Raw genomic sequence first — 56,027 nt, forward strand, 5'->3', positions numbered from 1 at the left:
CCTCCTTGAAGGCCATCGAGCCGGCGATCTTGAACGCCATCTCCGAGGAGTCGACGTCGTGCGCGGCGCCGTCGAGCAGCGTCGCCTTCACGCCGACCATCGGGTAGCCGGCGAGGATGCCGACCTGGAGCGCATCCTGGATGCCCGCGTCCACCGACGGGATGTACTCCCGGGGGACGCGACCGCCGGTGACCTTGTTGTCGAACTCGTAGGTCTTCTCCGCGGTCACCTCCATGGGCTCGATCTTGATCTGGATCTTGGCGAACTGCCCGGATCCACCCGTCTGCTTCTTGTGCGTGAAGTCGTGCTTGTCGACCGTGCCACGGATGGTCTCGCGGTACGCGACCTGCGGCTTGCCGACGTTGGCCTCGACGTTGAACTCGCGCTTCATGCGGTCGACCAGGATGTCGAGGTGGAGCTCGCCCATGCCCTTGATGACCGTCTGACCGGTCTCCTGGTTCTGCTCCGTGCGGAAGGTCGGGTCCTCTTCAGCGAGCTTCTGGATAGCGACACCCAGCTTCTCCTGGTCGGCCTTCGTCTTCGGCTCGATCGCGACCTCGATGACGGGCTCGGGGAACGTCATCGACTCGAGGACGATCTGCTCCTGCGGGTCGCACAGCGTGTCGCCCGTGGTCGTGTCCTTGAGGCCGATGACCGCGTAGATGTGACCAGCGGTGACCGAGTCGACCGGGTTCTCCTTGTTGGAGTGCATCTGGAAGATCTTCCCGATGCGCTCCTTCTTGCCCTTGGTCGAGTTGATGACCTGCGAGCCGCTCGCGATGGTGCCCGAGTAGACCCGGACGTACGTGAGGCGACCGAAGAACGGGTGCACCGCGACCTTGAACGCGAGCGCCGAGAAGGGCTCGGTCGAGTCGGGCTTGCGGATGATGATCTTCTCCTCGTCGCGCACGTCGTGTCCCTCCATGGGGGGCACGTCAAGCGGGCTGGGGAGGTAGTCGACCACCGCGTCGAGCATCGGCTGGACGCCGCGGTTCTTGAACGCGGAGCCGCAGAGCACGGGGTAGATCTCGCTGTTGACGGTGAGCTTGCGGATGGCGGCCTTGATCTCCGCCACCGTCAGCTCCTCGCCGCCGAAGTACTTCTCGAGCAGCGCGTCGTCGGTCTCGGCGACGGTCTCGAGCAGCTTGGCCCGGTACTCGTCCGCCTTGTCCTGCAGATCCGCGGGGATCTCCTCGATGTCGTACTTCGCACCGAGCTCGACGTCTCCCTTGGAGTCGCCGCGCCAGGTCAGCGCGCGCATCTCGACGAGGTCGATGACGCCCTCGAAGCCGCTCTCGGAGCCGATGGGCAGCTGGATGACCAGCGGCTTCGCGCCGAGGCGGTTGACGATGGTGTCGACCGTGAAGTAGAAGTCGGCGCCGAGCTTGTCCATCTTGTTGACGAAGCAGATGCGCGGCACGTCGTACTTGTCGGCCTGGCGCCACACCGTCTCGGACTGGGGCTCGACGCCCTCCTTGCCGTCGAACACGGCGACCGCGCCGTCGAGGACGCGGAGCGAACGCTCCACCTCGACGGTGAAGTCGACGTGCCCGGGGGTGTCGATGATGTTGATCTGGTTCTTGTTCCAGAAGCACGTTGTCGCGGCGGACGTGATCGTGATGCCGCGCTCCTGCTCCTGGGCCATCCAGTCCATCGTGGCGGCGCCGTCGTGGACCTCGCCGATCTTGTGAGTGATGCCCGTGTAGTACAGGATGCGCTCGGTGGTGGTGGTCTTGCCGGCATCGATGTGAGCCATGATGCCGATGTTGCGGACCTTGTTCAGGTCGGTGAGCACGTCCTGTGCCACAGGTTCCTCCGAAAGGGGTTGGTGGTGCTGTCGAACTAGGTGGTCGACTACCAGCGGTAGTGGGCGAACGCCTTGTTCGACTCGGCCATCTTGTGGGTGTCCTCGCGGCGCTTGACCGCGGCACCGAGGCCGTTGGATGCGTCGAGGATCTCGTTGGTGAGACGCTCGGTCATGGTCTTCTCGCGACGCGACTTGGCGTACGTCGTGAGCCAGCGGAGTGCGAGGGTGTTCGCGCGGTGCGGCTTGACCTCGATCGGCACCTGGTAGGTGGAGCCACCCACGCGGCGCGAGCGGACCTCGAGGGCCGGGCGGACGTTGTCGAGCGCCTTCTTCAGCGTGACGACGGCGTCCTGGCCGTTCTTCGCGGCGACGCCGGCGAGGGCGTCGTAGACGATCTTCTCGGCGAGGCCCTTCTTGCCGTCGAGCAGGATCTTGTTGACGAGCTGGCTGACGATCGGCGCACCGTAGACGGGATCTGCGACGACAGGGCGCTTGGGGGCGGGACCCTTGCGAGGCATTACTTCTTCTCCATCTTCGCGCCGTACCGGCTGCGAGCCTGCTTGCGGTTCTTCACGGCCTGGGTGTCGAGCGCGCCGCGGACGATCTTGTAGCGCACGCCGGGGAGGTCCTTCACGCGACCGCCGCGGACGAGCACCATGGAGTGCTCCTGGAGGTTGTGGCCCTCACCGGGGATGTAGGCCGTGACCTCCTGGCCGTTGCTGAGCTTGACGCGGGCGACCTTGCGCAGGGCCGAGTTCGGCTTCTTGGGCGTGGTCGTGTAGACGCGGGTGCAGACGCCGCGCTGCTGGGGGTTCGCCTTCAGGGCGGGCGCCTTGGTCTTGACGACCTTGGGCGTGCGGCCCTTGCGGACCAGCTGCTGGATGGTGGGCACTACGGGACTCCTCGATGCTGCACGGTGACAGCGGGTTGATGGTCAGCATTCGACGCCCGCGAGCGGGGATCGAGTTCAACTGGACCCGCGCGTCCGCCGACCACGGGAGTGGGAGGCGCCGGCGGGTATGCCGTGGGGGCCGGCCGAATGGACGAACCCTGGTCGATGCGCTCCCGTGCGGCTCGGCGCACCGACTTCACGGCACGACACGAGCGCACGCGTGAGCGCACACCTCGGCAACGATACAGTTCCGCGACTCGCCGGTCAAACGTTGGACGAGGGGCCGCGAGCCGCCAGCGCGACGGCACCGAGGCCCAGCAGCGCCGAGATGCCGAGCACGGCGACGCCGAACGGATCCACGAGGTGCCGGAGGGCGAACGCGAGGCTCGCGAACACGTCCGCGCCGGCCAGCAGGTAGAGGACGGCGCCGAGGATCCCGTACGCGAGCCAGGCGGCGGCGCCCCAGCCGAGGACCGGCAGGATGGGGATCCGCCGCTCCCGGTCGGCCTCGCGGGTGGTGCGGATGAGGCCGACGGTGAAGACCAGCGTGGCGCTCACGACCATCACGGGTCCGAGGAGCACGCCCGCGTCGCGCTCGGGGATCACGTCGTCACCGCCCAGCAGCGCGACGAAGCCGAAGACGCACACGACCAGCGCGACGTGCATGACGGCAGCCAGGAGGGGGATCACTCTCCCAGCCTGGCACGCGTCAGCGGTGATCCGGCTGCTCCGCCAGCTTCCGGTCGTACTCGGCGCGGGCCTCGACGTTCTTGGCCTTGATCCGGCGGCCGCGCGCGCTGATGCCGGCACCGAGCCAGGTGACGAGCTCGCGGGCGAGGAAGCCCGCGAGGATCCCGTCGGGGAAGGTCACGGTGCGCTGGAGCAGGAGGGCCTGCTCCGACGGGGCCAGGTCCATGACGCCGCCCTGGAGGAGGCGCGTGCCGACGTACGCGGCGTAGACGAGGATCGCGACGGGCAGGCCGCCCAGGACGAACGCCCACCACCCGCCCCGGTTGACCAGGAGCGCGAGCAGCACGAAGAGCACGAGGAACGCGATGGTCGGCACGTAGAAGATGGGCGACGCGATGTAGCGGCCGAAGACCTCGCCGAACGCGTCCGTGTTCCGCACCGAGGCGAGCAGGGCCGTGCCGAGCGAGTAGAGCAGGGCGAAGAGGATGACGGCGACGACGGCGATGAGCACGCCGAAGCCGCGGTTGCCGCGCTTCTCCGGCGGGACGGGCGCCTGCACGTAGATGGGCTGGGACTGCGACTGGCGCGCGGTCTCCTCCTCGCGGGCACGGCGGTCGCGCTCGTCGCGCTCGCGGGCGTCGGCCTCGCGGGCCTCGCGCTCGCGACGCTCCCGGTCCTCGACGTCGCGCTGGCGAGCCTCGGCCTCACGGGCCTCCGCTTCACGGGCTTCCGCCTCGCGGGCCTCGCGCTCGTGGTCGTCGCGCGCCCGGGCCTCGGCGACGCGGGCCTCGGACTCGCGCCGCTCGCGCTCGCGTGCGTCGTGGTCCTCGTCGACCGCGGCGGCGAACGCCGTCTGGTCGAAGGTGGAGGTGTCGGAGTGCGCGGAGTCGGCGCCGCGATCGGCGGGGCCGTCGTCGAAGGCGGCGGCGGCGCGCTCGTCCGGGGTGCGGGGATCCAGCGGCTGGTCGGCCTCGTCGGGCTGTCGGTGCGGGGCGGGCCTGTCGTCGGTCATGGCACGAACCTACCTCGGCGGCGCCCCGCGGCCCGGGCGGCGTGCCGGGGAGCGCCGAGATGGTCGCGAGCGGCTAGAAGGGCTCGAGGAGCCGCTGCAGGAACCGGCGCGTGCGCTCCTCCGTCGGGTCCTGGAGCACCTGCGACGGATGCCCGCGCTCGACGACCACGCCGCCGTCCATGAAGACGACCTCGTCGGCGACCTGGCGGGCGAACGCCAGCTCGTGCGTGACGATCACCATGGTCCACGCCTCGTCGGCGAGCTCCTTGATGACGCTGAGCACCTCGCCCACGAGCTCCGGGTCGAGGGCCGACGTCGGCTCGTCGAAGAGCAGGATCTGCGGCCGGAGCGCCAGCGCGCGCACGATCCCCACGCGCTGCTGCTGGCCGCCGGACAGCTGGAACGGGTGCTGGTCGCGCTTGTCGGCGAGGCCGACGCGGGCGAGCAGCTCCTCCGCCTCCCGGGTCGCCTCGGCGACGGAGCGGCGCTGGACCTGCACCGGACCCTCGATGACGTTCTCCAGCACCGTCTTGTGCGGGAACAGGTTGTACTGCTGGAAGACCATCGCCGACCGGTCGCGCAGGGCGAGCAGCTCGCGGTGGCGCGGCTTCGCGGCGAAGTCGACCCGGAGCGGGCCGGTCGTGCGGGACCGGGAGTCGGCGTCGGCCGCGGCGACCTCGACGACGCCCTCCTCGGGCACCTCGAGCCCGTTGAGGGAGCGCAAGACCGTGGTCTTGCCGGATCCGCTCGGACCGATGAGCGCGGTCACGCCGCCGCGGCGCACCTCGAGGTCGATCGAGCGGAGGACCTCGTTGTCGCCGAACGACTTGCGGAGGCCGCGGACGGTGAGGACGGGCTCGCCGGGCGTCCGGTGCGGCGCGGGCGCGGGATCGGCGGGGTCAGTGGGCGACATACCGGTCGAGCCTCCTCTCGAGGCGGGTCTGCGCGAACGAGAGCACGAGGCAGACGAGCCAGTAGATCAGGGCCGCCTCGAGGTACAGCAGCATGTACTCGAAGGTAGACGACGCGATGAGCTGCGCCTGCTTGAAGAGCTCGGTCACGAGGATCACCGAGGCGAGGGAGGTGTCCTTCACCAGGCTGATGAACGTGTTCGACAGCGGCGGCACGGACACGCGCGCGGCCTGCGGCACGATGATGCGGCGCAGCGTCAGGGGTCGCGACATGCCGATGGTGTGGCCGGCCTCCCACTGCCCGCGCGGGACCGAGAGGATCGACGCGCGGATGATCTCCGCCGCGTACCCGCCCACGTTCACCGAGAGGGCGATCACGGCGCTCGGCCACGGCGGCAGCACGATCCCGATGGACGGCAGGCCGTAGAAGATCACGAAGAGCTGCACCAGGAGCGGGGTGCCGCGCACGACGGAGATGTAGAAGCGCGCGATGCCCGACACCAGCCGGTTGCCGTAGAGCCGCATGAGCGCGAGGCCCAGGGCGATGGCGAGGCCCAGCGCGAACGTGACCAGGGCGAGCGGGATGGTGCCGCGGATCGTCTCGAGCGCGAGCGGCCCGAACGACGACCAGAACAGGTCCCACTCCCTCGACATGCGATCCCCTCGTCTCGTCCTCGTCCGTCAGCGTACGCGGCGGCCTACTGCGAGACGTCCGTGCCGAAGTACTTCTCGGAGATCGACGCGAGCGTGCCGTCGGCGCGGAGGTCGGCGAGGGCCTGGTCGACCGCGGTCACGAGGTCGTCGCTGCCCTTGCGGAAGACGAGCGCGCTGAGCGACGGGTCGTCGGTCTCGGCGGCCACCTCCAGGTCGGAGTCGCCCTGCTGCTTCTGGTAGTCGAGCAGCGTGAGGCGGTCGTTGATCGTCGCTTCGACGCGGCCCTGCTGGAGGAGCGTCACCGCCTGCGCGAAGCCCTCGACGGCCTCGACCCTGGCGCCGCTCTGGGTCGCGAGGTCGTTCCAGTTGCTCGTGAGCGACTGCGCGGTGGTCTTGCCCTTGAGGTCGGCGAACGAGCTGATGCCCGAGTCGGAGCCCTTGACGATGATCACGCCGGGCGAGACCGTGTACGGCTCGGAGAAGTCGTAGACCGTCTTGCGCTCGTCCGTGATCGAGATCTGGTTGGCGATGACGTCCCAGCGTCCCGCCTCGAGGCCCGCGAAGATGCCGTCGAACTGGGTCTCCTCGAAGACCGGCTTGACGCCCAGCTTGTCCGCGACCGCCGTCGCGACCTCGACGTCGTAGCCCGTGAGCGCGCCCGAGCCGGATCCCTCGTGGAAGGAGAAGGGCGAGTACGTGCCCTCGGTGCCGATGACGAGCTCGCCCTTAGCCTGGACGTCGGAGAGGCTCGTGGCGGCGGCGGGGGTGCCGGACGCGCCCGGCGCGGATCCGCTGCCCGCGTCGCCCGAGGCGCAGCCCGCGAGGCCGAGGGCGGCCACGGCCAGGAGGCCGGTGAGGGCGAGGGAGGGACGGAGGCGGGAGCGGAGCGTCATGGGGGTCCTTGCGGTCACGGCGGATCTCGAGAGCGGGATCGCCTCGTGCGGGTGCTGTGTGCGCGGTGCTGCGGCGCCTGGTGCTCGGAACCAGTCCGAGCGCGCCGACCGTCATGGTCTCAACGCCCTAGTCGTGTCGGTATTCCCATGTCGCCGTATGACGGAGCCGCCGCGTCGGAACGCCCGCGCCACGGCTAGAAGAGCGGCTCGGGACCGGTGCCGTCCCCGTCGTCGGGCACCGGCCCGATCTCGCCCTCGAGCTCCTGGAGCCGCAGGTTGACGAAGCGGTCGAGGGCCTGGCGGATCACGGGCGCGAGCGGGGCGAGCTCGCGCACCATCGCCAGGTCCACCGCCTGCTGGATCCCCTCCTCGCGCTCCCCGTAGTCGACGAACGCGGGCATGCCGAAGGGGTGGTCGCGGTAGACCGGCCCGCGGGTGTCGCGGTAGAGGCGTTCGCGGGCGTCGCGGGCGGCCTCGGCGCGGGCCACCTCGAGCGCGGCGACGAGCGGGTGGATCGCCGTGTGGGGCGCGTCCCGCGGGATGGCCTCCTGGTCCGTGAAGACCGACGCGTCGCAGGCGGGGCAGGATCCGGATCCGGTGCCCGACGCGGTCGGCGTCCAGGTCGCGTAGCGCAGCGCGTGCGCCCGCCACGCCAGGACGACGTCCTCCAGCATGCGCACGACGCCTCCTCGGGTCCCGGCGTCGGCCGCTGCCGGGTCCGCCCACTGTATCGCCGGGACGGGCCCGCCCCGGGAGCCCGCGGGCGCGGGACGGGGGCGCGCGACGCGCGCCCCCGGGGACGAGGAAGGGCCCCGCCGGAGCGGGGCCCTTCTCATCGTGCGCTCACGCGCCGGCGGTCCTAGTTGTAGGTGCCGGGCGTGTAGTCGTCCGAGCTGAAGCTGTCGAAGTCGACGAAGCTCAGGTCGGACTCGTTGAACACCGACTCATCCGTGAAGATGCGGTTCGGGTAGCGCTCGGCCTTGGCCTCCTCCGTCGCGGTGACGGTGACGTCGCGGTACTTCGCGAGCCCCGTCCCGGCCGGAATCAGCTTGCCGATGATGACGTTCTCCTTGAGGCCCATCAGCGGGTCGGACTTGCCCTCCATGGCGGCCTGTGTGAGCACGCGGGTCGTCTCCTGGAAGGACGCGGCCGACAGCCACGACTCGGTCGCGAGCGAGGCCTTGGTGATTCCCATGACCTCCTGGCGGGCGGAGGCGGTCTTCTTGCCCTCCGTCAGCGTGGCGCGGTTGACCTCGTTGTAGCGGGCCCGGTCGACGAGCTCACCGGGGAGGAGGTCCGTGTCGCCGTGCTCGACGACCGTGACCTTGCGCAGCATCTGCCGCACGATGACCTCGATGTGCTTGTCGTGGATCGGGACGCCCTGCGAGCGGTAGACGCCCTGGACACCGCCCACGAGGTGCTTCTGCACCTCGCGCACGCCCTTGACCCGGAGGACCTCCTTCGGGTCGATGGCGCCGACGTGCAGCTGCTGCCCGAGCTCGACGTGCTGGCCGTCCTCGACGAGGAGGGTCGCGCGCTTGAGCACCGGGTAGATGTGCGGCTCGTCGCCGTTGTCCGGGGTCAGGATCACCTTGCGGCTGCGATCCGTGTCCTCGATCGTGATGCGGCCGGCGGCCTCCGCGATGGGCGACGCACCCTTGGGGGTGCGGGCCTCGAAGAGCTCCTGCACGCGGGGCAGACCCTGCGTGATGTCGTCCGCCGATGCCACACCACCGGTGTGGAAGGTGCGCATCGTGAGCTGCGTGCCGGGCTCGCCGATCGACTGGGCCGCGATGATGCCGACGGCCTCGCCGATGTCGACGAGCTTGCCCGTGGCGAGCGAGCGGCCGTAGCAGGCCGCGCACACGCCGACGGCGGACTCGCACGTGAGGACCGAGCGCACCTTGATCTCGTGCACGCCGGCCGCGATCAGGTGGTCGATCATGACGTCGCCGACGTCGCTGCCCGCGGGGGCGACGACCTCGCCGGCCTCGTTGACCGCGTCCGCGGCCAGCGAGCGGGCGTACACCGAGTTCTCCACGTTGGAGTCGCGGACGGACGAGCCGTCCGCGGCCTTCGTGGCGATCGGCAGGTCGAGCCCGCGGCCGGTGCCGCAGTCGTCCTCGCGGATGATGACGTCCTGCGACACGTCCACCAGACGACGGGTGAGGTACCCGGAGTCGGCGGTGCGCAGCGCGGTGTCGGCCAGTCCCTTGCGGGCGCCGTGGGTGGAGATGAAGTACTCCGCCACCGTCAGGCCCTCGCGGTACGAGTGGACGATCGGGCGGGGGATGATCTCGCCCTTCGGGTTCGACACGAGGCCGCGCATGCCGGCGATCTGGCGGACCTGCATCCAGTTGCCTCGTGCCCCGGAGGACACCATGCGGTTGATGTTGTTGTCGGCGGGGAGGTTGTCCTCCATCGCCTTGGCGACCTCGGCGGTGGCCTTGTTCCAGATCTCGATGAGCTCCTGACGACGCTCGGCGTTCGTCGTGAGGCCCTTCTCGAACTGGCCCTGGACCTTGGCGGCCTGCTTCTCGTAGCCCGACAGGATGGCCGCCTTGGTGGGCGGGGTCAGCACGTCGGAGAGGGCGACCGTGACGCCGGAGCGCGTGGCCCAGTAGAAGCCCGCGTCCTTGATCCGGTCGAGCGCTGCCGCGACCTCCACCTTCGGGTACCGCTCGGCGAGGTCGTTGACGATCTCGGAGAGCTTGCCCTTGTCGGCGACGGCCTCGATGTAGGGGTAGTCGACCGGCAGGGTCTCGTTGAACAGCGCGCGACCGAGGGTGGTCTCGAGCAGCACAGGGCCGACGGTCTTGCCCTTCTCGTCGAGCTCGACGCCCTCGGGCGCCTCGCCCTCGCCGAAGTAGATGTCGTGCAGGCGGATGCGCACCTTGGCGTTGAGGTCCAGCGAGAGCTGGTCCTTCGCCAGGATGGCCTCGGCCACCGAGCTGAACGCGCGACCCTCACCGGCGACGCCCTCCTTGAGGGTGGTCAGGTGGTGCAGGCCGATGATCATGTCCTGCGTGGGCAGGGTGACCGGGCGTCCGTCCGACGGCTTGAGGATGTTGTTCGAGGCGAGCATCAGGATGCGCGCCTCGGCCTGGGCCTCGACCGACAGGGGGAGGTGGACGGCCATCTGGTCGCCGTCGAAGTCCGCGTTGAACGCGGCGCAGACGAGCGGGTGCAGCTGGATGGCCTTGCCCTCCACGAGCTGGGGCTCGAACGCCTGGATGCCCAGACGGTGGAGCGTGGGCGCGCGGTTGAGCAGCACGGGGCGCTCGCGGATGATCTCCTCGAGCACGTCCCACACCTGTCCGCGGCTGCGCTCGACCATGCGCTTGGCGGCCTTGATGTTCTGGGCGTGACTCAGGTCGATCAGGCGCTTGATGACGAACGGCTTGAACAGCTCGAGCGCCATCTGCTTGGGCAGACCGCACTGGTGCAGCTTGAGCTGCGGTCCGACGATGATGACCGAGCGGCCGGAGTAGTCGACGCGCTTGCCGAGCAGGTTCTGGCGGAACCGGCCCTGCTTGCCCTTCAGCATGTCGCTGAGGGACTTGAGCGCGCGGTTGCCGGTGCCCGTAACGGGACGACCGCGGCGGCCGTTGTCGAACAGCGCGTCGACGGCCTCCTGCAGCATGCGCTTCTCGTTGTTGACGATGATCTCGGGGGCGCCGAGATCCAGCAGACGACGGAGGCGGTTGTTGCGGTTGATGACGCGGCGGTACAGGTCGTTCAGGTCGCTGGTCGCGAAGCGGCCGCCGTCGAGCTGCACCATCGGGCGCAGCTCCGGCGGGATGACCGGGACGACCTGCAGCACCATCGCGGCCGGCGAGTTGCCGGTGGCGAGGAAGGAGCTGACGACGCGCAGGCGCTTGATGGCGCGGATCTTCTTCTGGCCCTTGCCGGTGGCGATCTGCTCGCGGAGCAGCTCCCCCTCGGCCTCGAGGTCGAAGGCCTCCAGGCGCTTCTGGATCGCCTCGGCGCCCATGTGGGCCTCGAAGTAGATGCCGAAGCGGTCCTGCAGCTCGTGGAAGACGGCGTCCTCGGGCTTGAGCTCGCCGACCTTGAGGCTACGGAACTCCTCCCAGACGCGCTCGAGACGCGAGATGTCCTCGTCGAACGCCTTGCGCGTCTGACCCATCTCCTTCTCGGCGCTGTCCTTCGCGCGACGCTTCTGGTCGCTCTTCGCGCCCTCGGCCTCCAGCGCGGCCAGGTCGGTCTCGAGACGCCCGAGGCGCTCGGCGATCTGGCTGTCGCGCTGGTCCTGCAGGGTCTTGATCTCGAGCCGGAGCTCGTTCTCGAGGCCCGGCATGTCCTCGTGGCGAGCGTCCTCGTCCACGCTGATCACCATGTAGGCGGCGAAGTAGATGACCTTCTCGAGGTCCTTCGGCGCCATGTCGAGCAGGTAGCCGAGGCGCGACGGCACGCCCTTGAAGTACCAGATGTGCGTGACGGGCGCGGCGAGCTCGATGTGGCCCATGCGCTCGCGGCGGACCGCGGACTTGGTGACCTCCACGCCGCAGCGCTCGCAGACGATGCCCTTGAAGCGCACCCGCTTGTACTTGCCGCAGGAGCACTCCCAGTCGCGGCTGGGTCCGAAGATCTGCTCTCCGAAGAGGCCGTCCTTCTCGGGCTTCAGCGTGCGGTAGTTGATGGTCTCGGGCTTCTTGACCTCACCGTGCGACCAGCGGCGGATGTCGTCGGCCGTGGCCAGGCCGATCCGCAGCTCATCGAAAGTTGTTACGTCGAGCAATTTTCCTTCTCTCCTTGGAAAGCTTCGAGTCGAAAGTCTTGAGCGGGCTTAGATGTCGTCGATGCTGGACGACTCGAAGCGGGTGGAGATGTTGATGCCGAGCTCCTCCGCCGCGCGGAAGACCTCGTCATCCGTGTCGCGCAGGCTGACCGCCTGGCCGTCGGCAGAGAGGACCTCGACGTTCAGGCAGAGGGACTGCATCTCCTTGATCAGGACCTTGAAGGACTCGGGGATACCCGGTTCCTGGATGTTCTCGCCCTTGACGATGGCCTCGTACACCTTCACGCGGCCGAGGATGTCGTCCGACTTGATGGTGAGGAGCTCCTGCAGCGCGTACGCGGCGCCGTAGGCCTCGAGCGCCCAGACCTCCATCTCGCCGAACCGCTGGCCGCCGAACTGGGCCTTACCGCCCAGGGGCTGCTGCGTGATCATCGAGTAGGGACCCGTCGAGCGCGCGTGGATCTTGTCGTCCACCAGGTGGTGCAGCTTCAGGATGTACATGTAGCCGACCGAGACGGGCTCGGGGAACGGCTCGCCGGAGCGGCCGTCGAACAGGCGCGTCTTGCCGCTGGACCCGATGAGGCGGTCGCCGTCGCGGGTGACCGTCGTCGAGTCGAGCAGGCCGGCGATCTCCTCCTCGAGCGCTCCGTCGAACACCGGGGTGGCGACCTTCGTGCCGGCCGGGGCCTGGCGCGCGTGGTCCGGCAGGCGCTCGGCCCACTTCGGCTTGCCCTCGACCTCCCAGCCCTGCTTGGCGATCCACCCGAGGTGGGTCTCCAGGACCTGGCCGAAGTTCATGCGGCCGGGGATGCCGAGCGGGTTGAGGATGACGTCGACCGGGGTCCCGTCGGCGAGGAACGGCATGTCCTCGACCGGCAGGATCTTGGAGATGACGCCCTTGTTGCCGTGACGGCCGGCGAGCTTGTCGCCCTCGGTGATCTTGCGCTTCTGCGCGATGAACACCACGACGCGCTGGTTGACGCCCGAGCCCAGCTCGTCGTCGCCGTCCTGCGAGTCGAAGACCTTGACGCCGATGATCGTGCCCTGCTCGCCGTGGGGCACCTTCAGGGACGTGTCGCGGACCTCGCGGCTCTTCTCGTTGAAGATCGCGCGCAGCAGGCGCTCCTCGGCGCTGAGCTCGGTCTCGCCCTTCGGCGTGACCTTGCCCACGAGGATGTCGCCGGGGCGGACCTCGGCGCCGATGCGGATGATGCCGCGCTCGTCGAGGTCGGCGAGCAGCTCCGGGCTGACGTTGGGGAGGTCGCGGGTGATCTCCTCCTTGCCGAGCTTGGTGTCGCGCGCGTCGACCTCGTACTCCTCGATGTGGATGGAGGAGAGGGTGTCGTCCTTGACCAGGTTCTGGCTCAGGATGATCGCGTCCTCGAAGTTGTGGCCCTCCCACGGCATGAACGCGACGAGCAGGTTCTTGCCGAGCGCGAGCTCGCCGTTCTCCGTGGCGGGGCCGTCGGCGATGACCTCGCCGGCCTCGATGCGGTCGCCGGCCGAGACCAGGACGCGGTGGTTGTAGCTCGTGCCCTGGTTGGAGCGGTCGAACTTGCGCAGGTAGTAGGTCTGCGTGCCGCCCTCGTCGAGCTGGATGGTGACGACCTCGGCCGACACCTCCTGCACGACGCCCGAGGCGTCGGCGGTGAGGACGTCGCCGGCGTCGATCGCCGCGTAGCCCTCCATGCCGGTGCCGACGAGCGGGCTCTCGCTGCGCAGCAGCGGGACGGCCTGACGCTGCATGTTCGCGCCCATGAGGGCCCGGTTCGCGTCGTCGTGCTCGAGGAAGGGGATGAGCGAGGTCGCGACCGACACCATCTGGCGCGGGGAGACGTCCATGTAGTGGACGTTCTCCTTCGCGACGAGCTCCACCTCACCGCCCTTGGGGCGGACGAGGACGCGGTCCTCCGCGAAGCGGAAGTCCTTCGTGAGGGGCGCGTTGGCCTGGGCGACGAGGAACTCGTCCTCCTCGCTGGCCGTGAGGTAGTCGATCGTGTCCGTGACCACGCCGTCGACGACGCGACGGTACGGGGTCTCGATGAAGCCGAACGAGTTGATGCGGGCGAAGGACGCCAGCGAGCCGATCAGGCCGATGTTCGGGCCCTCGGGGGTCTCGATGGGGCACATGCGGCCGTAGTGCGACGGGTGGACGTCGCGGACCTCGACGCCGGCGCGCTCACGGGACAGACCACCCGGGCCGAGCGCCGAGAGGCGGCGCTTGTGGGTGAGGCCCGCGAGCGGGTTGTTCTGGTCCATGAACTGCGACAGCTGGCTCGTGCCGAAGAACTCCTTGATCGCGGCGACGACGGGGCGCACGTTGATCAGGGTCTGCGGCGTGATGGCCTCGATGTCCTGCGTGGTCATGCGCTCGCGGACGACGCGCTCCATGCGGGACAGGCCTGTGCGGACCTGGTTCTGGATGAGCTCGCCGACCGCGCGGATGCGGCGGTTGCCGAAGTGGTCGATGTCGTCCACGTCGAGGCGCAGCTCGACGGGCTTGCCGTCGCGCGTGCCGTTCATCTTCGTCTCGTTCGCGTGCAGCGAGACGAGGTACTTGATGGTCGCGAGGATGTCCTCGACCGTCAGCACCGAGTCGGTGAGCTGCTTGTCGATGCCGAGCTTGCGGTTGATCTTGTAGCGGCCCACCTTCGCCAGGTCGTAGCGCTTCGGGTTGAAGTAGAAGTTGTCCAGCAGCGCGCGGGCGGCCTCGGCGGCGACCTGCTCGCCCGGGCGGAGCTTGCGGTAGATGTCCTTGAGGGCCTCCTCCTTGGTGAGGATGGAGTCCTTCTCGAGCGTGAGCTCGATGGACGCGACGCCCTTGAACTCCTCGAGGATCTGCTCGCTCGTGAGGCCGAGGGCCTTCAGGAACACGGTGACCGACTGCTTGCGCTTACGGTCGATGCGCACGCCGACCTGGTCGCGCTTGTCGATCTCGAACTCGAGCCAGGCGCCGCGGGACGGGATGACGCGGGCGGAGTAGATGTCCTTGTCGGAGGTCTTTTCCTGCTGGCGCTCGAAGTACACGCCGGGCGAGCGGACGAGCTGGGACACGACGACACGCTCGGTGCCGTTGATGATGAACGTGCCCTTCTCCGTCATGAGGGGGAAGTCGCCCATGAAGACCGTCTGGGTCTTGATCTCACCCGTGAGGTGGTTCATGAACTCGGCCTCGACGTAGAGGGGAGCGGAGTAGGTCTTGCCGCGCTCCTTGCACTCGTCGATGGAGTACTTCTGCTCCTCGAGGTACGGGTTGGTGAACCCGAGCTGCATGGTCTCACCCAGGTCCTCGATGGGGGAGATCTCCTCGAAGATCTCCTCGAGGCCGGAGTTGAGCGCCAGGTCGGTACGACCCTGCGCGGTGCCCTCCTCGACGCGCTTCTTCCACGCGTCCGAGCCGACGAGCCAGTCGAAGCTCTCGGTCTGCAGGGCGAGGAGGTCGGGGACGGTGAGGGTGTCAGTGATCTTCGCGAACGAGAGCCGCGATGCGTCGCGACCGTTCTGGGGAGTGGGAGTTGCGTTGCGCGCAGCAGCCAAGGAAATTACCTCCGTGGGCCCCGTCGGGCTCCGATGTCGTCGATACGCCGAGACCGACCTGGGACGTGACCCGTGCCGATCCTGATGGAGTTGCTCGCCACACCTCGCGGGATGGGCTCGGGATGGACCCGAGCGCACACGATGACCGACCGCAATATGAAGGCAAAAGGGAGTGGGAGCGCAAAGGATCACCATACGGGTCGCGACGCGCCATGTCCAGCGGAATCTTGCATCCTCGGCGTGTCTCGGTGTATAACGTCCGGCTGCCCTGCCGCAGGACCGCTCCGCCCGCGTAGCGTCGGGGCATGAACGCACCCTGGCACGTGTCCCCCGGCGGCCCCTCGCACGTGCACACGGCGGGCGACGTGGAGATCCGGAAGGCCTCCGTCGGGCCGATGGACAACGACGCGTACCTCCTCACCGACCTCGACTCCGGCGAGCGCCTCCTCGTCGACGCGGCGGCCGACGTCGAGCGGCTGCTGGCCCTCGTGGCGGAGCCGGATCCCGTGGGCCGCCTGGCCGTCGTCGTCACCACCCACGGCCACGCCGACCACCACGGCGCCCTCGCGGCCGTGCTCGACGCGACGGGTGCCGCGTCCGCCGTGGGCGACGCGGATGCCGCCGACCTGCCCGTCGACGCCGACCGGCGCCTCACGCACGGCGACCGCGTCGCGTTCGGCGGCGTCGAGCTCGCGGTGATCGCCCTCCGCGGGCACACGCCCGGCAGCGTCGCGCTCGTGCTGCAGCCGGGCGACGGCAGCACGCACCTCTTCACGGGCGACTCGCTCTTCCCGGGCGGCGTCGGGAACACGCAGGGCGACGCCGACCGCTTCCGGCAGCTCATGGACGACGTGGAGGAGCGGGTCTTCGCGCGCTTCCCCGACGACGCGCACGTGCACCCCGGCCACGGCGACGCGACGACGCTGGGCGCGGAGCGTGGATCCCTGGCGGAGTGGCGCTCGCGCGGCTGGTGACGGGACGCCCGGCGGCCGGGCCCCGGCGCCGGGCGGACGCCTAGGCTGAGGAGATGCCCGAGCACCCGTCGACCGTCCTGTCACTCAGCGGGCACCGGGCCGTCATCGAGCCCGACCGGTTCGTGCCGGGGGCCTACCAGCTCGTGGTCGACGGGACGCCGCAGTCGCACGTCAACATGGACGACCCGGGCGAGCTGTTCTTCGAGTACGTGCAGCGCATGGGCCACGTCATCGACCTCCTGGGCGATCCCGGCCAGCCCGTCACCGCGCTGCACCTCGGCGCCGGCGCGCTCACCCTCCCGCGGTACGTCGAGGCGACGCGGCCCGGATCCCGCCAGCAGGTCATCGAGCTCGAGCAGGACCTCGTGGACCTGGTGCGCGAGCACCTCCCGTGGTCGCGCAAGGCATCCATCCGGCTGAGGTACGGCGACGCGCGCGAGGTCATGGGCCGGCTGCCGCAGGGGCTCCGCGGATCCGTCGACCTCGTCGTGGTGGACGTCTTCAGCGGCGCCCGCACGCCCGCCCACATCACGAGCCGCGACTTCTACGCGGAGGCCGCGGCGTTCCTCGCGCCCGGCGGGATCATGACGGTCAACGTCGCCGACGGCCACGGGCTCCGCTTCGCCCGCGGCCAGGCCGCGACGATCCAGGACGTGCTGCCGCACGTGGCCGCGCTCGCCGAGACGCAGGTCCTGAAGGGCCGGCGGTTCGGGAACGTCGTGTTCGCCGCGTCCGCGACGCCCCTGCCGCTCGACTTCGTGCCGCGCCTGCTCGCGGGCGGTCCGCATCCCGCGAAGGTCGTCGAGGGGCGCGAGCTCGCCGACTTCATCGCGGGCGCCTCCGTCGTCACCGACGCCACCGCCGTGCCGTCCCCCTCCCCCGCCCGCAGCATCTTCCAGACGAAGCCCTGACCGGCCTCCCCCGGGCATCGAGGCCCGCCGATCCACCGGAGTCACCATGAACCGCCGCTCCCGCACCCGCCCGGCGCGCGTCGCCGCGCTCGGGTTCGCCGCCCTCGTCGCGCTGACGGGCTGCACGAACGACGACGGCTCGCCCGTGGACGTGCGCGCCACCGAACCGCCCGCGCCCTCGCCCACCAGCACGAACGCCGACCCGGTGGGCGTCGCACCGTCGGGCACGCCCACCGCCGTCGCGTCCGACCTCGTCTCGCCGTGGTCCGTCGCGGAGCTGCCGTCGGGAGCCCTGCTCGTGAGCGAGCGCGACACGTCGCGCATCGTGGAGGTGCTCGACGACGGCACCACGCGGGTCGCCGGCACGATCGCGGGCGTGGGGCCGCAGGGCGAGGGCGGGCTGCTCGGGATCGCGGTGCGCGAGGCCGACGGCGCCACGCAGCTCTACGCCTACTTCACGAGCTCCACCGACAACCGCATCGTGCGCATGGACGTGACGGGCGATCCGGGATCGCTCGGGCTCGGGGCGGCCGAGGACATCGTGACGGGGATCCCCCGCGACACGACCCACAACGGCGGCCGCATCGCGTTCGGCCCCGACGGCATGCTCTACGCCACCACGGGCGACGCGAACCTCCGCGACGCCGCGCAGGACCGGATCTCGCTCGCGGGCAAGATCCTCCGCCTCACGCCCGACGGGCAGGGGCCGGCGGACAACCCGACGCCGGGATCCCCCGTCTACTCGATGGGCCACCGCAACCCCCAGGGGATCGCGTGGGACGCCGAGGGGAACCTCTGGGCGGCGGAGTTCGGCCAGGACACCTGGGACGAGCTGAACCTCATCGAGCCCGGCGGGAACTACGGGTGGCCGGTCGTCGAGGGAGCGACGGACGACGCGTACATCGACCCGGTCCGCCAGTGGGCCACCGACGACGCGAGCCCGAGCGGCATCGCGATCACCGGCGACACCATCTTCATGGCGGGCCTCGGCGGCCAGCGCCTCTGGGTGATCCGGCCGGGCGCGGTGGTCACCGACCCCATCCCGGACGACCGCGTGACCGAGTTCTATACGCGCGAATTCGGGCGGATCCGCGACGTGCAGGCCGCGCCCGACGGCTCGCTGCGCATGCTCACCGGCAACACCGACGGCCGCGGCACCCCTCGCGCGGGCGACGACAAGCTGCTCCGGGTCGAGCTCATGCCGATCCAGGCGGGATAATCTCTACCTCGTGACAGGCACCGCGATCATCATCGGCTACGACAGGGACACCCTCCGGGAGAAGGTGGACCTGCGGGCGGCCGGCGAGCGCCTGGACGACCTCGAGGCCCTCCGCAGCCTCTCCGCCATCACCGAGAAGGTCGCGCTGCTGCGCATGCTCGGCCGGCTCGACGAGGCGTGGGACATGGCGAACGCGGCCGTCCGCCAGGCGCGCTTCACGGGCGACCGGGAGACGCTGCTCGCGTGCCGCATCCGCCGCGCGCAGGTGCAGCAGTACCGGGGCAAGCTCGACATCGCGCTGCAGGACCTCGGCGGCTGCGTCGACGAGGCCCGCGCGCACGAGTGGTACGCGCTGGAGGCGTTCGCGCTGCAGCACCGCGGCAAGGTGCACTTCGACCGGGGCGACTACCGCCTCGCGCTCTCCGACTTCGAGGACGCGTACACGCTGCGCACGCGCGAGGGCCTCCCGAGCGATCAGCTGGAGAGCTCGGCGCTCGCGATCGACGTCGCCAAGGAGCGCATCGCCGCCCAGCCCGCGTGATGGGCCCGCTCGCCTCCCGGTCGACGGCGGCCGTACGTGGCTGACCTCGCCCGGGTGCGGATCTGGGCCGAGGCCCTGATCGCGCTCCACCTCGACCCCTCGTGGACGTTCGCGTTCGACCACGCCCGCACGCGCGCCGGCGCCTGCCACTACGGCGAGAAGAGGATCACGGTCTCGCGGCACCTCGCGGGGCGGTTCGAGGACGACGAGATCCACCAGGTGCTGCTGCACGAGGTCGCGCACGCGCTCGCCGGATCCCGCGCGGGGCACGGGCCGAAGTGGAAGGAGGTGGCCGCCGAGCTCGGCTACGAGGGGTCACGTCTGCACTCCGGCGCCGTCGCCGAGGAGCTCGCGCCCTGGGTGGGAGCGTGCCCGTCCGGCCACGCGCACTTCCGCTACCGGAAGCCGACCCGGCCGCTCGCCTGCGGGCTGTGCTCGAGGCGGTTCGACCGGGCGCACCTCATCGCGTGGACGAAGCGGGACGTGCCGTCGGGCGCCGCCGCGACGCGCCATGCGCCGGATCGGCGCGAGGGCGCCGCGTGAGCCGCGCGCCGGGATCCGAGCGGCCCACCGGCCAGTGGATCACCGACCCCGACGGCCTGCGCTGGTTCCTCGACACGGGCGCCGTGAGCCTCGACCTCGCGTACACCGGTGCGCTCGGGGATCCGGAGCCGCGCGAGACGCTCCCCGACACGGCGGCCCTCGGCGCGTGGCTGAGCGAGCACCTCGCGCCCGTGTCGGAGCCCGGCGAGCGCGACCTCGCGGACGCCCGCACCCTCCGGCAGGCGATCGGCGACATCGCGGCGGCCATCGCGGACGGCGGGGAGCCGGCGCCGCGCGACGTCGACGTGCTCAACCTCTACGCGGCCACGCCCGACCTGCCGCCGGCGCTCGGCGGCGGATCCCGCCAGGCCGGCCGCGCCCTCGCCCGGCCCGCGCAGGCGCTCGCGTCGGCGGCGCGCGACGCGGTGGTGGTGTTCGGGGCGGGATCCGAGCGGATCCACCGCTGCTCGGCCGACGACTGCACCGTGCTCTACCTCGACACGACGCGCTCGGGCACGAGGCGCTGGTGCTCGATGCGGCGCTGCGGCAACCGCGCGAAGGTGCGCGCCCACCGCGCCCGGCAGCTGCGGGAGCGGCGGACGGGGATCCCGGCGCGCGTGGCGCCCGTGCGCCCCGCGGCGGCGCCTGCCCCCGGGGACGACGACGGCCCGGGCGCCTGAGCCCCCGGGCCGTCGTCGCGGATCCGCGTCACTCGCTGACGCGGACCTCCTTCCAGAACGCGACGTAGCCGCTGTAGTCACGGCCCACGCGGTCGAACGACGACGGGATGGGCGTCGGGTACGACCAGGCGCGGTCCTGCAGCACGGTGTCGCCGTCCTTGACGGAGAAGTACTGCGTGTCGCCCTTCCACGGGCAGTGGTACGGCGTGCTGGTCTCCGCGAGGAGCGACATGTCGACGCTCTGCGGCGGGAAGTACCAGTTGCCCTCGATCTCGATGAGCTCGTCCTTCGGGGCCTCGGCGACGGTGACGCCGTTGATGACTGCCTTCATGTGATGACCTTCCGGTTCCGTGGCGTCGTGACGGTGCGGCGCCTGATGCCCAAGGGGAACACGCGCTCCTGGGCGCCCATTCCGGGCGGACATCGGGCGGATGGCGCGCGGGCTCAGGCGTCGCGGTGGAGGCGGTGCACGACCACGTCGGCGGGGCCCGCGGCGAGCGCCGCGGCGACCAGCCCGTCGTGGCCCGCGTCGTCGAGCCGGCGCGCCGAGACGCTCGCGGTGACGAGGTGCCCGACGGCCGGCCGCAGCTGCTGGTAGGCGGCGCACGCGACGGCAGCTTCCGGCGACGTGGCGTCGATCCCGAGGGCGGCGAGCGCATCGACCACGGCACCCGCGGCGAGCTGGTCCTCGGCGCACGCGCGCCAGGATCCGTCGGCCTCCACGGTGCCCGCGGCGATGACGGCCACGTACGCGCGGCGGCCGAGCGCGGTCTGGAGGGCGAGGATCCGGTCGGCGACGGCTGCCGCGTCTGCGAGGCCGGCGCTCACGACGGCGGGCCGGGCCGGCATGGTCGCGAGGACCTCGTCGCGGCGGGCGGGCGTGGGCGGCGGCACGGAGGGCAGGGCGTCGACCCAGACGATGACGTCGGCACCGCCCGCGATGCGGCGGGCGCCGGCCACGCCGCCGTCGAGCCGGACCTGGTAGCGGGCCTGCGTCGACGGGTCGGGGTGCGCGGCGTCAGCGGAGGAGGTCACGATCCGATGCTACGGGCGTCCACGGCCCGGACCCTCCGCGGATGACGCGGCGCGACGGCTCGGGCGCCCCGCGGCGCATGGCCTGGCGGATCACCTCGAAGTCGTCGCGGGTGATCTCCAGGAGCCCCGGCGCGAGCTTCCGACCCCACTCGAGCGAGTCGCGCGTGAAGTCGAGCACGGGCACGAGCGGGCGGATGGGGGCGTCGACCGCGCCGAGGTCCCAGTCCATCCGCCGACGCCACGGCCGCCACTCGCCCACGCGGCCCTGGTACGGCGCGGCGTCGGCGACCCGGCCGATCGCGGTGAACGAGCGGAGGAGCGGGCCGTCCGGGTACGACTCGCGCGGCGAGTAGTAGACGAAGCCGTCGGCCTCGCCGAGGCGCTCGACGGGCGCGCGGGCGCCGCGGTTGACCTGCGCGATGCCGAGGTCCAGGCCGTCGAGCACGCGGTCGCGCGAGACGACGCCCACCCAGTACCTGATCATGTCCGTCCCATCCTGTCCCACGGCGGCGGGACGCCGGGCGCGCCCAGCCGCGCGGAGCACACTGGGGTCATGCGCGTGCTGCTGAAGACCATCCTCGACTGCGATCCCGACGCCGCCTGGCGCGCGCTCCACTCGCCCACCGTCATGCGGGAGGTCGCGGGCCCGCTCGTCGACTTCGTGCCGCTGGAGGACGACGGCTTCCCCAGCAGCTGGGACGGCCGCGAGCACGTCGCCGCGATGCAGGCCGGGCCGTTCACCGCCGGACGCCAGAGCATCCGCCTCCGCGACATGAAGCCCCGCGTCGACGGGGTGCGCATCGTGCGCGACGACGGCCACGGGCTCTCCGGGCTGATGTCGATCCCCACGAGCATGCGGCACAGCATGGCCGTCTCGGCGGATCCCGCCGGCCCCGACGCGGACGGCCGCGTCAAGACCCTCTTCCGCGACCAGCTCGAGTTCGAGGCCGGGCTCCTCGGCCCCGCGATGTGGCCGACCTTCTGGGCCTTCTGGCAGTGGCGCGCGTTCCGCCTGCGCCAGCTCGCGCCGACGTGGGCGTACGACTGGGAGCCCGCCGCCGAACCCGACGCGGACGCCGCCCCGGCCGACGACGCGGGCCTGTCCGCCCGCTGACGGCCCGCGCCCCGTCGAGGCGCCCGGCGCGAGCCGACGCGTACGGTGGGCGCATGCCCTCCGCCGTCACCGCCCTCCACGTCGCCGACTGGCGCCGCCGTACCTTCGAGATGTACGCGGAGGTGCGCTGGGTCGCGCAGACGGATCCCGCCGCCGCCCACGCGCTCTGGCGCCGCACGCGCGACGACATGTTCCGCAGCCACCCGGCCACGCCGCTCCTGCCCGAGCACCGCGCGGACTTCGACCGGCTGGACGTCGTGGACTACGACCCGGCCTGGCGGTTCGAGCTGGAGATCCACGACGACCGCGGCGAGGAGCGCCACGAGGTCGAGACGGGCACCGACGGCGTCGTGCCGTTCGAGCTGCTCGGATCCGTGCACATCCCCGCCGCCGACGGACGCGACGCGGGCAGCCTCGACGTCTGGCGCCTCGCGAGCTACGGCGGCGGCCTGCACCTGCCCGTCAAGGACGCGTCGCACCGCCGCGCGGGCGGCACCTACGGGGGCGGCCGCTACCTGCTCGACACGGTGAAGGGATCCGACCTCGGCCAGGGCGCGCCCGGCTCGATCGTGGTCGACCTCAACTTCGCCTACAACCCGTCGTGCGCCTACGACCCGGCCTGGGCGTGCCCCCTCGCGCCGGCCGGCAACGTGCTCGGATTCGAGGTCCCCGTGGGCGAGATGGGCTTCTCCCCGGCCTGACCTGCTATGGTGTGAGGACTTGCGAGCACATCACCGTGCTCCCTGCGTCGAGAGAACGCGTTCCCTCCTCACCCCGATCAGATCGCCGCACAGGCCGACGGGGCCGAGTGACATCTTTCTTACGGCGAACGGATGCGCCCATCGGCGCCTTCGCCATCCTCCGCTTCCGTGCGCCTCACGCACATCCCGAGAACGCACACCGGGGCGGACCCCTGCCTGGAAGGCAACTCCCCCGCATGACCACTGACAGCTTCGGCGCGCTCGGCGTGCCCGCCCCCCTCGTCTCCGCCCTCACGGCGAACGGCATCACCACGCCGTTCCCCATCCAGGTGGACACGCTCCCCGACACCCTGAACGGCCGCGACGTGCTCGGCCGCGGCAAGACGGGCTCCGGCAAGACGCTGGCGTTCGCCATCCCGATGATCGCGCGCCTCGGCGGCGGCCTCGCCGGCGGCCGTCGTCGTCCGGGCCGCCCGCTCGGCCTCATCCTCGCGCCGACCCGCGAGCTCGCCACGCAGATCACCGCCGCGATGGCGCCGCTGGCGGAGGCGTACGACCTCACCACCACGACGATCTTCGGCGGCGTCTCGCAGCAGCGCCAGGTCGCGGCCCTCAAGGCCGGCGTCGACGTGGTCGTGGCCTGCCCCGGCCGCCTCGAGGACCTCATGAAGCAGGGCTTCGTGAACCTCGACGCCGTGGAGATCACCGTCCTCGACGAGGCCGACCACATGGCCGACCTGGGCTTCCTGCCCGTCGTCACACGGATCCTCGACAAGACCCCGAACACCGGCCAGCGCATGCTGTTCTCCGCCACGCTCGACAACGGCGTGGACAAGCTCGTGCGCCGCTACCTGCACGACCAGGTGCTGCACTCCGTCGACGAGGCGAATTCGCCCGTCGCCGCCATGACGCACCACGTGTTCGAGACGACCGACGTCGAGGCCAAGCGCCTCCTCGTGCAGAAGCTCGCCTCGGGCTCCGGCCGCCGCATCCTCTTCATGCGCACCAAGCACCACGCCAAGAAGCTCGCGAAGCAGCTCACCGACGCGGGCATCCCGTCGGTGGACCTGCACGGCAACCTCTCGCAGGTCGCCCGCGACCGCAACCTGGCCGCGTTCTCCGCGGGCGACGTCAAGGTCCTCGTGGCCACTGACGTCGCGGCGCGCGGCGTGCACGTCGACGACATCGAGCTCGTGATCCACGTCGACCCGCCGGCCGAGCACAAGGCGTACCTGCACCGCTCGGGGCGCACGGCGCGCGCGGGCTCCGCGGGCGACGTCGTCACGATCATGCTGCCGGCGCAGCGCAAGGACGTGCAGCTCCTGATGCGCAAGGCCGACATCCACGTCACGCCGCAGCAGGTCACCGAGTCCTCCCCCGCCGTCGCCGAGCTGACGGGCGCCGTCGCGGCGTACGTGAAGCCCGCGCCGCGCGAGACGAAGTCGGTGCGCGAGTCCACCCAGCGCCAGTCGCAGGGCGGCCGCGCGAACGGCGGCGGACGCTCGCAGGGCGCCAACGCGCAGCGCAAGCGCGCGGCCCGCGACGGCGCGCCCGTCGGCGGCGGTCGTCGTGACGGCGCCTCGTCCGGTCGCCGCGACGGCGCATCGGGCGGTCAGCGCGGAGGCGCGCCCCGCAACTTCAGCACCTCGTCCGAGGGCTTCGGCGGCGGCACGTCCGTCGCCTCCGCCCGCCCCCGCCAGGAGCGCCCCGCGGCGTCCGGCGGCGCCGCGGCCGGCGGTCGCGAGCGCACGCACCGCCGCGTCTCCAGCGGACGCTAGACCGCACGGCGCGCACCCGGCGCCGGCGTGACATCGAGGGCCCCCGTCCACGGACGGGGGCCCTCCGTCGTCCCCGCCCGCCCGCGGGACGACGCGTCCGTGCCCCGAGTCTCCCCAGCTGAGGCAGTGCCTGTTGACGGTCACACGGGCGCCCGTCGCCATCCGGTTACGGTGAGCCAATGACTCGCGCCGCCCTCGCCACCCGTGGCCCGTACCGCAACGGCGTGGAGCGCCGGGAGCTCCTCATCCGCACCGCCATCGAGGTGTTCGCCGAGCAGGGCTACCGCAGCAGCTCGCTGCGGGAGATCGCGTCCCGGGCGGAGATCACCCCGGCCGGCCTGCTGCACCACTTCAGCGGCAAGGAGGAGCTGCTGCTCGCCGTGCTCGAGCGCCGCGAGGAACGCCTCGCCGCCGCCATCGAGCTGCACCGCCCGCGCAGCGTCGCGGAGCACGCGGCCGTGGTCATCGCCGACGGAGAGCAGAGCGCGTGCCTCACGCGCGTCATCGCCGTCGTCTCGTCGGAGGCCTCGGCCGCCGGCCACCCGCTGCACGAGCTGTTCCGCGAGCGACGCGCGCGCGAGCTCGAGCGCATCACGGCCGGCGTCGTCGTCGACCAGGCGCGCGGCCTCATCGACCCCCACCTCGACCCGGAGGCGGCGGCCGCCGTCGTGCTCTCGGCCATGGACGGCCTGCACGTGCAGCGCTGCTACGGCGTGGGCGCCGGCGCGAGCCAGGCCTTCGAGGACCTGCGCCGGCACTACCTCGAGCCGCCGCAGTTCGCGGAGCGGGCCTCCGCCGTCTGATCCGGCAGGGCGCGGTCCGCGGTCAGTGGTCCGCGCCCGCGCATCCCGGCTGGCGCGACGCGACTAGGGCAGCACGCCCACCGAGGCGAGGGCCGCGCGGAGCAGTGCGCCGCGGCCGCCCTCCATGTCGGCGGAGACGGCGTCGGACGCCGCCTCCTCGGGCGTCATCCACGTGATCTCGAGCGCGTCCTGGCGCGGATCGCACGTGCCCGTCACCGGCACCACGTACGCGAGCGACACGGCGTGCTGCCGGTCGTCGGTGTACGGGCTCGCGCCGGGGAACGGGAAGTACTCGGCGACCGAGAAGGGCGTCGGGCTCGCGGGGAGCTGCGGGAACGCCATCGGCCCGAGGTCCTTCTCGAGGTGGCGGAAGAGCGCGTCGCGCAGGGTCTCGCCGTACATGACGCGGCCGGAGACGAGCATGCGCGTCATCTGCCCGGTGACCGTGGCGCGCAGCAGCACGCCGATGTCCTTGACCTGCCCCATGCCGTCGACCCGCACGGGCACGGCCTCCACGTAGAGGAGGGGCAGCCGCTGCCGGATCTGCGCCAGCTCCACGTCCGACAGCCAGCCGGAGTTCGGGTCGGGGATGTTCGGGTCCGGGGTGCGCACGGTCATGGTCCATTGTGACCCACGGCCGGAGCGCGGCGACCACCCGGCGCGCGGACCGGCTGCCGGGGGCGGATGCGAGGATGGGCGCGCCCGCCGACCCGCTCCCCCCGAAGAGGACACCGTGACCGCTCTCCCGCTGGATCCCGACGCCGTCCTCTGGTCGGCATCGTCCGCCGAGCTCGCCGACCGGCCGCTGCTCGTGCTGCTGCACGGCTACGGATCCCACGAGGGCGACCTCTTCGGGCTGTCGCCGTACCTGCCGCTCGGGCCGGTGGTCGCGTCCCTGCGGGCGCCTCTCCCGCTGCAGGGCGGATTCGCGTGGTTCCCGATCGTGCCCGGATCCACCGGAGACCCGGATCCCGACGCCGCCGACGCCGCCGCGCAGGGCGTGCTCGACTGGCTCGACGCGCTGCCCGTGCGGCCGCGCTCGGTGGGGCTCCTCGGGTTCAGCCAGGGCGGCGCGACCGCGCTCCAGCTGCTGCGGCTCGCGCCCGGGCGGTTCTCGTACGCGGTGCAGCTCAGCGGGTTCTCGGCGCGCGGCCAGCACGCAGGCGACGCGGCGCTCGCCTTGTCGCCGACGCCCGTCTTCTGGGGCCGGGGCACGGCCGACCAGGTGATCCCGGATGCCGCCGTCGCGCGCACGGCCGCGTGGATCGGCGACCACACGGCCCTCACCGAGCGCATCTACGAGGACCTGCCGCACTCGGTCTCCGCGCCCGAGCTGCGCGACGTGTCGACGTTCATCCGGGAGCACGCGGGCTGATCCACGGTGCGACCCGCCCTGCCGTCGTCCGGCGAGCGCCCGGCCCGGCCGGTTGTCGGCGGTCCGGAGGAGGATGAGTAGATGGATCCCGTCCTCGCGCGCTTCTCCCCGGCCACCCGGGAGTGGTTCCAGGGCGCGTTCCCCGGCCCCACCGCGGCGCAGACCGGCGCGTGGGGGGCCGTGCAGAAGGGGTCGCACGCGCTCGTCGTGGCGCCCACCGGATCCGGCAAGACGCTCGCGGCGTTCCTCTGGTCCATCGACCGGCTGGCCTCGCGGCCCGCGCCGGAGGATCCGATGCGGCGCACGCGCGTCCTCTACATCTCGCCGCTCAAGGCGCTCGCGGTCGACGTGGAGCGCAACCTCCGCTCGCCGCTCGTGGGCATCGTGCAGACGGCCAAGCGGCTGGGGGCCGAGCCGCCCGAGGTCACGGTGGGCGTGCGCTCCGGCGACACCCCGGCGGCCGACCGGCGCTCGCTCGCGAAGACGCCGCCGGACATCCTCATCACCACGCCCGAGTCGCTGTTCCTCATGCTCACCTCGGCCGCGCGCGAGACGCTCGCGGGGGTCGAGACGGTCATCGTCGACGAGGTGCACGCGGTCGCGGCCACCAAGCGCGGCAGCCACCTCGCGCTCTCGCTCGAGCGGCTCGACGCGCTGCTGGAGAAGCCGGCCCAGCGCATCGGGCTGTCGGCCACCGTGCGGCCGCCCGAGGAGGTGGCGCGGTTCCTCGGCGGGCGCTCGCCCGTGAGCATCGTCTCGCCGAAGAACACCAAGGAGTTCGACCTCCGGGTCATCGTGCCGGTCGACGACATGACCGAGCTCGGCACCACGGCGCCGCTCGAGGGGTCGGCGGCGCAGGGCGATGCTCCGCAGCAGGGATCCATCTGGCCGCACGTGGAGGAGGGCATCGTCGACCTCGTGCTCCAGCACACGTCGTCGATCGTCTTCACGAACAGCAGGCGGCTGGCGGAGCGGCTCACGGCGCGGCTCAACGAGATCTACACGGGGCGCATCGAGGAGGGGCGCATCGATGGGGAGGGGCGGGCGATCGCGGGCGGGTCGGCGACGGCCGACGCGGGCGCGGACGCCGACGCCGTGCCCGTGCTGGCGGGCGCCGCGGCCGGATCCGGGTCGTCGCGGCCCGTCGACGCCACCGCATTCTCCGCCACGCGCCGCGCGCCCGCCCGGCCGCCCGCGGAGGTCATGGCGCAGGCCGGGAGCACGGCGGGCGCGGATCCCGTGCTCGCCAAGGCGCACCACGGATCCGTCTCGAAGGAGCAGCGCGCCCTCATCGAGGACGACCTGAAGTCGGGGCGCCTGCGCTGCGTGGTCGCCACCTCGAGCCTCGAGCTCGGCATCGACATGGGCGACGTCGACCTCGTCGTGCAGGTCGAGGCGCCGCCGTCGGTCGCGAGCGGGCTGCAGCGCGTCGGCCGCGCCGGCCACCAGGTGGGCGAGGTCTCGCGCGGCGTCATCTTCCCCAAGCACCGGGCCGACCTCATCCACTCGGCCGTCGCCGCCGAGCGCATGGCGAGCGGGCAGATCGAGTCGCTGCGCGTGCCCGCCAACCCGCTCGACGTGCTGGCGCAGCAGACCGTGGCGGCCGTCGCGCTCGAGCCGCTGGGCGTCGAGGAGTGGTTCGACATCGTGCGGCGGAGCGCGCCGTTCGCCACCCTGCCGCGCTCCGCGTACGAGGCCACGCTCGACCTCCTGAGCGGCCGCTACCCGTCCGACGAGTTCGCGGAGCTGCGGCCCCGCATCGTGTGGGACCGGGACGAGGGCACCATCGAGGGTCGGCCGGGCGCGCAGCGGCTCGCGGTCACCTCCGGCGGGACCATCCCCGACCGCGGCCTCTTCGGCGTGTTCATGGTGGGCGAGAAGGCGTCGCGCGTGGGCGAGCTCGACGAGGAGATGGTCTACGAGTCCCGCGTGGGCGACGTGTTCGCGCTGGGGGCCACGAGCTGGCGGATCCAGGAGATCACGCACGACCGCGTGCTCGTGACCCCGGCGTTCGGCGAGCCCGGCAAGCTGCCGTTCTGGAAGGGCGACGGGCTCGGCCGGCCGCTCGAGCTGGGGCGCGCCATCGGGGCGTTCGTGCGGGAGCTGTCGGGATCCGCGGTGGACGACGCCCGGGCCCGCGCCGGCCGCGTAGGCCTCGACGACCGCGCCGTCAACAATCTGCTCGCGTTCCTCGACGACCAGAAGAAGGCCACCGGCCACGTGCCGAACGACCGCACCCTCGTGGTCGAGCGCTTCCGCGACGAGCTCGGCGACTGGCGCGTGGTGCTGCACTCCCCCTACGGGATGCAGGTGCACGCGCCGTGGGCGCTCGCGGTCGGAGCCCGGGTCACCGAGCTGTACGGCATCGACGGCGCGACCATGGCCAACGACGACGGCATCGTCGTGCGCATCCCCGAGACGGACGGCGAGCCGCCGGGGGCCGACCTCTTCGTGTTCGAGCCCGACGAGCTCGACGCCATCGTCACGCGCGAGGTCGGCGGATCCGCCCTGTTCGCCTCCCGCTTCCGCGAGTGCGCGGCCCGCGCGCTCCTGCTGCCGCGCTACAACCCGGGCCGCCGCTCGCCGCTGTGGCAGCAGCGCCAGCGCGCCTCCCAGCTGCTCGACGTCGCGCGGAAGTTCCCCGCGTTCCCGATCGTGCTGGAGACGGTGCGCGAGGTCCTCCAGGACGTCTACGACCTGCCCGCGCTCACGTCGCTCGCGAAGGACATCGAGGCCCGGCGCATCAAGATCGTGGAGACCACCACGGAGGACGCGTCGCCGTTCGCGCGCAGCCTCCTGTTCAGCTACGTCGGCGCGTTCATGTACGAGGGCGACAGCCCGCTCGCGGAGCGCCGGGCCGCCGCGCTCTCGCTCGACGCGGGGCTGCTCTCCGAGCTGCTGGGGCGGGCGGAGCTGCGCGAGCTGCTGGATCCGGCGGTCATCGCCCGCACGGAGCTCGAGCTGCAGCGCCTCGCCCCCGACCGGCGCGCGAAGGGGCTCGAGGGCGTGGCGGATCTGCTGCGGATCCTCGGCCCGCTCGAGGCCGAGGAGGTCGCGGCGCGGCTCGAGCCCGAGGAGGCCGGATCCGCCGCCGACCACCTCGACGCGCTCGTCGCCGGCAAGCGCGCCCTCCGCGTCTCGTTCGGCGGCCGCGCGCGCGTCGCCGCGATCGAGGACGCGAGCCGCCTCCGCGACGCCCTCGGGGTGCCGCTGCCCATCGGCACGCCGCTCGCGTTCGTCGAACCCGTGGCCGATCCGCTCGGCGACCTCGTGGGCCGGTACGCACGCACGCACGGGCCGTTCACCATCGCGGACGCGGCCACCGCCATCGGCCTCGGATCCGCGGTCATCGCCGACACGCTCGCACGGCTCGGCGCCCAGCGGCGCGTGGTCGAGGGCGAGTTCCGGCAGGGCGCCTCCGGCAGCGAGTGCTGCGACGTCGAGGTGCTGCGGCGCCTGCGCAGCCGCTCGCTCGCGGCGCTCCGCAGCGAGGTCGAGCCCGTCGAGCGCTCCGCGTACGCGCGGTTCCTCCCGGCGTGGCAGCACGTGGCCGGCGCGGATCGCGAGCGCGGGCTCCGCGGGGTCGACGGCGTGCTGCAGGTCATCGAGCAGCTCGCGGGCGCGCCCGTGCCCGCCTCCGCGTGGGAGACGCTCGTGCTGCCCGCGCGGGTGCGCGACTACAGCCCCGCGTTCCTCGACGAGCTCACGTCCACGGGCGAGGTCATCTGGTCGGGCGCCGGCACGCTCGCGGGCGCCGACGGCTGGGTCAGCCTGCACCTCGCCGACCAGGTGGCGCTCACGCTGCCCGAGCCCGACGCGCACGACACCGACGAGCTGCAGCGCGAGATCCTCACCACGCTGGGCACGGGCGGCGGCTACTTCTTCCGGCAGCTGAGCGACGCCGTGGGATCCACGGACGACAAGGCGCTCGTCACCGCACTGTGGGACCTCGTGTGGGCGGGGCTCGTCACGAACGACACGCTGTCGCCGCTGCGGGCGCTGCTCGCCGGCGGATCCACCGCGCACACGACGCCGCAGCGGGCGCCGCGCGGGCGCATGTACCGGGGCGGGCGGATGCCGCGGCCCGACATGCCCACGCGCACCGGCCCGTCGACGGCGGCCGGGCGCTGGTCGATCGTGCCGCTCGCCGAGACCGACGCCACCGTGCGCGCCGCGGGCACCGCCGAGCTGCTGCTCGAGCGGTACGGCGTGGTCACGCGCGGCTCCGTCATGACCGAGCGCGTGCCCGGCGGCTTCGCGCTCACGTACAAGGTGCTCGCGGGGTTCGAGGACACGGGGCGCGCGCGCCGCGGCTACTTCATCGAGACGCTGGGCGCGGCGCAGTTCTCCACCGGCGGCACGGTGGATCGGCTGCGCGGCTTCACGCGCGATCCCGATTCGGGCGAGCGGCCGCTGAACGCGCTGACGCTGGCGGCCACGGATCCGGCGAACGCGTACGGGGCGGCGCTGCCCTGGCCGCGGCTCGACGGGTCGTCGCCCGACGGGGACGGCGGCGCGGGCACGGGCGTCGGCACGGAGCCGACCGGCGACGCGGGATCCGCCGACGCGTCCACGACGATCGCGGAGGCCGGCAGCGTCGACGCGCGCGGCGAGCGCCCCACCGGGCACCGCGCGGGCCGCAAGGCGGGCGCGCTCGTGGTGCTGGTCGACGGCGAGCTCGTGCTCTACGTGGAGCGCGGCGGCAAGACCGTGCTGCAGTTCGGCGACGACGAGGCGGTGCTGCGCGCGGCGGCCGAGTCGCTCGGCGGCGTGGTGCGGCGCGGCGGCGTCGCCAAGCTCGCGATCGAGAAGGTGAACGGCGCGTTCATCCTCGGCACGCCGCTCGGCACCGCGCTCCAGGAGCACGGCTTCTCGGCGACGCCGCGCGGGCTGCGGATGCGGTCGTGAGCGGCGCCCGGGCGACGGGATCCGCGCGTGCCTGAGGGCGACACCGTCTACCGCACCGCCGCGCACCTGCACGAGGCCATCGGCGGCCAGGTGCTCACGCGCAGCGACTTCCGCGTGCCGAAGTTCGCGACGCTCGATCTCGCGGGCCAGGAGGTGGACGAGGTGGTGAGCGTCGGGAAGCACATCCTGCACCGCGTCGGCGACCTCACGATCCACAGCCACCTCAAGATGGAGGGCTCCTGGCACATCTACCAGCACGGCACCGCGTGGCGGCGGCCGACGTTCGAGGCGCGCGTCGTGCTCGAGACGGCGGAACGGGTCACGGTGGGGTTCGCGCTGGGGGTGCTCGAGGTGATCCCGCGCGAGCAGGAGCACACGGTCATCGGGCACCTGGGGCCGGACATCCTCGGGCCGGACTGGGGCGACGCGGCGGCCGAGGAGATCGTGCGGCGGATCTCCGCGCAGCCGGAGCGGGCGATCGGACTGGCGCTGCTGGATCAGCGCAACGCCGCCGGCATCGGCAACGTCTACCGCGCTGAGCTCTGCTTCCTGCGCGGCGTGCTGCCCACCCGGCCCGTCAGCGAGGTGCCGGACCTCCCCGCGATGGTCGCGCTGGCCCGCCGCACCATGCGCGCCAACCGCGACCGCATCGAGCGCACCACCACGGGCGACCTCCGCCGCGGCCGCACCGACTGGGTCTACGGGCGCAAGGGCAAGCCGTGCCTGCGCTGCGGCACGCGGATCCAGCAAGGCCAGCTCGGCGATCCGGTGCGTCCCGGCATGGGCGCGCACGACCGGGTCACCTACTGGTGCCCGCGCTGCCAGACCTGACGCGCGGGCACCGGGGGATCAGTCCCGCGGCGTCGACGCCGACGGCAGCTCGGGCGCGGGCGCGCCGCCCGCCGCGATGCGCGCCTCCTCCTTGCCGACCAGCGAGTGGCGCCGGCCGTAGAGGAAGTAGACCGCGAAGCCGAGCGCGAGCCAGACGAGGAAGCGCACCCACGTGAGCGTCGTGAGGTTGAGCATCAGCCACACGCAGAGCACGGCCGACAGGATCGGCAGCCACGGCATGAGCGGCACGCGGAACGACGCGCGGATGTCCGGGCGCTTCTTGCGCAGCACGATCACGCCGATGCTCACGAGCACGAACGCGGACAGCGTGCCGATGTTGATCATCTCCTCGAGCACGCCCACGTCGGTGAAGCCGGCGAGGGCCGCGACCACGACGCCCGCGAAGATCTGCACCCGCACGGGCGTGCGGCGCTTCGCCGAGGTGCGGCTGAGGCCGCGCGGCAGCAGGCCGTCGCGGCTCATCGCGAACACGACGCGGGCGAGGCCGAGGAGCAGCACCATGAGCACGGTGGTGAGGCCGAGCAGGGTGCCGATCGAGATGACCTGCGCCGCCCATCCGGCGCCGACCGCCGCGAACGCGGTCGTGAGCGACGGCTCCTTGGCATCCGCGAGCACCGTGTACGGCACCATGCCGGTGAGCACGAGGGTCACGAGCACGTAGAGCACGGTGACGACCGCGAGGCCCGCGAAGATGCCGCGCGGCAGGGTGCGCTGCGGGTCCTTCACCTCCTCGGCGCTCGTGGCCACGACGTCGAAGCCGATGAACGCGAAGAACACCAGCGAGGCGCCGGCGAGCAGGCCGTAGAGGCCGTACTGCGTGGGCTCCTGGCCGCTCGCCCAGGAGAAGAGGGACTGGGTCCAGACGTCGGCGGATCCGCCCTCGGCCGGACGCTGCGGCGGGATGAACGGCGAGTAGTTCTCAGGCCTGACGTAGAAGGCGCCCACGACGATCACGAACAGCACGACCGCGACCTTCAGCACCGTGAAGACGCTCGAGACGCGGCTGGAGAGCTTGGTGCCGAGCACGAGCAGCACCGTGAAGATCGCGGTGATGAGCACGGCGCCCCAGCTGATGCCGAGGCCGGCCACCGTGATGGTGGAGGGGATGTCGAGCCCGGCGAGCTTCAGCGCCGACTCCAGGTAGATGCCCCAGTACTTCGCGATGACCGCGGCCGCCGTGAGCATCTCGAGGATGAGGTCCCAGCCGATGATCCACGCGAGCAGCTCGCCCATGGTCGCGTAGGTGAACGTGTACGCGCTGCCCGCGACGGGCACGGCGGACGCGAACTCGGCGTAGCACATGATCGCGAGGCCGCACGTGACGGCGGCGAGCACGAACGCCAGCGTGACGGACGGTCCCGCGTAGTTCCCGGCGGCCTTCGCGCCGACGGAGAAGATGCCGGCGCCGACCGCGACGGCGACGCCCATGAGCATGAGGTCCCACGTGCCGAGAGAGCGGGTGAGGCTGCGCTCGCCTCCCGCGGCGTCGGCGAGCGACGACTCGATGCTCTTCGTGCGGAACAGGCTCATGGGATGTCCGTTCGGTGTCGGGCGGCGGGGAACGGGGATCGAGCCTACCGGCGGGCGAGCAGCGCCCCCGTCGTGGGGCGCTGCTCCGTGCTGGCGCGGATCGCGGCGGCATCGACACGCCCGGCCCGCGGAGAAGCGGGAGAAGCGCCGAGGAGAAGTGATCGGAGGACCTAGGCAGGTGTGAGGAGCAGTGCTTCTCTGGAGGAGCGGTCAAGCAGCGTGCCGCATCCGACACGAGTCCGGAAGGTCCTGAGTGACCGGAACGCTGCGCACGCGCGCCCTCGCCGCCGCCCCGCCCGCCTCGCGCGGATCCGCCTCCCGCGCATCCGCGTCGGCCATCCCGCGGACGACCCCGCTCCCCCGCACGACGTCGCTCGCGCCCGACCTCACGGCGGCGCGCGACGAGAAGCGCCGCGTGACCCACGACCGGTTCGTGCGCGCCGCCGCCGCGGCCGAGGATGCGGCCGGCGACGCCGAGCGTCGCCGCCTGCACGACCAGATCGTGCTCGACCACCTCGAGCTCGCCGACCAGCTCGCCCGCCAGCACTCGGGCCGCGCGCACGACTGGAGCGACCTCCGCCAGGTCGGCTACCTCGGCCTCGTGAAGGCCGCGCGCCGCTACGACCCGGGGTTCGGCGCGCCCTTCGTGTCGTTCGCGATCCCCACCATCTCCGGCGAGATCAAACGCCACCTGCGCGACAACGGGTGGGTGATCCGCCCGCCGCGGCAGGTCCAGGAGCTGCGGCACGCGCTGCTCGCGGTCGTGCCCGCGCTCACGCAGCGCCTCGGCCGCACGCCCAGCGAGGCCGAGCTCGCCGCGCACACCGGGCACGCGCAGGAGGAGGTCGCCGAGGCGCTCGCGGCGCACTCCAGCCTCCGGCCGGCGTCGCTCGACTTCACGGTGCACGAGGACGAGGGCACCTCCCTCGCGGACACGATCGGCACCGACGACCCCGGCTATGCGCGCGCCGAGCGCACCGTGCTGCTGGACGCGGCGCGCGGGGTGCTCAGCGACCGCGACCGGCGGATCCTGCACCTGCGCTTCGTCGACGAGTTCAGCCAGTCGGAGATCGCGGCGGAGCTCGGCGTGACGCAGATGCAGGTCTCGCGGCTGCTGGCGCGGATCCTCGGGGCGTTGCGCGCCGAGCTGACCCGCGGCGAGGCAGAGGCCCTGCCGGAGGTGGCGCCGCTGGCCGCCGTGTCGCCGATCCGGCCGAGCGGGGTCGACCGCCAGACGGCCTGAGGCCGGGGGGGCGGCGCGTGCGCGCGCCAGGACCTCGGCATCCCGGATCCTCTCAGGCGCCGGGCAGCGCGCCCGTCTGCACGACGCGGCGCGCGACCTCGACGAGCTTCACGTTGCCGTCCTGCGAGTAGCGGCGGAGCACCTGGAACGCGCGGTCGGCGTCGAGCGAGAAGCGCTCCATCAGGATCCCCTGGGCCTGCCCGATGACGGACCGCGACGCGAGGCCGAGGGCGAGGTCCTCCGCCGCGTCCCACGCGGCGAGCGCGATGCGGGCGTGGACGGCGACCTCCTCGGCCACGGCGCGGTCGACCGCGTCGAGCGCCCCGGTCGAACGGTGCAGCGCGACGGCGCCGCCGGAACGCCGGCTCGCGTCGGCGCCGTCCTCCATCGCGACGAGCAGCACCCCGGAGCCGTCGGGTGCCGGGCCCGCCGCGAGGAGCGCGCCGAGGGCGGCGCCGGACTCCCCCGCGGTCGCGACCGTGGACGCGCGCGGCAGGACCACGGCCGCGCCCGTCGCGGAGGACGCGTCGAGGAGAGCGGCCAGCAGCAGCTCGACGCCGGCGGCGCGGCTCGGGGCGGCGTGGAACGCGGCGACGACGCGCACGGGCAGGGCCGAACGGTGCTGCTCCATCCCGTCCTCCCCACTTCGTCGGGTCGTCGGCGGCTCCTCGGGCACGGGATGCCCAGGCCCGCCGCGTCGCGGGGAGACGCCGAGCCCCGGCTCGACCGTTCGAGTATCGCACCATCAGTTTGCACGCAAAGCGTCGGGGGCGAGAACTCACGGGGAGCCGTTCGCGGGCCGGCCGGGGGCGCCCACCCGGCGGCATCGGATCCGCGCCTGCCATGCTCGATGCATGGCCACCCTCATGCGTCCCCGTCGCGGGAAGATCATCGCCGGCGTCTGCGCCGCCCTCGCCGACCGCTTCGGCATCAGCCGCTTCCTCGTCCGCCTGCTGTTCGTCATCTCGATCGTGCTGCCGGGCCCGCAGGTGCTGCTGTACCTGATCCTCTGGATCGTCTTCCCCAAGCAGCGCTGACCCGGCCCGGGTCGCCGCGCGCCGCATCCCGCCGCCGCGTGCCGCCGACCCGGGATCGTCCCGCGTCGGAAACGCTCCCGCAACACCCGGTTCCCAGACTGGGGAGACGCCTCTCCCCTCGTCTGGACGGATCCGCATGCCCGCTCGTCGACGCGCCCCTGCCCGGATCCGCGGCGGCGGTCGTGCCCTCGCCGCGGCCGCTCTCGTGCTCGGACTGGCCGCGGGCGGTGGGCTCGTCGCGGAGCCGGCCCGGGCGTCCGTCGACGCCGACGCCCCGGCACCCGCGGCGCCCGCAGCGCCCGCAGCGCCCGCCGTCGTCGACCTGGGCGTCGCGGACGCGGTCGCGCTCCTCCAGGCCGGATCCACCACCTCCGTCGAGCTGACCCGCGCCTACCTCGCGCGCATCGCCGCGTACGACGACGACGCCGCCGGTGGGACGGGCCTCCAGGCCGTCATCACCACGAACCCGGACGCGCTCGCGACGGCCGCCGCGCTCGACGCGGAGCGCGCGGCCGGCACCATCCGCGGGCCGCTGCACGGCCTCCCGATCGTCGTGAAGGACAACCACGCCACGGCCGACATGCCCACGACCGTCGGCAGCGCCGCCCTCCGCGACTACCGCACGACGGCCGACTCCACCGCGGTCGCGCGGCTGCGGGCGGCCGGGGCGATCATCCTCGCGAAGACGAACATGTCCGAGTTCGCGCGGCACGGCACGTACACGCTGAGCTCCGCGCGCGGCCGCACCGCGAATCCGTACGACCGGTCGTGGAGCGCGAGCGGATCCAGCGGCGGCACGGCGGCGGCGGTCGCGGCGGCCTACGCGCCGGCGGGTCTCGGCACGGACTCGTGCCGATCCGTCCTGGGACCGGCCGCGCACCAGTCGCTCGTGGGCTTCCGGCCGACGATGGGCCTCACGAGCACGGCCGGCATCGTGCCGCTCTCGCCTCGGCAGGACGTCTCCGGCCCGATGACCACCACGGTCGCCGACGCCGCGCTCCTCACGGAGGTGCTCGCGGGCCGCGACCCCGCGGATCCGCTCACGGCGATCGCCGACCAGCAGGACACCGACGCGTACGTCGCCGGCCTGACGACCACCGCCCTCGCCGGGAAGCGCATCGGCTGGGTGCGCTGGGACATCCCGGAGGATCCCGAGAAGCCCGGCCTCGCGGAGACGACCGCGCTCATGGAGCAGGCCGTGCGCGACCTCGAGGCCCAGGGCGCCGAGGTCGTGGAGGTGCCGCTCACGGAGGAGTTCGTGGAGCAGACGCTGCAGAGCGGCGGCTGGCGCGACATGCGCCCGGCGATCGATCGCTTCCTCCGCGAGACGCCCGCCACCTGGCCCGCGCGCGTGGCGGCCCGCACCGAGCCCGCCGATGTGCTCTCCTTCGCCGACGTGATGGCCGACCGGCCGAGCGCCCTCACCGACGGCGACATCGCCTACTTCCTCAGCCACGAGGACATCCCGAACCCCGACTACGACCGCTCGATCGCGGAGCAGGACGCGGGCAAGGCCGCGATGGACGCGTTCTTCGTCGAGCAGCGGATCGACGCCCTCGCCATGCCGACGAGCGCCACCAGCGCGACGCCCACCTGGGCGGGCACGACGTTCTGCGACATCGGTGCGAACACCGGGATCCCGACGATCTCCGTGCCCGCCGGCTTCACCTCGACGGGCGCTCCCGTCGGCCTCGAGCTCGCCGCGCCCCGCAGCCGCGACGGCGACCTGCTCGCCATGGCCTACGCGTACGAGCAGGCGACCGGGCACCGGGTCGCGCCGGAGACGACGCCGGAGCTGGCGGCGGACGTGGATCCCGCACCCGCGGCAGCGGAGGTCCCCGCGGACGACGACCCCGCCTCGTCCGATCCCGCTCCTGCTCCCGAAGCGCTCGGCGCGGTCCGCACCGCCGGCATCGGCGTCAACACGCTCGCGGAGAACCTCGCCATCGCCGCGGGCCTCGCCCTGTTCGGCGGGATCGCCGTCGCCGCGGGTCTCGTGCGGCGGCGGCGGCACCCCGCCACCTGAACCGCGCGGACGCCCACGGGACGACGGAGGGGCGGGCGGCCACACGGCCACCCGCCCCTCCCGCGTGCACGGAATCGGATCCGGTCAGCCCTTCCCGTGCTTCACCAGCGACACCGTGCCGTCGGCCGTCACGACCACCTTCGCGGCCATGGCGGCCGGGAGGTCGATGCGCTGCCAGCTGCCTTCGGTGCCCTCGTCGAGCGGCTCGCCCGAGTCGATCGCGGTGAGCGCGAGCACCTGGCGGCGCTGCTCGGGCGTGAGGTCGGGGTGGCTGGTGATGAGGAGCGACTCGGCGCCGGTGGGCACGGTCATGGGCTGGCCCTTGTCGCCGACGCGCGGGAAGTCGTAGCTCATGCGCTGCTCGTAGACCTTGAGCGCCTGCTTCGTGGACAGGTACGGCTTGTCCTTCGCGATGCAGACCGCGAGCGTCGCGCCGCACTTGGCCTCGAGCACCGTGCGCAGCTCGGTGGACGCCTGCTCGAACAGGGTGCGGAACGACGGGTCGGACCAGCGGCGCTCGACGATCTTCTGGCCCATCATGCGGCCGGCCATCACGTCGAGCGGGTAGTGCGCGCCCATGATGATGCGGTTGTTGCCGGCGTCGGAGGCGCGGGCCAGGATCTGCGGGGCGAGCTCCGGCAGCATCGTCGCGAGCGCGGTGCCCTGCCAGAACGCCTGCGAGGTGTGGCCGCTGGGGTACGAGCCGTCCTGGCCGGCCCACGCGTTGCCGTTCGGCTTATCGCGGTACTTGAGCTTGAGCGGGAACGCGACGTAGGGCCGCGGGTTCGCGAAGTACGCCTTCACCGGGTTGGTGGAGGAGTACTTGCCGACGAGGCCGCCGTTCTTGGCGAGCAGCGCATCCGTCTTCGGGAGCTGGCCCGCCACGCGCGCGGTGCGGTAGATCTCGCCGAGGTTCTTCCCGAGGCCGTCCGACATCGTGATGGACATGTCGGCGTACTGGTCGATGATCGCCCGGGCCGACTGCGCCTTCGTGGCGGCCTGGTTGATCCTGATCGTCTTCTTGTCGTTCAGCTTCATGATGTCGGGCCGGTTCGCCTTCAGCGAGGTGAACTGGTCGAGCATCGGCACGAAGTCGTAGGTGCTGTTCGACGGGTAGGGCGCGTCGAGCGTGGCCTGGTCGAAGGGCGCGACGGCCGGGGCGGTGGAGGACGCGGCCGGGGCGTCGGCAGCGGTCGCGGCGGTGACGCCGGTGCCGGTGAGCAGCAGGCCGATGATCGCGGTGGTCGACAGCAGCGTCGCGGTGCGGGCGCGGGGACGCCGGAGCAGGGTGGGGATGATCGTGCCTCTCGTCGGACGGGCGGGCGGCCGTGCGGCCTCTGGCACCGTAGGCATCGCGCGTGGCGTGGATCCGTCCGGGAGGTGGAGCGGAGGTGGCCGGGCGGTGCGCGCCCGGCCATCCGCCTCAGCCGCGCGAGCTCGGGACCATCCGCCGGGTCCAGGGCTCGAGCGTCATGCCGCCGCCCGCGCGGATCCGGTCGACGGATCCGTCGGGGCCGCGGTCGGCCGTGACCTCCTCGCCGACGGATCCGAACCCGTCGCCCTCGACGATGCGGGCCGACGAATCGCCCGTGCGCTCGAGCACGTCCACCGAGTCGAGCGGGTGCTCCGCGGTCGGGTCGATGCGGAGGAAGCGGTCGCCGATCACCTGGAAGTCCTGCAGGCCCCACATGTTCCCGAAGCGGCCGGTGAAGGGCGCGTCGACCGCGGCGCGCTCGGCGTCGGTGGCGGCCGAGTCGGCGAGGAGCAGCTCGAGGATCCCCGTGCTGAGCGCGGCGGCCGGGCCGTCGATCGCGTTCGTGAGCACGGAGACGGCCCAGCCGCTCTCCGGATCCACCGCCGTGCGCGTGATGTGGCCCGGGTACCCGCCGGAGTGGCCGAGCACGGTGGCCTCGTGGGCGCCGGATCCGACGCGCTCGACGATGAGGCCGTAGCCGTAGCGACGGGGGCCGGCGGGATCCGCGCTCGTGGCGTAGCGCGGGCGCTGCTGCGCGCGCTTCGACGCGGCCGTGAGGAGCCGCTCGTCGTCGGGCAGCACGAGCGCGGAGAAGAAGGAGACGAGCTCGGACGCCGTGCTCGTGACGCCGGTGGCCGCGGCCATCGCGCGCGTGTCGACGTGCGGGAGGACGGTGCGCTCGCGCGAGGTGCGGAGCGAGGTGGAGGCCGCCGCGTACTCGTCCGCGCGCTCGGGGACGTACTCGGCCGTGGTGTCGCGGAGGCCGAGGGGACCCGTGATCCGCTCGGCGAGGTGGTCGGCGTAGGACAGGCCGGACGCCGCCTCGACCACGAGGCCGAGCAGCGCGTAGCCGACGTTCGAGTAGTTGAAGGCGGTGTCGGGCGCGACCTTGGCGACGCCGGGCGTCGTCGCGATGGCGAGGAGGTGACGCCGGTCGGGGAACGGGCCGGAGTGCTGCCAGTGGTCGCCGTCGAACCCGTCGCGGAGGACGCCCGCGCCGTGCTCGAGGAGGGCGGCGATCGTGACGTCGGCGAGCTCGGATCCGGCCTCGGCCAGCTCGGGCACGTGCTGGCCGAGCCGGTCGTCGAGGCGGAGGGCGCCCTGCTCGGCGAGCTGGAGGATCGCGGTCGCGGTGAACGTCTTGGAGTGCGACGCGACGCGGAACAGGTGCGCGGGGGTGAGGGGCGCGTCGGTCGTGGGATCCGCGACGCCGAACGCCTCCGACAGCACGACCTCGCCGTGCCGGGCGATCGCGACCTGCGCGCCGGGGACGCGGGTCTGCCAGACGCGGAGGTCGAGCCAGGTGCGGACGTAGTCGAGGATGTCGGTCATGGGGCTCCGGCTCGTGTCGGGGACGGTGTTCGCAGGATGCGCGACGGCACGGCTCGGGCGGCGGGGGCCGACCTCCGGGTCACGGGTCGCCCGTCGGACACTACGCGAGTCGCCGCGGCCGGCCGGGGATCCGCCCTCAGTGCGGCGGAGGGGCGGCGGACGCCGGCGGGGCCATGCGGCGGCGGCCCGGCATGTCCGCCGACCGAAGCATCCGGCCCGCCCGCTGTGCACCCGCTGGACCGGGAGGACGCCGCACGAGCCCGTCTCGTCCGCTGGGGGACGGACCCGCCGTCACCGACCAGGAGGACCGAGCCATGCGCGAGACGACCCGAGGATCCCGGGACGAGGCCGGACGATGAGCGCGCGCGTGGACGGCCCCGTGCGTCGGCGGCGTCCGCGGGCTGTGCGGGCCGCGACGCGCACCGGCGCCATCGTGAGCGCGGTCGTGGTCGTCGGGGTGCTGCTGCCCGTGCTCGGGTTCATCGGCGCGGCGGACGCGGCGACCGCCGGCCAGCTCGACGTGCCCGTGACCCTCATCGCGCTCGACGTGGGGGTGTCGCTGGTGGTCGCGGTCGTGATGCTCGTGATCTCCTCCCGCACCCGGGACGGCCGCGTCGCGTGAATCGCCGCGGTGTCGGCCGTGGTCGCGGCGCTCGTCGGATCCGCGTGGCCGCTCGTCGCCACCACCATCGCGAGCGTCGACCAGGTGCAGGACGCGATCCCGTTCGTGCATGGCCTCGTCGGGCGGGTGCTGGGCGGCTGACCCGCGTTCCCTCCCCCACTACGCACGAGCGGCCGCCGACCCGAGGGTCGGCGGCCGCTGGCGTGCGGGGGGCGACTACTCGCGGACGAGCACCAGCTCGGAGAGCGGCAGGCGCGTGCGGGGCGCGGTCTCGCGCTCGGCGAGCGGGCCCTCGAGCGCGTCGGCAGGCGCGACCGTGCCGACGGCCGTGACCGTGAGCGGCTGCAGGTTCTCGGGCAGGTCGAACGCGGCGGACAGCTTGTCGAACTCGACGCCGGCCATCTGGTGCGTGTGCAGGCCCTCGGCCTGCGCCTGCACGGAGAGGTGCGCGACGGCCTGGCCGAGGTCGTACGCGGCGTAGGGGCGCTTCTCCCCCTCGACCGTGGAGGTCTCGGCGATCGCGACGAACAGGGCCGACGCGTTCACGGCCCACGCGGCGTTGAAGCCGACGAGCGCGTCGACGATGGTGTCGAAGGCGTGCGTGCCGCGGCGGGCGACGATGAAGCGGCGCGGCTGCTGGTTGCTGCCGGACGGCGCCCAGCGCGCGGCCTCGAGCAGCGCGTCGAGCTGCTGGTCGGAGACGGTGGCGTCCTTGTCGAAGGAGCGCGGGCTCCAGCGGGTATCGAGCTCGCGCACGATCGGCACGGCCGTGTCGGCGGTGCGCTCGGTCGATGCGGGGGTGGTGGCGTCCTCGGTGAGGGTCATGGCGGTTCCTTCGGTCGATGTCGGGGATGCGGCACTCCGTCGGGCCTCGCGGATCACAATGCGGGACGCCGCCCGGCTATTCCTGGGTGGAACCGGGCGGCGTCCTCGCGCATGAGGCGCCTATTCCGCGAGGGGGTCGCGCACGTCCTCGAAGCGGCCCGACTCCGCCGAGCGGCCGGCCGCCTCCATGAGCGCGAGGCTGCCGAGGTTGTCGCGGCCGCTCGTCTCGGGCGGCGGGCCGCCGAGGATCGAGAGGGCGAAGGCGCGGAGGCCCGCGGCGCGTCCGATGAGCGGCAGGGTCTCGAGGTCGAGCTCGCGCTCGGCGCCGGCGGCGTCGCGGATCCCGACCCGGTCGGCCGAGACGCCCTCGCCGCGGCTCGTGAAGGTCAGCTCGCCGTCCTCGCCGGAGATGCGCCACTCGCCCGCCCACGGAGTGACGGGTCCGCGGTGCAGCCAGCTGCCGCGGTAGTCGACGACCAGGCCGCCCTCCAGCTCGATGACCATGCTCGCGACCGCGGGGTCGCGGTAGTGGCTGAATGACGGGCGGCTGGTGCGGGCGAACACGCGCACGGCCTCGCGGCCGGTGACCATGCGGATCAGGTCGAAGTGGTGGATCGCCATGTCGTTGATGATCGGCTGCGGGAACCGGTAGTGCGGGTAGTCGTCGGGCTCGTCGTTGTCCCACTGGCGGAAGTCGATCTCGATGGTCGCGACCTCGCCGAGCGCGTCGGCCGCGAGCAGCTCGCGCACCCGCCGCGGCGCCGGGTACCAGCGGTAGTTCTGGCTGACCTGCACGATGAGGCCCAGCTCCTCGCCCTTCCGGACCACGGCGGCGGCCTCCGCGGTGGAGTTCGCGAACGGCTTCTCGACGATGACGTGCTTGCCCGCCTCGAGCGCCTCCAGCGCGAGCGGCGCGTGCGTGACGGCCGGGGCGGTGAGGATGACGGCGTCCGCCTCCACCGCGGCGAGCGCGTCGGCGAGCGAGGCGTACGCGGCGGACGCGGGCAGGCCGAGCAGCGCGCGCACCCTCTCGCGGGTGGGCTCGCTCGGATCCACGATCGCGGCCACCTCGATCTCGGCGACGGCTGGCACGGCGTTGCGCGCCCAGTCGCCGCCCCAGCCGCCGAGGCCGACGTGGATCACGCGGACGCGGGGGCCGTCGTAGGCGGGAGCCGCGGGAGCCGCGGATGCGGCGGGCTTCTTCGCGGCGCTCATCGGGCGAGGAACCAGTCGCGCGGGTGCTGGTCGGCCGTGAGATCGGCGCGGCCCTGGGTGGGCGCGACCCAGCGGGCGGCGTTCGCGAGCACGCGGCGGATGTCGGGGTGGTGGTACACGGGGTACTCCTGGTCCCCCGGCGAGAAGTAGAAGACCCGGCCGCGGCCGCGGTGGTACGCGACGCCCGAGCGGAAGACCTCGCCGCCCGCGAAGGTGGAGAGGAACACCTCCTCGTCGGGGCGCGGGATGTCGAACTGCTCGCCGTACATCTCCTGCCGGTCGATGACGATCGGGTGCGGGATGCCCGCGGCGATCGGGTGCTGCGGCGCGATGGTCCAGACCAGCTCGCGCTCGCCGTCGTTGCGCCACTTCAGCGAGCACGTCGTGCCCATGAGGCGCGTGAACACCTTCGAGTAGTGGCCCGAGTGCAGGACGACGAGGCCCATGCCGGCGTGGACGTGGCGGATCACGCGCTCGACGACCTCGTCGGACACCTCGCCGTGGGCGACGTGGCCCCACCAGTAGAGGACGTCGGTCGCGGCGAGGCGCTCCTCCGTGAGGCCGTGCTCCGGATCCTGCAGCGTGGCGGTGCTCACGGAGGCGTCGTCGCCGAGCAGCTCGCGGAGGCCGTCCGCGACCACGGCGTGGATCCCGTCCGGGTAGTGCGACAGGACGGTCGCGTCCCCCCGGCTCTCGTGCACGTTCTCGTTCCAGACGACGATGTCCATGGCGCTCCTCGTTCGGCGGTGATCGGGGGATCGGGCTGCGCTCCGGACGTGTCGGGCCCGAGATCGGCCGTGACGACGCGGCATGCCCGCGCCTACGATCGTACGCATGCCCCGCGCCGATGCGGGCGACCCGGAGGACGCATGGACGCCATCGCCGACGACCACGGAGCGATCCGGTGACCGGCCCGACCGGCACCACCCGCCCCACCGACAAGGCCGTCCACGCCTGGTCCCTCGACGGGACGCTCGGGCATCCGCGCGTCCCCGGCCCGGACGGATCCGGCACCGTCACCCGGGCGGCCGGCGCCCTCGACCTCCTCGACCTGCCCGCCGAGCTCGCCCGCCGCGGGTACCGCGCCGTGCAGCTCGCCCACTTCCAGCTGCCCACGCGCGACGCCTCCTACCTCGAGGAGCTGCGGGCCGCGCTCGAGTCGTCCGGCATCGTGCTCGACGCGTTCCTGGTCGACGACGGCGACCTCGTGCACCCCACCGACGCCGACTTGCACGAGCGGTGGATCTCCGACCTGCTCGACGACGCACTCACTCTCGGCGCCCACCACGCCCGCGTCGGCGCCGGCCGCAGCGCGCCCACGCCGGAGCTGCTGGCAGCGAGCGCCCGGCGGCTGTCGCGGCTCGCGGACGGGCACCCGGGGATCCAGGTGGTCGTCGAGAACTGGCGCGAGATGATGCCCGACGCGGACGCAGTGCTCGCCCTGCTGGCCGACGCGGGCGACGTGCGCCTCCTCATCGACCTCGGCAACTGGACCATGCCCGACAAGCACGAGCAGCTCGCCCGCATCGCCCCGCACGCCGTCACCTGCCACGCCAAGGCGCACCGCCACGACGACGGCAGCCTGGACGACGTCGACTACGCCCGCTCCCTCCGCGTGCTGCAGGACGCGGGCTACCAGGGCGCGCTCGCGATGGTGAACGAGTCGAGCCGGCCCGACGGATCCGACGAGTGGGACGGCCTCGAGCAGGAGCACGAGGTGGTGCGGCGGGTCTTCGGGTGAGACGGACCCGCGGCCCGGGGCGGGCTCAGGGCGCGCCTCAGCCCAGCGCCGCCTCCTCCGCCGCGACGTCCTTCCGCACCTCGAACTGGGTCCGGTGCAGCTCCTCGTAGCGCCCGCCCCCGGCGAGCAGCTCCTCGTGCGTGCCGCGCTCGACGATCGCGCCGTCCTCGACGACGAGGATCATGTCGGCGCTGCGGATCGTGGAGAGGCGGTGCGCGATGACCAGGGCCGTCCGCCCCTCGAGCGCCTCGCTGAGCGCGGCCTGCACCGCGGCCTCCGACGTCGAGTCGAGCGCCGCCGTCGCCTCGTCGAGGATCACGACGCGCGGGCGCGCGAGCAGCAGCCGCGCGATGGTCATCCGCTGGCGCTCGCCCCCGGAGAGCCGGTAGCCGCGCTCCCCCACCATGGTGTCGAGCTGGTCCGGCAGGGAGCGGATCATGGGCTCGAGCCGCGCGCGCCGGACCGCGTCCCACACCTCGTCCTCGGTCGCCTCGGGCCGCGCCAGGCGCAGGTTGGACAGGATCGTCTCGTGGAACAGGTGGCCGTCTTGCGTCACCATGCCGAGGGTGTGCCGCATGGACGCGAACGTGACGTCGCGCACGTCCGTCCCCGCGAGGCGCACGGCGCCGCTGTCGACGTCGTACAGGCGCGAGAGGAGCTGCGCGATCGTGGACTTGCCGGCGCCGGACGTGCCGACGAGGGCGACGGTCTGCCCCGCCTCGATCCGGAAGGACATGCCGTGCAGCACCTCCTCGCCGCCGCGGGTGTCGAGCGTGGAGACCTCCTCGAGGGAGGCGAGCGACACCTTGTCCGCGGACGGGTAGGCGAACCGCACGTCGTCGAACTCGACGGCCACCGGCCCTGACGGCACGGGGACCGCGTCGGGCTTCTCCCGGATGAGCGGCTCGAGGTCCAGCACCTCGAAGACGCGCTCGAAGCTGACCACCGCGCTCATGATCTCGACCCGCGCGTTCGCGAGGCTGGTCAGCGGCGCGTAGAGGCGGGTGAGGAGGAGCGCCAGGGTGACGACCTCGCCGGTGTCCAGCTGCCCGCCGAGCGCGAGGACGCCGCCGAGCCCGTAGACGAGCGCGAGCGCGAGGGCGGAGACGAGCATCAGCGCGGTGAAGAAGACGAACTGCAGCATCGTGCTGCGGACCCCGATGTCGCGGACCCGGGCGGCCCGCACGCGGAACTCCTCGGCCTCCTCGTCGGGCCGGCCGAAGAGCTTGACGAGGGTGGCGCCGGGTGCGGAGAAGCGCTCGGTCATCTGCGTGCTCATGGCGGAGTTGTGGTCGGCGGCCTCGCGGCGGAGAGCGGCGAGGCGACCGCCCATGCGGCGCGCGGGGATCAGGAACACGGGGAGCATGACCACCGCGAGCACCGTCACCAGCCACGACGTGCTGAGCATGACGACGAGGGTGAGGATCAGCGCCACGAGGTTCGTGACCACGCCCGACAGCGTGCCGCTGAAGGCCTGCTGCGCGCCGATCACGTCGTTGTTGAGGCGGCTCACGAGGGCGCCCGTGCGCGTGCGGGTGAAGAACGCGATCGGCATCTTCTGGACGTGGTCGAACACGGCGGTGCGGAGGTCGAGGATCACGTCCTCGCCGATGCGCGCCGAGTACCAGCGCGTGATGAGCGACACCCCGGCGTCGGCCACGGCCACGAGCGCGATGACGACGGCGAGCCGGACGATCGTGCCGACCTCGCCGCGGGCGACGATGACGTCGACCACCTGGCCGGCGAGCACCGGGGTCGCCACCGCGAGGAACGCGCCGACGACGGACAGCGCGATGAAGAGCACCAGCTTCGCCCGGTACGGCACCGCGAACGTCAGGATCCGGCAGACGGACGCGCGGGAGATGCGGTTCTTGCCGTCCCGTGCGCTCGAGATCTTGTAGAGCGAGCTCCAGGCGACGCCTTCCATGCTCATGGTGGTTCCTCTCGTGGGCGCTCCGCTCGGTGCGGGCAGGGGTGCCGCCGGGCTCGGGATGGTCCGCGGCGGCGGTGAGCCGAGGCGGCGTCCCGCAGACGGTCCGGGTGGCGACGCCGTCGTCGTGGCCGGATCCGCGGGCGGGGCGCGCACCGCTCATCCTCCCGGTGCGCGCATCCCCATCATGAGCCACGGACGGCGCCGATCACGCCGCGCGGGCGAAGCGTCACCGGATGGGACGCGCGGCGGGCAGGCCGCCAGCACCTTCGAGCCGTCGGGCGGAGGAGTTAGTCGCGTCCGCCGCGCGGACCACGCGCGCGCCGCGGGATACGGCACGGCGAGCGCGACCCGCATGGCGACCGCCGCCGACTGGATCGCCCACTTCCACGCCAACGCCGACCGGCACCTGGCGCCCGAGCAGCTGATCCCGTCCGGCACGCCCTCGCCGCTCGACGCCCGCACCCGCCGCGCCTTCGTCCGCTCGTTCCAGCGGTTCGCGCTCGGCGAGAGCGGCGACGGCGTGCACCTCCTGCGCATGGCGGCCGACGCGGGCGATCCCGCGTACACGCACGCCCTCGCGCTCCTCGTGCAGGAGGAGCAGAAGCACGCGGCCCTCTTCCTCCGCGCGCTCGACCACCTCGACGCGCCCGCGCTCTCCGCGCACTGGACGGACGCGGCCTTCACCCGACTCCGGCACCTCATCGGGCTGCGGACGGAGATCAGCCTGTTCCTCATCGCGGAGACCGTCGCGATGGGCTACTTCCACACCCTCGCCGACCACGCGCCGGATCCCGCGCTCCGGGCCCTCGGGCGGCGCATCGCGGACGACGAGCGGGACCACGTCCGCTTCCAGATCGACCGCCTCCGCACCGGCTTCCGCGACACCCCCGCTCCCCTGCGCTCGCTCATCGGCGCCGCGTGGACGGTCGTCGCGGCGGGCGCGGCGACGGTGGTCGTGGTCGACCACCGCGCTGCGCTCCGCGCCTGCGGCGTCGCACCGCGCGCGTACTGGCGGCAGGCGATGCGCGGCTTCAGGGCTGCTGCGCGCTCGGTGCTGGTGGATCCGCGGGCGCCGCTGCTGGGGCCGACGGACGCCGCCGACGAGCCCGCGTGCGCCTGACCCCGCGCACGCGGGAGGGGCGAGCAGCCTCCTCGGCCGCCCGCCCCTCTCCGTCTTCCGCTACCGGCTGTCGTCAGACGCGCGCCAGCGCATCGACGGGTCGCCCGGCCGTGTTCAGCGACGCACGGACTTGGGGCCGCCGACCTTCACGTAGATGAACAGCACGATGATGGCGCCGATGATCGAGCCGATGATGCCGGCGGGCTGGAAGAAGCCCTCCATGGCGTCGTGCTGGAAGAGCAGGAAGCCGAGGAATCCGCCGACGAACGAGCCGACGATGCCGAGCACGATGGTCATGAGGATGCCGATGTTCTGGCGTCCGGGCACGACGGCGCGGGCGATGAAGCCCGCGATGAGGCCGACGACGATGAGGCTGATGATGAGTCCGAGCATGGTGATCTCTCTTCTGTGCGAGCACGTCAGGAGGACGCGCGGTGGTGCCCGTTCGGGGCGATGACCTCAATCAACCACCCTCCGGGGTGTGGGTGCACACCCCTGGGGGTGGGATCCTGGATCCATGCCCGCCACCCGCACCCGCCCCGTCACGATCGCGCTCGTCGACGACTACGACGTGGTGCTGAAGGGCCTCGCCCACATGTTCGACGACTATCGCGACCGAGTGGTCGTCGCCGAGATCGACGCGAACGCGGCCCTCTCCGACGAGATCGACATCGTGCTCTACGACTCGTTCGCGCAGCCGGAGTCCGACCACCACGAGATCGCGGAGCTGGTGCGGAACCCGCGGGCCCGCCGCGTGGTCGTCTACACCTGGAACTTCCAGCCCGAGCTGATCGCCGACGCCCGCCGGCAGGGCGTGCAGGGCTACCTCTCCAAGGCGCTGCCGGCGCGGGAGCTCGTGGAGGCGCTCGAGCGGATCCACCAGGGGGAGGAGCTGTTCAGCGAGGCGCCGCTGCGGGCCGCGAGCGCGCCGTCGCTCGACTGGCCGGGCAAGCGCGAGGGGATCACGGACCGCGAGTCGGAGATCCTCGCGCTCATCACACAGGGCAAGAGCAACCAGGAGGTCGCGGCGCTCACGTACCTCTCCCCCAACACGGTGAAGAGCTACATCCGCTCGATCTACCGGAAGATCCAGGTGCAGAGCCGCACGCAGGCGGTCATCTGGGGCGTGGGGCACGGCTTTAGCCCGGACCACCATCGGATCGACCACTGGCTGGGCGGGCCGTAGGAGGGACTGGTCGCCGCACAGCAGAATTTACACTCGCGAACTCGGAACGGATCACTCCGGATCGAGAACACGAGCCACGAGCTCCGGATCCAGTTGGTAAGCGCTCGAGAGCAACTCCTCGACCTCTAGCTGAAGGAGACGGCGGCGGTCCTTCATGGTCGACGCTATCGCCGTGTCGCTCTCATCACGAAGCTGGACAGCGAGATCTCGAAGCTCTTCTACGCGTTCCTCGATGACGAGCTGCGCGCGGTCCGAGAGCGCCGGAACGGGGATGCCCTTCAAGAACTCCTTCCGATGCACAGCATACGAACCTCTGTACTTCTTACCCGCAACCGACACCATTAAATCAACCACGGGATGGGAAAGGATCGCCTGAATGACATCCATCGAGTAGGGACAGTCCGCATCAGGTCGAAGGAAACCGTAGGGGCCCCCGTCTCCCCCACCGGGCGCGACTAGCCCTTCATGATCGACCGCATACCTGGGACTCAGAGACATCACCCTGGCAATGAGCTTGGGCCCACTAAGTTTGCTGAGCGACTGCGACCTCCCAAACGCCCAGAAGGCCTCGCCTGGATCCGGCGACACATTCCGCCCGTGTTGTAATTTGCCCCTGTGGCGATCGAAGTACTTCGCGGCAAGAGGGTATTGCGTGCGCATGACATCTTCCGTGATGAGCTTCATACGACGACTTTCGGAATCTAAGACGTAGGGGAATATGACCCGCCTGTCCGGGATCGGCTGTCCATCGTAAACGGCTATTTTACGATCCTTCAGCGCGGGCTTCAAGAGGCTTGCCTCGATCCCAGTACGCACTCCTTCGATATCGATGAACTCCACGATTCCTGCGTCGTCGCCGTCATCAATCGGTTTGAGGAAGAACCACTCATCGGCACTCGTCTGGACGCCCACGAAGATGTCGACCCAACCTGGATCGCCCAGGCGGGCCACGCAGTTTGCGGCTAGTTGGCCGAACAGTGTGGTTTGATCGACAGTCGCGAAGGGCCAGGTCGCGGGACCGAGCGAGGTGCGCTCCACCTCTAGGAATGTTGCGCTGCGAGCCGTCCTCCATGCTTCCAAATCCCCAACCATGGCAATCGAGACCGCATCATCTCTCTTCGGGCCCGCGACGACAATGGCGGTGTACGTCGTACGTCCCGGAAAGACCTGCTGCTCACCAAAGTGAACCATGGACTCAAGACGTGGGCCCAGCTTGCGCCTGACACCACTCGCGGAGAGATGGCTTGCAAAACGGTTCGGTACGATCATGCCTAGACGGCCGTCAGGAGCCAGTAGCTCTAACGCCCGCTCCATGAAAACGAGATAAAGGTCGAAGTTATTAGCGACCGGGGCATCATAGAGTGACGCGCCGTGCTGCAGGTACTGCAGCTGATCCGGCATGTGGCGAGCGAGATCTTGAATGCGCACGTACGGCGGATTCCCCAAGACCACACTGAAGCCCCTTCTGGGATACGCCGCCCCTATGGCCGCCTTGATGTCGAGGGGGCTTACAAGTGCGCGGCGGTGCGGCACACGCGCTGCGGCAGGAACGAGCGCGTCGAAGTCCTCGCGCACGACAGCGTTGCCGACCACGATGTTCCGATCTAAGTTCGGCAGCACTCCCCGGGCGATCGCCGGATCGACATCTTGGTTACCGAGTACCGCAAGCTGGAGACTGAGCTTCGCGACCTCCACAGCAGCCCCGTCGATGTCGATACCGAATAGATGCGATCGCACAAGCGCTCCGCGCTCCGCCAGCGACAGACGGGGGCGCGCCAGTTCCGCCGCTTCAACCAGCCGGTCAAATGCATCGAGGAGGAAGACTCCGCTGCCAACTGCCGGATCGAGCACGGTCAGGTCTTCGGGCACACCCTCCGCCAGAGCAGGCCCCAAAGCCTGGTGCCCGATTTCTTTCACGATGTCGTCGGGCGTCGCTACGACCCCAGCAGCATGAACGAGTTCTGGCTTTAATATGAGAGTGACGCGCCGGCATTCGTCGAGGTCGACCCGCTCAGCCAGGTACTGCTCGTATACGCCCGCGAGGATACTCGCGTCGAGGACACCGAACGCATACTGCGTGCGCGGCCAATACATGTCCTCGACCACAAGCATCAGCACGTCCGCATCGACGGTGGTCCCGTGCAACACATTGAACAACCCCGCATTGTAAACTCGATCGGCAGCCTGAAACGCTTCCACCAAGGTTCGCGATCGCGCCGAGTCAAACAGGCTGCGATAGCGCCCTATTTCCCGATCCTCGCAGACGCGCAGAAATAGAAGAGCGTTCAGCAGGCTCTGAGCCCGGCGACCTACTTCAGGCGCGCCGAGGGCTGGATTACCATCGGCAACAGCTTGAGCCAACGACTGACGCCAGTGACGGAAGTCACCGAGAAAGCGCTGATCGAAAGGCGACTCACCCCGGGGCGGGCGGGCGAAGTCGTAGATGCCTTCGAGCCCGGTAACCCTGAGGGATTCGTATGAGACGAGACGCCAGAGCTCGTCGAATCGAGTAACGAATTCCTCGAAACCGAAGACGCCTCCAGGCAGGACCGCGACCGACGGGCCGTCGGTTTCACGCGGCTCTACTCGCGAATCGAAAACGATGAGTTCGTGGAAGTTCGTGAGAACGGCAGCGGGGAGCGACAGAGACCAACCGTACGACCGCGCCTGTCGCGAGGACGAAGCATTTGTAGCCAAGGAGACGGACGGCTTTTTCGCCTCGATCGGCATGACGTCCATTCCGTCCAAACGGAGGCGGTAGTCCGGCCGACCCCACGATCCGTCGGCGTCTCTTCCTGTCCGCTCCCTTACAACCTCAACTGACCTCTGGCTATGTGCGCCCTGGTTCCTGACATCCCAGCCGAGACACTCGAGGAGGGGGTCGATGAACTCCACACGGACATCAGTCTCTGTGTACGTCGATCCTGGCCGGACGAGCTCAGAGGCCACACCTCGGTAACGCGCGACGAGGTCGGTGACGCGACGGAGCCCCTCGGACTTGGTGACCCGGGCAAAGACCATGCGGTGAGGCTACCGTGCGGTTGCCGCACCGGAGGAGGCACGGACACGAGTGTCAGTCGGGCAAGGCAGAATTGAGTCATGACGACCGTGTTCGCAGCCAAGAGCGCCCCCTCGAGCGAGAAGCTGCGCGGGGGGTACTACACGCCCGAGCCGCTCGCGAGGTTCGTAGCCGCCTGGGTCGCCGTCGCCGGCGACGAACTGCTTGAGCCGTCGTGTGGGGACGGGGAGATCCTGCAGTTCCTCGCGGCCTCGGGCCGAGCGACGGGCGTCGAGCTGTTCCCCCTCGAGGCCGCTGCGGCTCGCGAGCGCACGGGTGCAGACGTCTTCGACGGGGACTTCTTCTCATGGTTCGCTCCCGAGCGCCATGGGACGTTCGACGGCGTAGCGGGCAACCCTCCGTTCATCCGCTACGGATCGTGGGAGGAACAGTACCGAGAGCCCGCCTTCGAGCTCATGCGCTCTGAAGGCTTGAGCCCTACTAGGCTGACCAACGCTTGGCTTCCATTCGTAGTCGCATCCGTCGTGGCAGTTCGCGACGGCGGCCGAGTAGGCCTCGTGATCCCAGCGGAGCTATTGCAGGTCGGCTACGCCGCTCAAGTGCGCGCGTATCTTGTGGACCAATGTAGTGAGATCACGATCGTCGCATTCCGTGAGCTGGTCTTTCCCGGCGTCCTTCAAGAAGTGGTGCTACTACTGGTCACCAAAGGTAATGGCCCCGCTTCCATCCGCACCGTCGAAGTGACGAATGGAGCGCATCTCACAGACGTCGACCTCGATGTCGCAGCCATTCGCGCCCCTCTTCATGGCTCTGAGAAGTGGACCAAGTACTTCCTCGACGTCGTTCAGATCGGCCTCCTGCGCGACCTTAAGAACGACTCACGCCTGGCCCGCCTCGAGCGCTACGCAAAAGTCAATGTCGGAGTGGTGACTGGACGGAACTCCTTTTTCTGCATGACGGAGGCGGAGGCGCAGCGTCTCGGAATAGAGGAGCACACTCTTCCCCTGCTCTCTCGGTCTGCGCAATTCACCGGGGTGGGCCTGACCTCGCAAGACCTGAGATCACAGGCCGCACGAGGAGCCATGACTAGGTTGCTCGCGCTCGATCCCGCGCACGACGTCGCATCCGACCCCTCCCTGTCGCGGTACGTTCGGTTGGGCTTACAAGACGGCGTCAACGACGGTTACAAGTGCCGCATCCGCCAATCCTGGTGGTCTGTTCCTTCAATCTCGCAGCCGGATGGATTTATGTTGAGGCAGGTTTCGACCTACCTACGCTTTCTCAGCAATGACACCGGAGCCACTAGTACCGACACAGTGCATCGCGTCTTCGTGAAGCCTGGCGTAGACATGAGGAGGCTAACGGTCGCTGCCCTTAACTCCGCGACGCAGGCCATGTCAGAGGTCCTCGGCCGAAGCTACGGCGGTGGCCTTCTGGAAGTCGAACCTACTGAAGCCGTGGCGCTTCTCGTGCCGGATCCCGAGTTGATCGATGAAGACCTCATGTCAAGAGTCGACGATCTTTTGAGAAATGGACAGATTGAGCAAGCCATCGCACTTGTGGATCAGCGGGTCATGATCGACCGCCTCGACTTCTCGGAGGCCGAGATCGGGGCCATCCGCGAAGCAGGATACCTGCTTCGAGAACGTCGTTTGCGTCGCGGTCGGAAAAGCACGTGACGCATTGCCCCGACCACGGACTTCGCTTCACCTTGGGTTCATATTGCGCCTCAAATAGTCCGCGATGCAAGCGTCGATGTCGAACGGTGGCGCTTCTCCGCTCGCCTCACGGGCGACCAGCGTTGCTCGCAGCGCCTCGACCTGCGGCTCCTGCTACCGCGCTCGACTGGCCGGGCAAGCGCGAGGGGATCACGGACCGCGAGTCGGAGATCCTCGCGCTCATCACACAGGGCAAGAGCAACCAGGAGGTCGCGGCGCTCACGTACCTCTCCCCCAACACGGTGAAGAGCTACATCCGCTCGATCTACCGGAAGATCCAGGTGCAGAGCCGCACGCAGGCGGTCATCTGGGGCGTGGGGCACGGCTTTAGCCCGGACCACCATCGGATCGACCACTGGCTGGGCGGGCCGTAGAGGGCCTCGGACAGCTGCCCGGCGCGGCCCTGCGAGCGATCACAGATGGCGCGACGGGTCCATCCGCTGATGCAGGATCCGGATCACGTCGACCGTCTCGGGTCGGTCCACGTAGTACACGGTGTGGCTCTCGATGCTGTACCGCCGGTAGCCCGGGCGGATGTCGCCGCAGTCACGGCCGCGCGTGGGGTCTTCGGCGACCCGCCTGATCGCGGCGCCGATCTCCCGGACATAGGTCTCAGCCTGATCGGCGTCCCAGCGCTCCTCCGTGTAGTCCCAGATCTCGGAGAGGTCCTTCGTCGCGGCCGGCGTGAGCCGGTGCGGCTTCACGCGCGCTTGTCCGCGATGAACGCGTCGAGGTCGAACGGTGCGGCCTCGCCGCTCGCCTCGCCGGCGACCAGCGCCGCACGCAGCGCTTCGAGCTGCGTCTCCTGGTCCTCCAGGAGACGGAGCCCGGCGCGGACCACCTCGCTCGCGGATCGGTAGCGCCCGGACTCCACCTCCCGGGCGAGGAAGCCGGTGAAGTGCCCGTCCAGGCTGATCGAGGTGTTCTGCGCCATGGGGCGAAGGTACCAAGGATTGGTACCTCCGAGAAAGGCCCGGAGGGTCATCGCCGTATCGACAGCGCCAGGAAGAGGGCAGCAGCTGAATCGCGAAAGACGGGGCCGGAGCTATCGGCCGAGCACGTGCCGCCGGATCTCGGCGACGGCCTCCTCCGAGGTGATCTCCTCCAGCGCGGCCCGCTCGGTGATCTCGAGCAGGACCGGGTCGGTCACCTCGCCGCCGGCCAGCGCGAGCGCCGCATCGGCGAAGGCCAGGCTCTCGGCCGCCCGGACCGCGATGTCCTCGGCGTCACCGGATCCATGCTGCATCTCCGCGAGCCCCTGTCAGACCGACGTGTGGTCAGAGGACGGAGCATCGCCCTGGATGTGCCTGCGGATCTCGGCGATCGCCTCCTCCGAGGTGATCTCGTGCCGCGCGGCACGCTCGAGGATGGCGCGGAGCACCGGATCTGTCACCTCGTGCCCGGCCAGCGCGAGCGC

Annotated in this window: 53 protein-coding genes (2 of these 53 only partly in view); 23 read left to right on the plus strand and 30 right to left on the minus strand. The window is 71.6% G+C overall.

All coding sequences use genetic code 11. The features are described from left to right. The 11 genes from fusA to rpoB all read right to left on the minus strand — a co-directional run. Positions 1 to 1,807: the 5' portion of an elongation factor G gene (gene fusA / locus CMN_RS12755; RefSeq protein WP_015491194.1), read on the minus strand. 308 nt of this gene lie to the left of the window's left edge; the window shows 1,807 of its 2,115 coding nt (coding positions 1-1,807); it begins with the start codon at positions 1,805 to 1,807; its stop codon lies off the left edge, out of view. Positions 1,808 to 1,854: 47 nt separating this feature from the next. Further along, the gene (gene rpsG / locus CMN_RS12760) at positions 1,855 to 2,325 is read right to left on the minus strand and encodes a 30S ribosomal protein S7 (RefSeq protein WP_012039311.1); all 471 of its coding nucleotides are present in this window, start codon (positions 2,323 to 2,325) and stop codon (positions 1,855 to 1,857) included. Further along, a complete protein-coding gene (rpsL, locus tag CMN_RS12765) occupies positions 2,325 to 2,699 on the minus strand; it encodes a 30S ribosomal protein S12 (protein ID WP_012039312.1) in 375 nt (124 codons plus the stop codon). The genes rpsG and rpsL overlap by 1 nt, the downstream gene beginning before the upstream one ends. A 264-nt stretch (positions 2,700 to 2,963) precedes the next feature. Beyond that, positions 2,964 to 3,389 carry a DUF6121 family protein gene (locus CMN_RS12770; protein ID WP_227077690.1) on the minus strand — a complete coding sequence of 142 codons (426 nt, stop codon included), beginning with the start codon at positions 3,387 to 3,389 and terminating at the stop codon, positions 2,964 to 2,966. Between the two features lie 19 nt (positions 3,390 to 3,408). Further along, positions 3,409 to 4,401 (minus strand): hypothetical protein, encoded by a 993-nt coding sequence (locus CMN_RS12775; protein WP_015491196.1) that lies wholly within the window; start codon positions 4,399 to 4,401, stop codon positions 3,409 to 3,411. 73 nt (positions 4,402 to 4,474) lie between these two features. Continuing rightward, positions 4,475 to 5,314 (minus strand): amino acid ABC transporter ATP-binding protein, encoded by an 840-nt coding sequence (locus tag CMN_RS12780; protein WP_015491197.1) that lies wholly within the window; start codon positions 5,312 to 5,314, stop codon positions 4,475 to 4,477. Continuing rightward, positions 5,301 to 5,966, minus strand: coding sequence for an amino acid ABC transporter permease (locus CMN_RS12785; protein ID WP_015491198.1), 666 nt, complete (start codon positions 5,964 to 5,966; stop codon positions 5,301 to 5,303). The genes CMN_RS12780 and CMN_RS12785 overlap by 14 nt, the downstream gene beginning before the upstream one ends. Before the next feature lie 44 nt (positions 5,967 to 6,010). Continuing rightward, entirely contained in the window at positions 6,011 to 6,859 is an 849-nt protein-coding gene (locus CMN_RS12790) for an amino acid ABC transporter substrate-binding protein (RefSeq protein ID WP_015491199.1), read from the minus strand. 194 nt (positions 6,860 to 7,053) lie between these two features. Further along, positions 7,054 to 7,533 (minus strand): hypothetical protein, encoded by a 480-nt coding sequence (locus tag CMN_RS12795; RefSeq protein ID WP_231853788.1) that lies wholly within the window; start codon positions 7,531 to 7,533, stop codon positions 7,054 to 7,056. A 185-nt stretch (positions 7,534 to 7,718) separates the two neighbouring features. Beyond that, complete coding sequence (locus CMN_RS12800; protein ID WP_015491201.1) at positions 7,719 to 11,618, minus strand: DNA-directed RNA polymerase subunit beta'; 3,900 nt, start codon at positions 11,616 to 11,618, stop codon at positions 7,719 to 7,721. A 48-nt stretch (positions 11,619 to 11,666) separates the two neighbouring features. Next, the gene (rpoB, locus tag CMN_RS12805) at positions 11,667 to 15,155 is read right to left on the minus strand and encodes a DNA-directed RNA polymerase subunit beta (protein WP_015491202.1); all 3,489 of its coding nucleotides are present in this window, start codon (positions 15,153 to 15,155) and stop codon (positions 11,667 to 11,669) included. 305 nt (positions 15,156 to 15,460) lie between these two features. On the opposite strand from rpoB, the gene CMN_RS12810 reads away from it, so the two are divergent. The 6 genes from CMN_RS12810 to CMN_RS12835 are packed head-to-tail and all read left to right on the plus strand — an operon-like array spanning position 15,461 to position 20,023. Beyond that, positions 15,461 to 16,129, plus strand: coding sequence for an MBL fold metallo-hydrolase (locus CMN_RS12810; protein ID WP_015491203.1), 669 nt, complete (start codon positions 15,461 to 15,463; stop codon positions 16,127 to 16,129). Between the two features lie 53 nt (positions 16,130 to 16,182). Further along, on the plus strand, positions 16,183 to 17,040 hold the full coding sequence (locus tag CMN_RS12815; RefSeq protein ID WP_015491204.1) for a spermidine synthase: 858 nt from the start codon (positions 16,183 to 16,185) through the stop codon (positions 17,038 to 17,040). Positions 17,041 to 17,086: 46 nt separating this feature from the next. Further along, positions 17,087 to 18,259, plus strand: coding sequence for a PQQ-dependent sugar dehydrogenase (locus CMN_RS12820; protein WP_015491205.1), 1,173 nt, complete (start codon positions 17,087 to 17,089; stop codon positions 18,257 to 18,259). 10 nt (positions 18,260 to 18,269) lie between these two features. After that, a complete protein-coding gene (locus tag CMN_RS12825; protein ID WP_015491206.1) occupies positions 18,270 to 18,800 on the plus strand; it encodes a hypothetical protein in 531 nt (176 codons plus the stop codon). A gap of 36 nt (positions 18,801 to 18,836) precedes the next feature. Then, positions 18,837 to 19,343: a SprT-like domain-containing protein gene (locus CMN_RS12830; protein ID WP_015491207.1), complete on the plus strand. Its 507-nt coding sequence runs from the start codon at positions 18,837 to 18,839 to the stop codon at positions 19,341 to 19,343. Next, positions 19,340 to 20,023, plus strand: a complete 684-nt coding sequence (locus CMN_RS12835; protein ID WP_015491208.1) for a CGNR zinc finger domain-containing protein — start codon at positions 19,340 to 19,342, stop codon at positions 20,021 to 20,023. Before CMN_RS12830 ends, CMN_RS12835 begins: the two co-directional genes overlap by 4 nt. 28 nt (positions 20,024 to 20,051) lie before the next feature. Here CMN_RS12835 and CMN_RS12840 read toward each other — a convergent pair whose 3' ends face one another. From CMN_RS12840 to CMN_RS12850, 3 genes are read right to left on the minus strand one after another with little or no spacing between them, the layout of a single operon-like run. Then, on the minus strand, positions 20,052 to 20,447 hold the full coding sequence (locus CMN_RS12840) for a DUF427 domain-containing protein (RefSeq protein WP_487249726.1): 396 nt from the start codon (positions 20,445 to 20,447) through the stop codon (positions 20,052 to 20,054). Positions 20,448 to 20,467: 20 nt separating this feature from the next. Next, on the minus strand, positions 20,468 to 21,058 hold the full coding sequence (locus CMN_RS12845; protein WP_015491210.1) for a 2-phosphosulfolactate phosphatase: 591 nt from the start codon (positions 21,056 to 21,058) through the stop codon (positions 20,468 to 20,470). Then, positions 21,042 to 21,542 carry an EVE domain-containing protein gene (locus CMN_RS12850; protein WP_015491211.1) on the minus strand — a complete coding sequence of 167 codons (501 nt, stop codon included), beginning with the start codon at positions 21,540 to 21,542 and terminating at the stop codon, positions 21,042 to 21,044. Before CMN_RS12850 ends, CMN_RS12845 begins: the two co-directional genes overlap by 17 nt. 69 nt (positions 21,543 to 21,611) lie before the next feature. Between CMN_RS12850 and CMN_RS12855 the strand changes: the two genes are divergently transcribed. From CMN_RS12855 to CMN_RS12870, 4 genes are all read left to right on the plus strand, one after another. Further along, positions 21,612 to 22,172: a hypothetical protein gene (locus tag CMN_RS12855; RefSeq protein ID WP_015491212.1), complete on the plus strand. Its 561-nt coding sequence runs from the start codon at positions 21,612 to 21,614 to the stop codon at positions 22,170 to 22,172. Positions 22,173 to 22,225: 53 nt separating this feature from the next. Next, positions 22,226 to 22,873, plus strand: a complete 648-nt coding sequence (locus tag CMN_RS12860; RefSeq protein WP_015491213.1) for a DUF1684 domain-containing protein — start codon at positions 22,226 to 22,228, stop codon at positions 22,871 to 22,873. A gap of 236 nt (positions 22,874 to 23,109) precedes the next feature. Beyond that, positions 23,110 to 24,651, plus strand: a complete 1,542-nt coding sequence (locus tag CMN_RS12865) for a DEAD/DEAH box helicase (RefSeq protein WP_165583292.1) — start codon at positions 23,110 to 23,112, stop codon at positions 24,649 to 24,651. Positions 24,652 to 24,830: 179 nt separating this feature from the next. Further along, the gene (locus CMN_RS12870) at positions 24,831 to 25,454 is read left to right on the plus strand and encodes a TetR/AcrR family transcriptional regulator (RefSeq protein WP_015491215.1); all 624 of its coding nucleotides are present in this window, start codon (positions 24,831 to 24,833) and stop codon (positions 25,452 to 25,454) included. 63 nt (positions 25,455 to 25,517) lie between these two features. On the opposite strand, the gene CMN_RS12875 is transcribed toward CMN_RS12870, so the two are convergent. Next, entirely contained in the window at positions 25,518 to 26,072 is a 555-nt protein-coding gene (locus CMN_RS12875; RefSeq protein WP_012039335.1) for an NUDIX hydrolase family protein, read from the minus strand. 115 nt (positions 26,073 to 26,187) lie between these two features. Between CMN_RS12875 and CMN_RS12880 the strand changes: the two genes are divergently transcribed. The 3 genes from CMN_RS12880 to CMN_RS12890 all read left to right on the plus strand — a co-directional run bounded on the left by CMN_RS12880 (position 26,188) and on the right by CMN_RS12890 (position 32,568). Further along, positions 26,188 to 26,829 (plus strand): alpha/beta hydrolase, encoded by a 642-nt coding sequence (locus CMN_RS12880; protein WP_015491216.1) that lies wholly within the window; start codon positions 26,188 to 26,190, stop codon positions 26,827 to 26,829. 81 nt (positions 26,830 to 26,910) lie between these two features. Continuing rightward, complete coding sequence (locus tag CMN_RS12885; RefSeq protein ID WP_015491217.1) at positions 26,911 to 31,737, plus strand: Lhr family ATP-dependent helicase; 4,827 nt, start codon at positions 26,911 to 26,913, stop codon at positions 31,735 to 31,737. Positions 31,738 to 31,764: 27 nt separating this feature from the next. Further along, a complete protein-coding gene (locus tag CMN_RS12890; RefSeq protein WP_015491218.1) occupies positions 31,765 to 32,568 on the plus strand; it encodes a DNA-formamidopyrimidine glycosylase family protein in 804 nt (267 codons plus the stop codon). 18 nt (positions 32,569 to 32,586) lie between these two features. Here the strand turns inward: CMN_RS12890 and CMN_RS12895 are convergent, their stop codons facing one another. Beyond that, positions 32,587 to 34,119, minus strand: a complete 1,533-nt coding sequence (locus tag CMN_RS12895) for an amino acid permease (protein ID WP_015491219.1) — start codon at positions 34,117 to 34,119, stop codon at positions 32,587 to 32,589. 253 nt (positions 34,120 to 34,372) lie between these two features. Between CMN_RS12895 and CMN_RS12900 the strand changes: the two genes are divergently transcribed. Beyond that, complete coding sequence (locus CMN_RS12900; RefSeq protein WP_015491220.1) at positions 34,373 to 35,362, plus strand: sigma-70 family RNA polymerase sigma factor; 990 nt, start codon at positions 34,373 to 34,375, stop codon at positions 35,360 to 35,362. Between the two features lie 52 nt (positions 35,363 to 35,414). Here the strand turns inward: CMN_RS12900 and CMN_RS12905 are convergent, their stop codons facing one another. Continuing rightward, a complete protein-coding gene (locus CMN_RS12905; protein ID WP_015491221.1) occupies positions 35,415 to 35,993 on the minus strand; it encodes an ANTAR domain-containing protein in 579 nt (192 codons plus the stop codon). Between the two features lie 223 nt (positions 35,994 to 36,216). On the opposite strand from CMN_RS12905, the gene CMN_RS12910 reads away from it, so the two are divergent. Next, complete coding sequence (locus tag CMN_RS12910) at positions 36,217 to 36,399, plus strand: PspC domain-containing protein (RefSeq protein ID WP_015491222.1); 183 nt, start codon at positions 36,217 to 36,219, stop codon at positions 36,397 to 36,399. Between the two features lie 136 nt (positions 36,400 to 36,535). After that, positions 36,536 to 38,425, plus strand: coding sequence for an amidase (locus CMN_RS12915; protein ID WP_015491223.1), 1,890 nt, complete (start codon positions 36,536 to 36,538; stop codon positions 38,423 to 38,425). Positions 38,426 to 38,509: 84 nt separating this feature from the next. On the opposite strand, the gene CMN_RS12920 is transcribed toward CMN_RS12915, so the two are convergent. Together CMN_RS12920 and CMN_RS12925 are read right to left on the minus strand one after the other, a co-directional pair. Beyond that, entirely contained in the window at positions 38,510 to 39,778 is a 1,269-nt protein-coding gene (locus tag CMN_RS12920) for an acid phosphatase (protein WP_015491224.1), read from the minus strand. Between the two features lie 70 nt (positions 39,779 to 39,848). Beyond that, positions 39,849 to 41,231, minus strand: coding sequence for a serine hydrolase domain-containing protein (locus tag CMN_RS12925; RefSeq protein WP_015491225.1), 1,383 nt, complete (start codon positions 41,229 to 41,231; stop codon positions 39,849 to 39,851). Positions 41,232 to 41,586: 355 nt separating this feature from the next. On the opposite strand from CMN_RS12925, the gene CMN_RS12930 reads away from it, so the two are divergent. Together CMN_RS12930 and CMN_RS15450 are read left to right on the plus strand one after the other, a co-directional pair. After that, positions 41,587 to 41,853, plus strand: a complete 267-nt coding sequence (locus CMN_RS12930) for a hypothetical protein (RefSeq protein ID WP_227077691.1) — start codon at positions 41,587 to 41,589, stop codon at positions 41,851 to 41,853. Positions 41,854 to 41,862: 9 nt separating this feature from the next. Continuing rightward, a complete protein-coding gene (locus tag CMN_RS15450; protein WP_258560768.1) occupies positions 41,863 to 41,994 on the plus strand; it encodes a hypothetical protein in 132 nt (43 codons plus the stop codon). Between the two features lie 75 nt (positions 41,995 to 42,069). Here CMN_RS15450 and CMN_RS12935 read toward each other — a convergent pair whose 3' ends face one another. From CMN_RS12935 to CMN_RS12945, 3 genes are all read right to left on the minus strand, one after another. After that, positions 42,070 to 42,678, minus strand: a complete 609-nt coding sequence (locus CMN_RS12935) for a nitroreductase family protein (RefSeq protein ID WP_015491226.1) — start codon at positions 42,676 to 42,678, stop codon at positions 42,070 to 42,072. 120 nt (positions 42,679 to 42,798) lie between these two features. Beyond that, positions 42,799 to 43,893: a Gfo/Idh/MocA family protein gene (locus CMN_RS12940; protein WP_106389167.1), complete on the minus strand. Its 1,095-nt coding sequence runs from the start codon at positions 43,891 to 43,893 to the stop codon at positions 42,799 to 42,801. Further along, entirely contained in the window at positions 43,890 to 44,621 is a 732-nt protein-coding gene (locus CMN_RS12945; RefSeq protein ID WP_015491228.1) for a ThuA domain-containing protein, read from the minus strand. The genes CMN_RS12940 and CMN_RS12945 overlap by 4 nt, the downstream gene beginning before the upstream one ends. Before the next feature lie 176 nt (positions 44,622 to 44,797). Between CMN_RS12945 and CMN_RS12950 the strand changes: the two genes are divergently transcribed. After that, positions 44,798 to 45,634 (plus strand): sugar phosphate isomerase/epimerase family protein, encoded by an 837-nt coding sequence (locus tag CMN_RS12950; protein ID WP_015491229.1) that lies wholly within the window; start codon positions 44,798 to 44,800, stop codon positions 45,632 to 45,634. Between the two features lie 37 nt (positions 45,635 to 45,671). Here the strand turns inward: CMN_RS12950 and CMN_RS12955 are convergent, their stop codons facing one another. After that, positions 45,672 to 47,567 (minus strand): ABC transporter ATP-binding protein, encoded by a 1,896-nt coding sequence (locus tag CMN_RS12955; protein WP_015491230.1) that lies wholly within the window; start codon positions 47,565 to 47,567, stop codon positions 45,672 to 45,674. 352 nt (positions 47,568 to 47,919) lie between these two features. Between CMN_RS12955 and CMN_RS12960 the strand changes: the two genes are divergently transcribed. After that, positions 47,920 to 48,687 (plus strand): ferritin-like domain-containing protein, encoded by a 768-nt coding sequence (locus CMN_RS12960; protein WP_015491231.1) that lies wholly within the window; start codon positions 47,920 to 47,922, stop codon positions 48,685 to 48,687. Positions 48,688 to 48,801: 114 nt separating this feature from the next. On the opposite strand, the gene CMN_RS12965 is transcribed toward CMN_RS12960, so the two are convergent. Further along, positions 48,802 to 49,080 carry a GlsB/YeaQ/YmgE family stress response membrane protein gene (locus tag CMN_RS12965; protein ID WP_015491232.1) on the minus strand — a complete coding sequence of 93 codons (279 nt, stop codon included), beginning with the start codon at positions 49,078 to 49,080 and terminating at the stop codon, positions 48,802 to 48,804. A 124-nt stretch (positions 49,081 to 49,204) separates the two neighbouring features. Here CMN_RS12965 and CMN_RS12970 point away from each other — a divergent pair, with 124 nt between their 5' ends. Then, positions 49,205 to 49,873: a response regulator transcription factor gene (locus tag CMN_RS12970; RefSeq protein ID WP_015491233.1), complete on the plus strand. Its 669-nt coding sequence runs from the start codon at positions 49,205 to 49,207 to the stop codon at positions 49,871 to 49,873. Positions 49,874 to 49,924: 51 nt separating this feature from the next. On the opposite strand, the gene CMN_RS12975 is transcribed toward CMN_RS12970, so the two are convergent. Beyond that, positions 49,925 to 52,603, minus strand: coding sequence for an Eco57I restriction-modification methylase domain-containing protein (locus tag CMN_RS12975; RefSeq protein ID WP_172638683.1), 2,679 nt, complete (start codon positions 52,601 to 52,603; stop codon positions 49,925 to 49,927). 369 nt (positions 52,604 to 52,972) lie between these two features. Here CMN_RS12975 and CMN_RS12980 point away from each other — a divergent pair, with 369 nt between their 5' ends. After that, the gene (locus CMN_RS12980) at positions 52,973 to 54,571 is read left to right on the plus strand and encodes an N-6 DNA methylase (RefSeq protein WP_015491235.1); all 1,599 of its coding nucleotides are present in this window, start codon (positions 52,973 to 52,975) and stop codon (positions 54,569 to 54,571) included. A 27-nt stretch (positions 54,572 to 54,598) separates the two neighbouring features. Here CMN_RS12980 and CMN_RS15595 read toward each other — a convergent pair whose 3' ends face one another. Next, on the minus strand, positions 54,599 to 54,703 hold the full coding sequence (locus tag CMN_RS15595) for a hypothetical protein (RefSeq protein ID WP_080606018.1): 105 nt from the start codon (positions 54,701 to 54,703) through the stop codon (positions 54,599 to 54,601). On the opposite strand from CMN_RS15595, the gene CMN_RS12985 reads away from it, so the two are divergent. After that, positions 54,694 to 54,984, plus strand: coding sequence for a response regulator transcription factor (locus CMN_RS12985; RefSeq protein WP_404842828.1), 291 nt, complete (start codon positions 54,694 to 54,696; stop codon positions 54,982 to 54,984). The genes CMN_RS15595 and CMN_RS12985 overlap by 10 nt on opposite strands. Positions 54,985 to 55,023: 39 nt before the next feature. Here the strand turns inward: CMN_RS12985 and CMN_RS12990 are convergent, their stop codons facing one another. From CMN_RS12990 to CMN_RS13005, 4 genes are all read right to left on the minus strand, one after another. Further along, positions 55,024 to 55,314, minus strand: coding sequence for a type II toxin-antitoxin system RelE/ParE family toxin (locus CMN_RS12990; RefSeq protein WP_015491236.1), 291 nt, complete (start codon positions 55,312 to 55,314; stop codon positions 55,024 to 55,026). After that, the gene (locus tag CMN_RS12995) at positions 55,311 to 55,544 is read right to left on the minus strand and encodes a type II toxin-antitoxin system ParD family antitoxin (RefSeq protein ID WP_041465310.1); all 234 of its coding nucleotides are present in this window, start codon (positions 55,542 to 55,544) and stop codon (positions 55,311 to 55,313) included. Before CMN_RS12995 ends, CMN_RS12990 begins: the two co-directional genes overlap by 4 nt. 111 nt (positions 55,545 to 55,655) lie before the next feature. Beyond that, complete coding sequence (locus CMN_RS13000; RefSeq protein ID WP_015491238.1) at positions 55,656 to 55,856, minus strand: hypothetical protein; 201 nt, start codon at positions 55,854 to 55,856, stop codon at positions 55,656 to 55,658. Between the two features lie 15 nt (positions 55,857 to 55,871). Beyond that, on the minus strand, positions 55,872 to 56,027 hold the end of the coding sequence (locus CMN_RS13005; RefSeq protein ID WP_227077692.1) for an antitoxin VbhA family protein. Its footprint extends 165 nt past the window's final position; 156 of the gene's 321 nt are visible here — the last part of the coding sequence; its start codon lies beyond the right edge, outside the window; the stop codon is at positions 55,872 to 55,874.

The organism is Clavibacter nebraskensis NCPPB 2581 (genome assembly GCF_000355695.1).
GTDB classification, from domain to species: domain Bacteria; phylum Actinomycetota; class Actinomycetes; order Actinomycetales; family Microbacteriaceae; genus Clavibacter; species Clavibacter nebraskensis.

Bases quoted from the DNA above. Each gene is read 5' to 3' on its own strand.
- rpsG (WP_012039311.1), bottom strand. From the start codon at position 2,325: ATGCCTCGCAAGGGTCCCGCCCCCAAGCGCCCTGTCGTCGCAGATCCC.
- CMN_RS12775 (WP_015491196.1), bottom strand. From the start codon at position 4,401: ATGACCGACGACAGGCCCGCCCCGCACCGACAGCCCGACGAGGCCGAC.
- CMN_RS12780 (WP_015491197.1), bottom strand. From the start codon at position 5,314: ATGTCGCCCACTGACCCCGCCGATCCCGCGCCCGCGCCGCACCGGACG.
- CMN_RS12785 (WP_015491198.1), bottom strand. From the start codon at position 5,966: ATGTCGAGGGAGTGGGACCTGTTCTGGTCGTCGTTCGGGCCGCTCGCG.
- CMN_RS12790 (WP_015491199.1), bottom strand. From the start codon at position 6,859: ATGACGCTCCGCTCCCGCCTCCGTCCCTCCCTCGCCCTCACCGGCCTC.
- CMN_RS12795 (WP_231853788.1), bottom strand. From the start codon at position 7,533: ATGCTGGAGGACGTCGTCCTGGCGTGGCGGGCGCACGCGCTGCGCTAC.
- CMN_RS12810 (WP_015491203.1), top strand. From the start codon at position 15,461: ATGAACGCACCCTGGCACGTGTCCCCCGGCGGCCCCTCGCACGTGCAC.
- CMN_RS12815 (WP_015491204.1), top strand. From the start codon at position 16,183: ATGCCCGAGCACCCGTCGACCGTCCTGTCACTCAGCGGGCACCGGGCC.
- CMN_RS12820 (WP_015491205.1), top strand. From the start codon at position 17,087: ATGAACCGCCGCTCCCGCACCCGCCCGGCGCGCGTCGCCGCGCTCGGG.
- CMN_RS12840 (WP_487249726.1), bottom strand. From the start codon at position 20,447: ATGTCCGCCCGGAATGGGCGCCCAGGAGCGCGTGTTCCCCTTGGGCAT.
- CMN_RS12850 (WP_015491211.1), bottom strand. From the start codon at position 21,542: ATGATCAGGTACTGGGTGGGCGTCGTCTCGCGCGACCGCGTGCTCGAC.
- CMN_RS12855 (WP_015491212.1), top strand. From the start codon at position 21,612: ATGCGCGTGCTGCTGAAGACCATCCTCGACTGCGATCCCGACGCCGCC.
- CMN_RS12860 (WP_015491213.1), top strand. From the start codon at position 22,226: ATGCCCTCCGCCGTCACCGCCCTCCACGTCGCCGACTGGCGCCGCCGT.
- CMN_RS12865 (WP_165583292.1), top strand. From the start codon at position 23,110: ATGACCACTGACAGCTTCGGCGCGCTCGGCGTGCCCGCCCCCCTCGTC.
- CMN_RS12870 (WP_015491215.1), top strand. From the start codon at position 24,831: ATGACTCGCGCCGCCCTCGCCACCCGTGGCCCGTACCGCAACGGCGTG.
- CMN_RS12875 (WP_012039335.1), bottom strand. From the start codon at position 26,072: ATGACCGTGCGCACCCCGGACCCGAACATCCCCGACCCGAACTCCGGC.
- CMN_RS12885 (WP_015491217.1), top strand. From the start codon at position 26,911: ATGGATCCCGTCCTCGCGCGCTTCTCCCCGGCCACCCGGGAGTGGTTC.
- CMN_RS12895 (WP_015491219.1), bottom strand. From the start codon at position 34,119: ATGAGCCTGTTCCGCACGAAGAGCATCGAGTCGTCGCTCGCCGACGCC.
- CMN_RS12905 (WP_015491221.1), bottom strand. From the start codon at position 35,993: ATGGAGCAGCACCGTTCGGCCCTGCCCGTGCGCGTCGTCGCCGCGTTC.
- CMN_RS12910 (WP_015491222.1), top strand. From the start codon at position 36,217: ATGGCCACCCTCATGCGTCCCCGTCGCGGGAAGATCATCGCCGGCGTC.
- CMN_RS12915 (WP_015491223.1), top strand. From the start codon at position 36,536: ATGCCCGCTCGTCGACGCGCCCCTGCCCGGATCCGCGGCGGCGGTCGT.
- CMN_RS12920 (WP_015491224.1), bottom strand. From the start codon at position 39,778: ATGCCTACGGTGCCAGAGGCCGCACGGCCGCCCGCCCGTCCGACGAGA.
- CMN_RS12925 (WP_015491225.1), bottom strand. From the start codon at position 41,231: ATGACCGACATCCTCGACTACGTCCGCACCTGGCTCGACCTCCGCGTC.
- CMN_RS12930 (WP_227077691.1), top strand. From the start codon at position 41,587: ATGAGCGCGCGCGTGGACGGCCCCGTGCGTCGGCGGCGTCCGCGGGCT.
- CMN_RS12935 (WP_015491226.1), bottom strand. From the start codon at position 42,678: ATGACCCTCACCGAGGACGCCACCACCCCCGCATCGACCGAGCGCACC.
- CMN_RS12940 (WP_106389167.1), bottom strand. From the start codon at position 43,893: ATGAGCGCCGCGAAGAAGCCCGCCGCATCCGCGGCTCCCGCGGCTCCC.
- CMN_RS12945 (WP_015491228.1), bottom strand. From the start codon at position 44,621: ATGGACATCGTCGTCTGGAACGAGAACGTGCACGAGAGCCGGGGGGAC.
- CMN_RS12955 (WP_015491230.1), bottom strand. From the start codon at position 47,567: ATGAGCATGGAAGGCGTCGCCTGGAGCTCGCTCTACAAGATCTCGAGC.
- CMN_RS12960 (WP_015491231.1), top strand. From the start codon at position 47,920: ATGGCGACCGCCGCCGACTGGATCGCCCACTTCCACGCCAACGCCGAC.
- CMN_RS12965 (WP_015491232.1), bottom strand. From the start codon at position 49,080: ATGCTCGGACTCATCATCAGCCTCATCGTCGTCGGCCTCATCGCGGGC.
- CMN_RS12970 (WP_015491233.1), top strand. From the start codon at position 49,205: ATGCCCGCCACCCGCACCCGCCCCGTCACGATCGCGCTCGTCGACGAC.
- CMN_RS12975 (WP_172638683.1), bottom strand. From the start codon at position 52,603: ATGCCGATCGAGGCGAAAAAGCCGTCCGTCTCCTTGGCTACAAATGCT.
- CMN_RS12980 (WP_015491235.1), top strand. From the start codon at position 52,973: ATGACGACCGTGTTCGCAGCCAAGAGCGCCCCCTCGAGCGAGAAGCTG.
- CMN_RS12995 (WP_041465310.1), bottom strand. From the start codon at position 55,544: ATGGCGCAGAACACCTCGATCAGCCTGGACGGGCACTTCACCGGCTTC.
- CMN_RS13000 (WP_015491238.1), bottom strand. From the start codon at position 55,856: ATGCAGCATGGATCCGGTGACGCCGAGGACATCGCGGTCCGGGCGGCC.